At 59.4% G+C, this 54,780-nt stretch carries 60 protein-coding genes (2 of these 60 only partly in view); 23 read left to right on the forward strand and 37 right to left on the reverse strand.

Annotated elements, in window-relative coordinates:
• The 3 genes from BK667_RS11495 to BK667_RS11505 all read right to left on the reverse strand — a co-directional run.
• Window positions 1-147 carry the 5' portion of a thiol:disulfide interchange protein DsbA/DsbL gene (locus tag BK667_RS11495; protein WP_123513289.1) on the reverse strand. 495 nt of this gene lie to the left of the window's left edge, so only the first 147 of its 642 coding nucleotides appear in the window; it begins with the start codon at window positions 145-147; the stop codon falls past the left edge of the window.
• Window positions 148-347: 200 nt separating this feature from the next.
• Window positions 348-959, reverse strand: coding sequence for a c-type cytochrome (locus tag BK667_RS11500; protein WP_123597644.1), 612 nt, complete (start codon window positions 957-959; stop codon window positions 348-350).
• A gap of 46 nt (window positions 960-1,005) precedes the next feature.
• Window positions 1,006-1,296 carry a c-type cytochrome gene (locus BK667_RS11505; protein WP_054048012.1) on the reverse strand — a complete coding sequence of 97 codons (291 nt, stop codon included), beginning with the start codon at window positions 1,294-1,296 and terminating at the stop codon, window positions 1,006-1,008.
• A 191-nt stretch (window positions 1,297-1,487) separates the two neighbouring features.
• Between BK667_RS11505 and yihA the strand changes: the two genes are divergently transcribed.
• Complete coding sequence (gene yihA / locus BK667_RS11510; protein ID WP_123513293.1) at window positions 1,488-2,138, forward strand: ribosome biogenesis GTP-binding protein YihA/YsxC; 651 nt, start codon at window positions 1,488-1,490, stop codon at window positions 2,136-2,138.
• A gap of 293 nt (window positions 2,139-2,431) precedes the next feature.
• Here yihA and polA read toward each other — a convergent pair whose 3' ends face one another.
• A complete protein-coding gene (polA, locus tag BK667_RS11515; protein WP_123597645.1) occupies window positions 2,432-5,203 on the reverse strand; it encodes a DNA polymerase I in 2,772 nt (923 codons plus the stop codon).
• 74 nt (window positions 5,204-5,277) lie between these two features.
• Here polA and BK667_RS11520 point away from each other — a divergent pair, with 74 nt between their 5' ends.
• On the forward strand, window positions 5,278-5,574 hold the full coding sequence (locus tag BK667_RS11520; RefSeq protein ID WP_123513297.1) for a DUF2782 domain-containing protein: 297 nt from the start codon (window positions 5,278-5,280) through the stop codon (window positions 5,572-5,574).
• Between the two features lie 60 nt (window positions 5,575-5,634).
• Window positions 5,635-6,585, forward strand: coding sequence for a homoserine kinase (locus tag BK667_RS11525; protein ID WP_123597646.1), 951 nt, complete (start codon window positions 5,635-5,637; stop codon window positions 6,583-6,585).
• 92 nt (window positions 6,586-6,677) lie between these two features.
• On the opposite strand, the gene BK667_RS11530 is transcribed toward BK667_RS11525, so the two are convergent.
• Entirely contained in the window at window positions 6,678-7,598 is a 921-nt protein-coding gene (locus tag BK667_RS11530) for a zinc ABC transporter substrate-binding protein (RefSeq protein WP_123597647.1), read from the reverse strand.
• 66 nt (window positions 7,599-7,664) lie between these two features.
• Here BK667_RS11530 and zur point away from each other — a divergent pair, with 66 nt between their 5' ends.
• From zur to BK667_RS11550, 4 genes are read left to right on the forward strand one after another with little or no spacing between them, the layout of a single operon-like run.
• Window positions 7,665-8,147, forward strand: coding sequence for a zinc uptake transcriptional repressor Zur (gene zur / locus BK667_RS11535; RefSeq protein ID WP_123408492.1), 483 nt, complete (start codon window positions 7,665-7,667; stop codon window positions 8,145-8,147).
• Window positions 8,147-8,932, forward strand: coding sequence for a zinc ABC transporter ATP-binding protein ZnuC (gene znuC, locus BK667_RS11540; RefSeq protein ID WP_123513304.1), 786 nt, complete (start codon window positions 8,147-8,149; stop codon window positions 8,930-8,932). The genes zur and znuC overlap by 1 nt, the downstream gene beginning before the upstream one ends.
• Entirely contained in the window at window positions 8,925-9,713 is a 789-nt protein-coding gene (znuB, locus tag BK667_RS11545; RefSeq protein WP_054047998.1) for a zinc ABC transporter permease subunit ZnuB, read from the forward strand. Before znuC ends, znuB begins: the two co-directional genes overlap by 8 nt.
• 37 nt (window positions 9,714-9,750) lie before the next feature.
• Window positions 9,751-10,467 carry a PA5502 family lipoprotein gene (locus BK667_RS11550; RefSeq protein ID WP_123597648.1) on the forward strand — a complete coding sequence of 239 codons (717 nt, stop codon included), beginning with the start codon at window positions 9,751-9,753 and terminating at the stop codon, window positions 10,465-10,467.
• Between the two features lie 112 nt (window positions 10,468-10,579).
• Here BK667_RS11550 and katE read toward each other — a convergent pair whose 3' ends face one another.
• Window positions 10,580-12,718, reverse strand: a complete 2,139-nt coding sequence (gene katE / locus BK667_RS11555; RefSeq protein ID WP_123597649.1) for a catalase HPII — start codon at window positions 12,716-12,718, stop codon at window positions 10,580-10,582.
• Between the two features lie 264 nt (window positions 12,719-12,982).
• On the opposite strand from katE, the gene BK667_RS11560 reads away from it, so the two are divergent.
• From BK667_RS11560 to BK667_RS11570, 3 genes are all read left to right on the forward strand, one after another.
• Window positions 12,983-13,990, forward strand: coding sequence for a methionine ABC transporter ATP-binding protein (locus BK667_RS11560; protein WP_123513312.1), 1,008 nt, complete (start codon window positions 12,983-12,985; stop codon window positions 13,988-13,990).
• A complete protein-coding gene (locus tag BK667_RS11565) occupies window positions 13,990-14,685 on the forward strand; it encodes a methionine ABC transporter permease (RefSeq protein ID WP_123597650.1) in 696 nt (231 codons plus the stop codon). The genes BK667_RS11560 and BK667_RS11565 overlap by 1 nt, the downstream gene beginning before the upstream one ends.
• Before the next feature lie 77 nt (window positions 14,686-14,762).
• Window positions 14,763-15,533 (forward strand): MetQ/NlpA family ABC transporter substrate-binding protein, encoded by a 771-nt coding sequence (locus BK667_RS11570; RefSeq protein ID WP_123513316.1) that lies wholly within the window; start codon window positions 14,763-14,765, stop codon window positions 15,531-15,533.
• Between the two features lie 279 nt (window positions 15,534-15,812).
• On the opposite strand, the gene BK667_RS11575 is transcribed toward BK667_RS11570, so the two are convergent.
• Genes BK667_RS11575 through BK667_RS11595 form a run of 5 tightly spaced genes read right to left on the reverse strand, consistent with a single transcriptional unit; the run spans window position 15,813 to window position 19,721 of the window.
• Window positions 15,813-16,448: an SCO family protein gene (locus BK667_RS11575; protein ID WP_123597651.1), complete on the reverse strand. Its 636-nt coding sequence runs from the start codon at window positions 16,446-16,448 to the stop codon at window positions 15,813-15,815.
• The gene (cyoE, locus tag BK667_RS11580; protein WP_123597652.1) at window positions 16,445-17,344 is read right to left on the reverse strand and encodes a heme o synthase; all 900 of its coding nucleotides are present in this window, start codon (window positions 17,342-17,344) and stop codon (window positions 16,445-16,447) included. The genes BK667_RS11575 and cyoE overlap by 4 nt, the downstream gene beginning before the upstream one ends.
• Window positions 17,332-18,411 (reverse strand): COX15/CtaA family protein, encoded by a 1,080-nt coding sequence (locus BK667_RS11585; protein ID WP_123408482.1) that lies wholly within the window; start codon window positions 18,409-18,411, stop codon window positions 17,332-17,334. The genes cyoE and BK667_RS11585 overlap by 13 nt, the downstream gene beginning before the upstream one ends.
• 10 nt (window positions 18,412-18,421) lie before the next feature.
• Entirely contained in the window at window positions 18,422-19,015 is a 594-nt protein-coding gene (locus BK667_RS11590) for a PA_0111/PP_0108 family redox-active disulfide protein (protein ID WP_123597653.1), read from the reverse strand.
• Window positions 18,981-19,721, reverse strand: coding sequence for an SURF1 family protein (locus BK667_RS11595; protein WP_123597654.1), 741 nt, complete (start codon window positions 19,719-19,721; stop codon window positions 18,981-18,983). Before BK667_RS11595 ends, BK667_RS11590 begins: the two co-directional genes overlap by 35 nt.
• A 70-nt stretch (window positions 19,722-19,791) precedes the next feature.
• Between BK667_RS11595 and BK667_RS11600 the strand changes: the two genes are divergently transcribed.
• Window positions 19,792-19,995, forward strand: coding sequence for a twin transmembrane helix small protein (locus BK667_RS11600; protein WP_054047979.1), 204 nt, complete (start codon window positions 19,792-19,794; stop codon window positions 19,993-19,995).
• A gap of 72 nt (window positions 19,996-20,067) precedes the next feature.
• Here BK667_RS11600 and BK667_RS11605 read toward each other — a convergent pair whose 3' ends face one another.
• The 4 genes from BK667_RS11605 to coxB form a co-directional block, all read right to left on the reverse strand.
• On the reverse strand, window positions 20,068-20,955 hold the full coding sequence (locus BK667_RS11605; protein ID WP_123597655.1) for a cytochrome c oxidase subunit 3: 888 nt from the start codon (window positions 20,953-20,955) through the stop codon (window positions 20,068-20,070).
• A gap of 32 nt (window positions 20,956-20,987) precedes the next feature.
• Window positions 20,988-21,545, reverse strand: a complete 558-nt coding sequence (locus BK667_RS11610; protein WP_123597656.1) for a cytochrome c oxidase assembly protein — start codon at window positions 21,543-21,545, stop codon at window positions 20,988-20,990.
• A gap of 126 nt (window positions 21,546-21,671) precedes the next feature.
• A complete protein-coding gene (ctaD, locus tag BK667_RS11615) occupies window positions 21,672-23,261 on the reverse strand; it encodes a cytochrome c oxidase subunit I (RefSeq protein ID WP_123408478.1) in 1,590 nt (529 codons plus the stop codon).
• Window positions 23,262-23,343: 82 nt separating this feature from the next.
• Window positions 23,344-24,471, reverse strand: coding sequence for a cytochrome c oxidase subunit II (gene coxB, locus BK667_RS11620; RefSeq protein ID WP_123408477.1), 1,128 nt, complete (start codon window positions 24,469-24,471; stop codon window positions 23,344-23,346).
• 371 nt (window positions 24,472-24,842) lie between these two features.
• Between coxB and BK667_RS11625 the strand changes: the two genes are divergently transcribed.
• Window positions 24,843-25,493 (forward strand): hypothetical protein, encoded by a 651-nt coding sequence (locus BK667_RS11625; RefSeq protein ID WP_123513330.1) that lies wholly within the window; start codon window positions 24,843-24,845, stop codon window positions 25,491-25,493.
• 94 nt (window positions 25,494-25,587) lie between these two features.
• Here the strand turns inward: BK667_RS11625 and BK667_RS11630 are convergent, their stop codons facing one another.
• The 6 genes from BK667_RS11630 to BK667_RS11655 all read right to left on the reverse strand — a co-directional run bounded on the left by BK667_RS11630 (window position 25,588) and on the right by BK667_RS11655 (window position 33,154).
• Window positions 25,588-27,114, reverse strand: coding sequence for a SulP family inorganic anion transporter (locus BK667_RS11630; protein ID WP_123513332.1), 1,527 nt, complete (start codon window positions 27,112-27,114; stop codon window positions 25,588-25,590).
• A 90-nt stretch (window positions 27,115-27,204) separates the two neighbouring features.
• Window positions 27,205-27,936 (reverse strand): carbonic anhydrase, encoded by a 732-nt coding sequence (locus BK667_RS11635; RefSeq protein WP_123513334.1) that lies wholly within the window; start codon window positions 27,934-27,936, stop codon window positions 27,205-27,207.
• 243 nt (window positions 27,937-28,179) lie between these two features.
• Window positions 28,180-29,238, reverse strand: coding sequence for a PA0069 family radical SAM protein (locus tag BK667_RS11640; RefSeq protein WP_123597657.1), 1,059 nt, complete (start codon window positions 29,236-29,238; stop codon window positions 28,180-28,182).
• 70 nt (window positions 29,239-29,308) lie between these two features.
• On the reverse strand, window positions 29,309-30,613 hold the full coding sequence (locus BK667_RS11645) for a c-type cytochrome (protein WP_123597658.1): 1,305 nt from the start codon (window positions 30,611-30,613) through the stop codon (window positions 29,309-29,311).
• Between the two features lie 12 nt (window positions 30,614-30,625).
• Window positions 30,626-32,410 (reverse strand): GMC family oxidoreductase, encoded by a 1,785-nt coding sequence (locus tag BK667_RS11650; RefSeq protein WP_123597659.1) that lies wholly within the window; start codon window positions 32,408-32,410, stop codon window positions 30,626-30,628.
• A gap of 3 nt (window positions 32,411-32,413) precedes the next feature.
• The gene (locus tag BK667_RS11655) at window positions 32,414-33,154 is read right to left on the reverse strand and encodes a gluconate 2-dehydrogenase subunit 3 family protein (protein WP_123597660.1); all 741 of its coding nucleotides are present in this window, start codon (window positions 33,152-33,154) and stop codon (window positions 32,414-32,416) included.
• 296 nt (window positions 33,155-33,450) lie between these two features.
• On the opposite strand from BK667_RS11655, the gene BK667_RS11660 reads away from it, so the two are divergent.
• Window positions 33,451-34,098 carry a phosphatase domain-containing protein gene (locus BK667_RS11660; RefSeq protein ID WP_123597661.1) on the forward strand — a complete coding sequence of 216 codons (648 nt, stop codon included), beginning with the start codon at window positions 33,451-33,453 and terminating at the stop codon, window positions 34,096-34,098.
• Between the two features lie 114 nt (window positions 34,099-34,212).
• Here the strand turns inward: BK667_RS11660 and BK667_RS11665 are convergent, their stop codons facing one another.
• Together BK667_RS11665 and prlC are read right to left on the reverse strand one after the other, a co-directional pair.
• Complete coding sequence (locus BK667_RS11665; RefSeq protein WP_123408468.1) at window positions 34,213-34,500, reverse strand: YheV family putative zinc ribbon protein; 288 nt, start codon at window positions 34,498-34,500, stop codon at window positions 34,213-34,215.
• Window positions 34,497-36,575: an oligopeptidase A gene (prlC, locus tag BK667_RS11670; protein WP_185058199.1), complete on the reverse strand. Its 2,079-nt coding sequence runs from the start codon at window positions 36,573-36,575 to the stop codon at window positions 34,497-34,499. The genes BK667_RS11665 and prlC overlap by 4 nt, the downstream gene beginning before the upstream one ends.
• Window positions 36,576-36,637: 62 nt before the next feature.
• Here prlC and BK667_RS11675 point away from each other — a divergent pair, with 62 nt between their 5' ends.
• From BK667_RS11675 to BK667_RS11685, 3 genes are all read left to right on the forward strand, one after another.
• Window positions 36,638-37,183 (forward strand): gamma carbonic anhydrase family protein, encoded by a 546-nt coding sequence (locus tag BK667_RS11675; RefSeq protein ID WP_123513346.1) that lies wholly within the window; start codon window positions 36,638-36,640, stop codon window positions 37,181-37,183.
• A 29-nt stretch (window positions 37,184-37,212) separates the two neighbouring features.
• On the forward strand, window positions 37,213-37,863 hold the full coding sequence (locus BK667_RS11680; RefSeq protein WP_123597662.1) for an HAD family hydrolase: 651 nt from the start codon (window positions 37,213-37,215) through the stop codon (window positions 37,861-37,863).
• A gap of 181 nt (window positions 37,864-38,044) precedes the next feature.
• Window positions 38,045-38,503 carry an REP-associated tyrosine transposase gene (locus tag BK667_RS11685; RefSeq protein ID WP_123597663.1) on the forward strand — a complete coding sequence of 153 codons (459 nt, stop codon included), beginning with the start codon at window positions 38,045-38,047 and terminating at the stop codon, window positions 38,501-38,503.
• A gap of 143 nt (window positions 38,504-38,646) precedes the next feature.
• On the opposite strand, the gene BK667_RS11690 is transcribed toward BK667_RS11685, so the two are convergent.
• Window positions 38,647-39,723 carry an aminopeptidase gene (locus BK667_RS11690; RefSeq protein WP_123597664.1) on the reverse strand — a complete coding sequence of 359 codons (1,077 nt, stop codon included), beginning with the start codon at window positions 39,721-39,723 and terminating at the stop codon, window positions 38,647-38,649.
• 60 nt (window positions 39,724-39,783) lie between these two features.
• Between BK667_RS11690 and BK667_RS11695 the strand changes: the two genes are divergently transcribed.
• On the forward strand, window positions 39,784-40,206 hold the full coding sequence (locus BK667_RS11695) for a PA0061/PA0062 family lipoprotein (protein ID WP_123597665.1): 423 nt from the start codon (window positions 39,784-39,786) through the stop codon (window positions 40,204-40,206).
• A 40-nt stretch (window positions 40,207-40,246) separates the two neighbouring features.
• On the forward strand, window positions 40,247-40,666 hold the full coding sequence (locus tag BK667_RS11700) for a PA0061/PA0062 family lipoprotein (protein WP_123513356.1): 420 nt from the start codon (window positions 40,247-40,249) through the stop codon (window positions 40,664-40,666).
• Window positions 40,667-40,672: 6 nt separating this feature from the next.
• Here the strand turns inward: BK667_RS11700 and BK667_RS11705 are convergent, their stop codons facing one another.
• Together BK667_RS11705 and BK667_RS11710 are read right to left on the reverse strand one after the other, a co-directional pair.
• Window positions 40,673-40,906, reverse strand: a complete 234-nt coding sequence (locus BK667_RS11705) for a DUF1161 domain-containing protein (RefSeq protein WP_123513358.1) — start codon at window positions 40,904-40,906, stop codon at window positions 40,673-40,675.
• A 237-nt stretch (window positions 40,907-41,143) separates the two neighbouring features.
• Complete coding sequence (locus BK667_RS11710; RefSeq protein ID WP_123597666.1) at window positions 41,144-41,575, reverse strand: OsmC family protein; 432 nt, start codon at window positions 41,573-41,575, stop codon at window positions 41,144-41,146.
• A gap of 240 nt (window positions 41,576-41,815) precedes the next feature.
• Between BK667_RS11710 and BK667_RS11715 the strand changes: the two genes are divergently transcribed.
• On the forward strand, window positions 41,816-42,817 hold the full coding sequence (locus tag BK667_RS11715; RefSeq protein WP_123513362.1) for an LLM class flavin-dependent oxidoreductase: 1,002 nt from the start codon (window positions 41,816-41,818) through the stop codon (window positions 42,815-42,817).
• A 64-nt stretch (window positions 42,818-42,881) separates the two neighbouring features.
• Here BK667_RS11715 and BK667_RS11720 read toward each other — a convergent pair whose 3' ends face one another.
• Together BK667_RS11720 and BK667_RS11725 are read right to left on the reverse strand one after the other, a co-directional pair.
• Window positions 42,882-43,106: a DUF1161 domain-containing protein gene (locus BK667_RS11720; protein WP_123513364.1), complete on the reverse strand. Its 225-nt coding sequence runs from the start codon at window positions 43,104-43,106 to the stop codon at window positions 42,882-42,884.
• A gap of 122 nt (window positions 43,107-43,228) precedes the next feature.
• On the reverse strand, window positions 43,229-43,444 hold the full coding sequence (locus BK667_RS11725) for a dodecin (RefSeq protein WP_054047931.1): 216 nt from the start codon (window positions 43,442-43,444) through the stop codon (window positions 43,229-43,231).
• Window positions 43,445-43,600: 156 nt separating this feature from the next.
• Between BK667_RS11725 and BK667_RS11730 the strand changes: the two genes are divergently transcribed.
• On the forward strand, window positions 43,601-43,927 hold the full coding sequence (locus tag BK667_RS11730; RefSeq protein WP_054047930.1) for an ElaB/YgaM/YqjD family protein: 327 nt from the start codon (window positions 43,601-43,603) through the stop codon (window positions 43,925-43,927).
• Here BK667_RS11730 and BK667_RS11735 read toward each other — a convergent pair.
• Window positions 43,924-44,817: a LysR family transcriptional regulator gene (locus BK667_RS11735; protein WP_123597667.1), complete on the reverse strand. Its 894-nt coding sequence runs from the start codon at window positions 44,815-44,817 to the stop codon at window positions 43,924-43,926. The genes BK667_RS11730 and BK667_RS11735 overlap by 4 nt on opposite strands.
• A 112-nt stretch (window positions 44,818-44,929) precedes the next feature.
• Between BK667_RS11735 and trpB the strand changes: the two genes are divergently transcribed.
• The 3 genes from trpB to BK667_RS11750 all read left to right on the forward strand — a co-directional run bounded on the left by trpB (window position 44,930) and on the right by BK667_RS11750 (window position 47,554).
• A complete protein-coding gene (trpB, locus tag BK667_RS11740) occupies window positions 44,930-46,150 on the forward strand; it encodes a tryptophan synthase subunit beta (RefSeq protein WP_123513369.1) in 1,221 nt (406 codons plus the stop codon).
• On the forward strand, window positions 46,150-46,962 hold the full coding sequence (gene trpA, locus BK667_RS11745; RefSeq protein ID WP_123597668.1) for a tryptophan synthase subunit alpha: 813 nt from the start codon (window positions 46,150-46,152) through the stop codon (window positions 46,960-46,962). The genes trpB and trpA overlap by 1 nt, the downstream gene beginning before the upstream one ends.
• Before the next feature lie 121 nt (window positions 46,963-47,083).
• Entirely contained in the window at window positions 47,084-47,554 is a 471-nt protein-coding gene (locus tag BK667_RS11750) for an anti-virulence regulator CigR family protein (protein WP_123513373.1), read from the forward strand.
• A gap of 123 nt (window positions 47,555-47,677) precedes the next feature.
• On the opposite strand, the gene BK667_RS11755 is transcribed toward BK667_RS11750, so the two are convergent.
• The 8 genes from BK667_RS11755 to BK667_RS11790 form a co-directional block, all read right to left on the reverse strand.
• A complete protein-coding gene (locus tag BK667_RS11755) occupies window positions 47,678-49,639 on the reverse strand; it encodes a DUF7844 domain-containing protein (protein WP_123513375.1) in 1,962 nt (653 codons plus the stop codon).
• Window positions 49,636-49,956, reverse strand: a complete 321-nt coding sequence (locus BK667_RS11760; protein ID WP_054047920.1) for a DUF2388 domain-containing protein — start codon at window positions 49,954-49,956, stop codon at window positions 49,636-49,638. Before BK667_RS11760 ends, BK667_RS11755 begins: the two co-directional genes overlap by 4 nt.
• A gap of 27 nt (window positions 49,957-49,983) precedes the next feature.
• Complete coding sequence (locus tag BK667_RS11765) at window positions 49,984-50,301, reverse strand: DUF2388 domain-containing protein (RefSeq protein ID WP_054047918.1); 318 nt, start codon at window positions 50,299-50,301, stop codon at window positions 49,984-49,986.
• A 107-nt stretch (window positions 50,302-50,408) separates the two neighbouring features.
• Window positions 50,409-50,726 carry a DUF2388 domain-containing protein gene (locus BK667_RS11770; RefSeq protein WP_123408449.1) on the reverse strand — a complete coding sequence of 106 codons (318 nt, stop codon included), beginning with the start codon at window positions 50,724-50,726 and terminating at the stop codon, window positions 50,409-50,411.
• Between the two features lie 390 nt (window positions 50,727-51,116).
• On the reverse strand, window positions 51,117-51,332 hold the full coding sequence (locus BK667_RS11775) for a DUF1127 domain-containing protein (protein WP_030129620.1): 216 nt from the start codon (window positions 51,330-51,332) through the stop codon (window positions 51,117-51,119).
• Window positions 51,333-51,651: 319 nt separating this feature from the next.
• Window positions 51,652-53,145, reverse strand: a complete 1,494-nt coding sequence (gene scpC / locus BK667_RS11780) for a succinyl-CoA:acetate CoA-transferase ScpC (protein ID WP_123513377.1) — start codon at window positions 53,143-53,145, stop codon at window positions 51,652-51,654.
• 180 nt (window positions 53,146-53,325) lie between these two features.
• On the reverse strand, window positions 53,326-54,762 hold the full coding sequence (locus BK667_RS11785; protein WP_123513379.1) for an NAD(P)(+) transhydrogenase (Re/Si-specific) subunit beta: 1,437 nt from the start codon (window positions 54,760-54,762) through the stop codon (window positions 53,326-53,328).
• Window positions 54,762-54,780, reverse strand: the end of a protein-coding gene (locus BK667_RS11790; RefSeq protein ID WP_007947884.1) for an NAD(P) transhydrogenase subunit alpha part 2. Its footprint extends 305 nt past the window's final position; 19 of the gene's 324 nt are visible here — the last part of the coding sequence; the start codon falls outside the window, past its right edge; its stop codon occupies window positions 54,762-54,764. Before BK667_RS11790 ends, BK667_RS11785 begins: the two co-directional genes overlap by 1 nt.

The following is a 54,780-nucleotide window of genomic DNA, read 5'->3' on the forward strand; positions in this document are numbered from 1 at the left end:
CTCCACGACTTCGATCTTGCCAGGGACAGCCACCGCAACAGGGTTGGTCAGTTCGACGTAAGGGGCGGCGGGTGCTTCAGCGGCTTGTGCAGTCATGCCGAACAGGCTGGCAGCGACGAGTGCGGCGCTGATGATCAGATTACGCATGCTTTACTCCTGGACAAATTAGGTCGCCTCGCGCGACCTGTTTTCAGACAGGTCCTGGCGGGCTTGAGTTCTGTAGTGTAACGGCAGCGGCCACAAAAAAGGGCGGCCTAAGCCACCCTTTTTATACTTGCTGCGACGGATTAATAGAGCGTTAACGTTGCAGGAGATGTACGCCACGCATAACGCCCGATTTACCGGCCTTAGTGCAGGCCCTGGATGTAGCTGGACACCGCGGCGATGTCTTCGTCGCTCAGGCGTTTGGCGATGGTCTGCATGGTTTTTGTGTCGCCATCATTAGAGCGGCCGCCTTCTTCCTTGCGGAATTCGGTCAATTGCTTTGCAACGTATTGAGCGTGCTGGCCACCGAGGTGCGGGAAGCCGGCGGCGGCGTTGCCTGCGCCATTCGGTGAATGGCAGCCGGTGCAGGCTGGCAGGCCCTTGGCCAGGTCGCCACCACGGAACAGTGCTTCACCGCGAGCCACGACTTTAGGGTCGGCGGCGCCAACGCTGCCTTTCTGGCTGGCGAAGTAGGCGGCGATATCGGCCAGGTCCTGATCGCTCAGGTTGGTCAGCAGGCCGGTCATTTCCAGTACCGTGCGTTTGCCGGACTTGATGTCGTGCAACTGCTTGTTCAGATAACGCTCGCCCTGACCTGCCAGTTTCGGAAAGTTAGGCGCCATGCTGTTGCCATCCGGGCCATGACAGGCGCCACAGACTGCGGCTTTCGCCTGGCCAGCTGTTGCATCACCTGCAGCATGGGCAATGCCGGAGATCCCCACGGTCAACAGCAGACTCACGATCAATTTGTTCATCAGCTAATCCAACTACGGCTAAGGGTTAAAGAGTTATGGGCCGGGTTTACTCGCTCATCCAGTGGATGATGGCTTGGTAATCCTCGGCACTGCAGTCCATGCACAAACCACGCGGCGGCATCGCCTTGAAACCCTGGGTCACGTGTTGCACCAGCGTCTCCATACCTTTCGCCAACCTCGGCGTCCAAGCTTCCTGATCGCCCTTTTGGGGCGCCATGGGTAGTTGGCCGGAATGACAGGCACCACAAACACGGTTGTACACAGCTTCCGGATCCTGTGTAGCCTGAGCGCTGTAAAGCGGCATCAAGACACCGGCAGCTAGCAGCCATTTCGTCATAAAACGACCTTTTCAGGGTAGAGAGCGTTCTGCGTTCTAATGCGCAATCAAGGTCAATCGCTCTCGTGAACTTCATCCTACGCTGGGACAAAGCGCACACAAAATCTGCGGCATTATATACTGGCGCTACTGAAACGGAAACGACACCGCTTGCCGCGTCCATTCCCGGCGCCGCCCACATCGGAAATCCCATGCAACTCAAGAACCCCATCCTCGGCCTGTGCCAACAGTCCACCTTTATGCTCAGCGCTGCCAAAGTCGACCAATGTCCGGACGACGAAGGCTTTGAAGTAGCCTTCGCCGGGCGTTCCAACGCCGGTAAATCCAGCGCGCTGAACACCCTGACTCACGCCAGCCTGGCGCGGACCTCGAAAACTCCGGGTCGCACGCAGTTGTTGAACTTCTTCAAGCTAGACGATGATCGGCGTCTGGTCGACCTTCCGGGCTACGGTTACGCAAAAGTACCTATCCCGTTGAAGCTGCACTGGCAGCGTCACCTGGAAGCTTATCTGGGCGGTCGCGAGAGTTTGAAAGGTCTGATTCTGATGATGGACATCCGTCATCCAATGACCGACTTCGACTTGCTGATGCTCGATTGGGCGGTCGCTGCTGGCATGCCGATGCACATTTTGCTGACCAAAGCCGACAAGCTGACCTACGGCGCAGCGAAAAACGTCCTGCTCAAGGTACAGGCCGACATTCGTAAAGGTTGGGGCGATGCGATCAGCATCCAGTTGTTCTCGGCGCCAAAACGCATGGGCCTGGAAGACGCCTACACTGTATTGGCAGGCTGGATGGAATTGGCGGACAAAGGCGCAGAAATTGCCCCGATTGCCGAATAGAACTTTTCTACAGGCAAAAAAAACCCCGGACTTCGTATGGGGAGGGGGAAGTTCCGGGGTTCAAGTTCCGGACCGTTAGGGCGGGGTCCAGATATCTGCCAACACTTAACACAACATAGGAGCATCGAAGGGCTTCACCAGCCATTCAGTAACTCTGAGTGGCGGTTGACGAGATTAGTTCAGAATTTTTTCAAATGCCTTTGGAATAACCCAGCGCATTTTTCGAACTAAGCACCCTTCGCCCCGTTCTGCCGCGGCACTATGCCGCAGCAGAAATCCCCTTTTCAGACGGCTCAGTGAGCCTCATCCCAATTATTGCCCACGCCAACCTCGACCAGTAGCGGCACGTCCAGTGTCACGGCGTTGCTCATGTGTGCGCGAATTTCTTCACGCACCTGATCAATCAGGTCCTCACGCACCTCAAGCACCAATTCATCGTGCACCTGCAGGATGACTTTGGCGTCCAGGCCGGACGACGTCAGCCAGTTATCCACCGCCACCATGGCTTTCTTGATGATGTCGGCCGCGGTGCCTTGCATCGGGGCGTTGATCGCGGTGCGTTCGGCGCCTTTGCGCAGGGCCGGGTTTTTCGCGTTGATCTCCGGCAGGTACAGGCGACGACCGAAAATGGTTTCGACGAAACCCTGCTCTGCCGCCTGGGTGCGGGTGCGCTCCATATACTCGAGAACGCCGGGATAGCGGGCGAAATAACGGTCGATGTACGCCTGGGACTGCTTGCGGTCGACGCCGATCTGTTTGGCCAGACCAAACGCGCTCATGCCGTAGATCAGGCCGAAGTTGATCGCCTTGGCGCTGCGACGCTGATCAGTGGTGACCTCTGTCAATTCAACCCCGAAGACCTCGGCCGCCGTGGCTTTATGCACGTCCAGGTCGTTGCGGAAGGCGTGCAGCAAGCCTTCATCCTTGGCCAAGTGCGCCATGATCCGCAATTCGATCTGCGAGTAGTCCGCCGCCAGCAGTTTGTAGCCCGGTGGCGCGATGAATGCCTGGCGAATCCGCCGACCTTCAGCGGTTCGGATCGGGATGTTTTGCAGGTTTGGATCACTGGAGGACAAACGCCCAGTGGCGGCAACGGCTTGATGATAAGACGTGTGAATCCGTCCGGTGCGCGGGTTGATCTGCTCCGGCAGGCGATCGGTGTAGGTGCTTTTCAGCTTGCTCATCGAACGGTACTGCATCAGCACTTTGGGCAGCGGGAAATCCTGGTCGGCCAGTTCCGCCAGCACGGCTTCAGCAGTGGAAGCCTGGCCTTTGGCGGTTTTGCTGAGGACTGGCAGGCCGAGTTTTTCGTACAGGATCGCGCCCAATTGCTTCGGCGAGCCGAGGTTGAATTCTTCGCCGGCGATGGCATACGCCTCACGCTCCAGCTCAACCATTTTCTTGCCCAGCTCAACGCTCTGGATCCCCAGCAGGGCAGCATCGACCAGTGCGCCTTGGCGTTCGATCCGCGCCAGTACAGGCACCAATGGCATTTCGATTTCGCTTAAAACCTTGCTCAGGCTCGGAATCGCGTTGAGCTTGGCTTGCAAGGTTTGGTGCAGGCGCAGGGTCACGTCGGCGTCTTCGGCGGCGTAAGGCCCGGCCAGTTCCAGGGCAATCTGATCGAATGTCAGCTGCTTGGCGCCCTTGCCGGCGATGTCAGTAAAACCGGTGGTGGTGTGATTCAGGTACTTGAGCGCCAGGCTGTCCATGTCGTGGCGGGTCGCGGTGGAGTCCAGCACGTAGGATTCGAGCATGGTGTCGAAGGCGATGCCTTGCACCGTGATGCCGCAGCTCTGATCACCGCCGATAGCGCAGTTGGCCAGGATGTTCATGTCGAACTTGGCGTGCTGGCCGACCTTCAGTTTGCTCGGATCTTCGAGAATCGGTTTGAGTGCCCGCAGCACGGTGTCGCGATCCAGCTGCTCCGGCACGCCCATGTAGGAGTGGGTCAGCGGGATGTAGGCCGCTTCGTTGGCTTGCACCGCGAACGATAGACCCACCAGTTGCGCCTGTTGCGCATCGATGCCGGTGGTTTCGGTGTCGAAGGCAAACAGTTTGGCGTCGTTCAGCTTCTTCAGCCAGAGATCGAAATCCGCCTGGGTGAGAATGGTCGTGTACTTGAGTTCAACGGCGGCGACGACTTCTTCAGCCACCGGCGCGACCACTTCCTGGCCGGAACGCTTGGCGTCGCGCTGGTTGTCTTCAAACCAGCTCTTGAACTCCAGCAGGGTGTAGAGCTCGGCGAGTTTGTCGTGATCCGGTTGACCCATTTGCAGGTCATCAAGGCCGATATCCAGCGGTACGTCGATCTTGATGGTCGCCAGCTTATAGGAGAGGAATGCCATCTCCTTGTGCTCTTCGAGCTTGGCCGGCAGGGTCTTGGCGCCGCGAATCGGCAAGGTCGGGACGATATCGAGTTGCGCGTAGAGCTCGGTCAGGCCGCCGTTCACGCCGACCAGCAGGCCGGAAGCGGTCTTCGGACCGATGCCCGGAACACCCGGGATGTTGTCGGACGAATCGCCCATCAGCGCCAGATAATCGATGATCTGCTCGGGAGCGACGCCGAATTTCTCCTTCACGCCCTCCACGTCCAGCGCGCTACCGGTCATGGTATTGACCAAGGTAATGTGGCCGTCGACCAGTTGCGCCATGTCTTTGTCGCCGGTGGAGATCACCACCGGACGGTCGGCGGCCGCGCTGCTGCGGGCCAGGGTGCCGATCACGTCATCGGCCTCGACGCCTTCGACGCACAGCAACGGGAAGCCCAGCGCGATCACGCTCTGGTGCAGCGGCTCGATCTGCACGCGCATGTCGTCGGGCATGCTCGGGCGGTTGGCCTTGTATTCGGCGTACATGTCGTCGCGAAAGGTCCCGCCCTTGGCGTCGAACACCACGGCGAACGGGCTGTCCGGGTACTGCTTGCGCAGACTCTTGAGCATGTTCAATACGCCTTTGACCGCGCCGGTCGGCAGGCCTTTGGAGGTGGTCAGCGGTGGCAGCGCGTGAAAGGCGCGGTACAGGTAAGAAGAACCGTCCACCAGGACGAGGGGGGCTTGGCTCATGAGCACGATCAACCTTTTCGGCGGGTCCGGCGCTAGAATAGCGGGACCGTTGACGACAAAGGGACAAGGTTATCATGCGCACACTAAATCGCCTGTTGCTGGCTGGGTTGTTTGCAACCGTTCCATTGGCTGTCATGGCGGCGGATGACGCGCCGTCGGCGGAGCCGGAAGTTACTATCAGTACGCACAAGGAAGGCGACAAGGTCATTCAAGAATACAAGAAAGGCGGGTTTACCTACGCCATCAAGGTCACGCCGAGTGTTGGGAAACCGTATTTCCTGGTGCGTGCGGACGGGACCGATGCCAATTACATCCGTTCGGATCAACCGGATATGCTGATTCCCGCGTGGGAAATCTTTACCTGGAAGTAGTTTCTTAACTTTAATCGGCGCCGCTTTAATAGCGGCGCCCGAACTGAGCAGTTTTTAACCATGTCTGTGTTTACCCCCCTGGCTCGGCCCGAGCTGGAAACCTTTCTCGCCCCTTACGGGCTCGGCCGCCTGCTTGATTTCCAGGGGATTGCCGCCGGTAGCGAAAACACCAATTTCTTTATCAGCATGGAGCAGGGCGAGTTTGTCCTGACCCTGGTGGAGCGTGGGCCGGTTCAGGAAATGCCGTTCTTCATCGAGCTGCTCGATGTGCTGCACGAGGCTGACCTGCCGGTGCCCTACGCCCTGCGCACCACCGACGGCGTGGCCTTGCGTGAACTGGCTGGCAAACCGGCGCTGTTGCAGCCGCGTCTGGCCGGCAAGCACATCAAGCAAGCCAATGCCCAGCATTGCGCCCAAGTGGGCGAGTTGCTTGGCCATCTGCACTTGGCGACCCAGGCGAACATGATCAAGCGCAAGACCGATCGCGGCCTGGACTGGATGCTGGAGGAGGGCACGCAACTGCTCTCGCACCTGAACGCCGAGCAAAGTGATCTGTTGCAATGGGCGCTGGACGAAATCACACAGCAAAAGACGAAAATTCTGGCGTTGCCCCGGGCCAACATCCACGCCGACCTGTTCCGCGACAACGCGATGTTCGAAGGCACGCACCTGACCGGGTTGATCGACTTCTACAACGCCTGTTCCGGGCCGATGCTCTACGACGTGGCGATTGCCTTGAATGACTGGTGCTCGGACGAGCAAGGCGTGATCGACGGGCCGCGAGCCCGCGCCTTGTTGGGCGCCTATGCGGCATTGCGGCCGTTCACTGCTGCCGAGGCCGAGTTGTGGCCGACCATGCTGCGGGTGGCGTGTGTGCGGTTCTGGCTGTCGCGGTTGATTGCGGCGGAATCGTTCGCCGGGCAGGATGTGTTGATTCACGATCCGATGGAGTTTCAGCAGCGGTTGGCGCAGCGGCAGAAAGTCAGTACGCCGTTGCCTTTCGCCCTTTAAAAAGCTTCGCGAGCAGGCTCGCTCCCACAGGATTCATGCGGTCCTTGTGGGAGCGAGCCTGCTCGCGAATGGGGGCGACACAAATGTCCGGGTTACAAAGACTCCAGGCACCCCGCCAAATCATTCCCCAACTTCTCCAGCACCTGCTCATACCCTTGAGCGGTCGCCGGGGTGTACCCGCCCAACGCATCCAGTTCCGCCAGTTTCACCGGCAGGCCGGCCACCAGGGTTTCCGCGAGACGCGGACGCAACGGTGGTTCGCTGAACACACAGGTTTTACCCACTTCCTGCAAGCGCGTGCGCATCGCTGCGACATGCTGGGCGCCCGGCTGGACTTCGGCAGCAACGCTGAACACACCCGTGTGCTTGAGGCCGTAGGCGTCTTCGAAGTAATCGAACGCTTCGTGGAACACGAAGTACGGTTTGCCCGAGATGCCAGCCAAGCGAGCCTTCAAACGCAGGTCCAAGGCATCCAGGCGTTCATCAAACGCCTTGAGGTTGCTCTGATAGCGCGCCGCGTTCTCAGGATCGGCAGCGCTCAGGTCGGCGGCCATTTTCGTGGCGATCACCCGAGCATTGACCGGCGATAGCCACAAATGCGCGTCCAAAGTACCAGGACGGTGATCGTGGTCATGTTCGTCGGCATCTTCGGCATGAGACTGACTATCTTCGGCGAAATGTCGCAGTTTCATCCCCGGCAAATCCTGTACGGCCACCGTGGGCAGCGTACGACCTTTCAACACCCGAGGCAGGAAACCTTCCATATCCGGCCCGATCCAGTACACCAGATCCACCGCTTGCACCTTCCGTACGTCGGACGGGCGCAAGGCGTAGTTATGGGGCGAAGCACCCGGTGGCAGCAACACTTCCGGAATCGCCACGCCGTCCTGTACCGCCGCGGCTATCAGCTGCAGCGGCTTGATGCTGGTGAGTACTTTGACTTCGGCCTGGGCCGAACCGATCAGCAGGAAACTTGCGATAAATGCGACAAAGATAGAAAAAAGTCGGGACACGATGACCACTCGAAGAGGCGAGAACGGGTAACATAATAACGTCTCTCACAAAACTCGTCGCCGCTCATGCCTAAAACACCGATTGCCAGCCGTCCCCACGACCACTCCCATTGCGTTCATAGCGCATTGTCAGAGGCCGATGCCCTGTGCGCACGTCAAGGCCTGCGCCTGACCGCTTTGCGTCGGCGGGTGCTGGAACTGGTGTGGCAAAGCCATAAACCGTTGGGTGCCTACGACATTCTGGCGGTGCTCAGCGAGCAGGATGGCCGCCGCGCTGCGCCGCCAACCGTGTACCGCGCGCTGGATTTCCTGCTGGAAAACGGCCTGGTGCATCGCATCTCGTCCCTGAACGCCTTCGTCGGTTGCAATCACCCGGAACACGCGCACCAAGGCCAGTTCCTGATCTGCCGCGAATGCCACGCCGCCATCGAGCTGGAACAGAAATCCATCAGCGACGCGATTGTGATCAGCGCCAAAGATGTCGGATTTGTCGTGGAAGCCCAGACCGTTGAAGTGGTCGGGCTCTGCTCGGGTTGCCAGGGGGCTTGATGAGCAACGCGCTGATCCGTCTTGAACAGGTCGCCGTCACGTTTGCCGGGCAAAACGTGCTGGAAAACATCGATCTGAGTGTCGAGCCGGGGCAAATCGTGACCCTGATCGGCCCCAACGGTGCCGGCAAAACCACCCTGGTACGCGCCGTACTCGGCCTGTTGAAGCCGGACAGCGGCAGTGTCTGGCGCAAGCCGAAACTGCGGGTTGGCTATATGCCGCAAAAACTGCATGTCGATCCGACCCTGCCGCTGTCGGTGCTGCGCTTCCTGCGTCTGGTGCCCGGTGTTGACCGTACCCGCGCATTGGCGGCACTCAAAGAGGTCGGCGCCGAGCAGGTCATCGACAGCCCGGTGCAAAGTGTTTCCGGTGGTGAAATGCAGCGGGTGCTGCTGGCCCGGGCGTTGTTGCGTGAGCCAGAGTTGCTGGTGCTCGATGAGCCGGTACAAGGCGTCGATGTGGCCGGCCAAGCCGAGCTGTACAGCCTGATCACCCGTCTGCGGGACCGTCACGGTTGCGGCGTGTTGATGGTTTCCCACGATTTGCATCTAGTGATGAGCACCACTGACCAAGTGGTTTGCCTGAATCGCCACGTCTGCTGCTCCGGGCACCCGGAACACGTCAGCGGCGATCCGGCTTTCGTCGAGCTGTTCGGCAAGAACGCACAAAGCCTGGCGATTTATCACCACCATCATGACCACGCCCATGACCTGCATGGCTCGGTGGTCAGCGCCGCCCCATCGGCCAAACCTCACGTTCACGGAGATAGCTGCAAGCATGGCTGATTTTCTGCTCTACGCCCTGCTTGCAGGTCTGGCCCTGGCCTTGGTCGCGGGCCCGTTGGGTTCATTCGTGGTCTGGCGTCGCATGGCCTATTTCGGCGACACCCTCTCTCACGCTGCGCTGCTGGGTGTGGCCCTGGGTTTCCTGCTGGATGTCAGCCCCACCGTGGCCGTCACCGTTGGCTGTCTGCTGCTGGCGGTGTTGCTGGTGACTTTGCAACAGCGTCAGCCGCTGGCGTCCGACACCCTTTTGGGAATTCTCGCACCGAGCACGCTCTCGCTGGGCTTGGTGGTACTAAGCTTCATGCATGAAGTGCGGATCGACCTGATGGCCTATCTGTTTGGCGACCTGCTGGCGATCAGCCCGACCGACCTGGCCTGGATTCTCGGCGGCAGCGCGGCGGTGCTGGCGTTGCTGGTGACGTTGTGGCGGCCATTGCTGGCGATCACCGTGCACGAAGAGTTGGCCACAGTGGAAGGTTTGCCGGTGGCGGCGTTGCGCCTGACCCTGATGTTGTTGATCGCGGTAGTGATCGCCGTGGCGATGAAAATCGTCGGTGTGTTGCTGATTACTTCGCTGTTGATCATCCCGGCGGCTGCGGCACAACGTCACGCCCGCTCGCCGGAGCAGATGGCATTGGGCGCGAGCCTGCTGGGCATGCTCGCGGTGTGTGGCGGGCTGGCGTTGTCATGGTTCAAGGACACCCCGGCGGGCCCGTCAATTGTGGTAACGGCCGCCGCGCTGTTTCTGCTGAGTTTTGTCCTGCCCCGTCGAGGGGTGTAGACTTGCTCGTTTTTTGCGCAAATAGAGAGTCGCAGGAATGAAGCCGTTCGCCTCCCGTTATCTGCTCCTTGTCGCATTTTCTCTGCTGCTGGGCGCTTGCCAAAGCACGCCACCGGCGGCCCCCGAGGTCCCCGATGCGCGGGCTGCGGCCATCGCACAGCTGCAACAAAACCTGGCCAGCAGTGAACTGGCCACCGCCGAAGATCAATTGGCAGCCTTGCAGGCTGAGTCGCCCAACGACGCCTCCCTTGTGCAGTACCAGCGGCAACTGGCCGAAGCCTATCTGCAACGCAGCCAGATCGTGCTGCAAAAAGGCGACGTGAATGCCGCCGCCACCGCCCTGAGCCGTGCCCGTGCGTTGATGCCCAAGGCACCGGCGCTGACCGGCGGCGTGAACAACGCCATCGTCAATGCGCGCAAGGCTGAGCTGGACAGGGCTGAAGCGGCGCTGATGGCGGCCGAGGCCAGGCCGAAGGCGAAAGTGATCGACCCTACCGCTGAAAGCACGACGGTTGCGCTGAACCTCACCGATATGAGCAAACTGCGTCGTCAACTGGACGCTATCGCCGCCGATGTGGTGAATTATGAATGCGCCGTGAGCATTCAGGCGCCACGCATCCAGGACTACCCTTGGCTGGCCACGTTGCTGACCAAACGGGTGAAGAAGCTGGATTCCGAGTTCGAATTGAAGATTGAAAAGCAGATCTTGCGCAATATTCCGGCGCAGATGGTTTTGAGTCCGCGTAAGCCCTAAAGCATCGCGGGCAAGCCTCGCTCCTACAGGTCTCGTGTTGTTCAGAACACCACACGAACCCTGTAGGAGCGAGGCTTGCCCGCGAAGGCGTCCTCTCTAGCGATACACCTCTCTAAGCCGGAATCGCCTTGGCCTTAGGCTCGCGATCCCAAACCCGATGCTGCCCAATCGCGGCAAAAAACGCCTTGAACAACTTGGCATCCGCACCAACGATCAACCCCGCATCCGCCTCCAGTTTCAGCACATCCAGCAACTGCTTGGCCTCGCCATGCAACGCAATCGCCTTCAGGTGCTTGTACGCTTCGAGCAAGTAATGCAGCGCCACGCCATCAGTGCTCAACGCCTTGATTGACGCCGCGCCTCCTGGCACGAACACCGCGTCGAACGCCACGGACGGCAAGCCTTCCATCGATGCATCCACTGGCAGTGATTTGCCATCGGCGGTTGTCACCGGAGCGGATGTCGGGCCAAGCAGTTTGGCGTGAGCACCCTCTGCCGCCAGTGCCTTTTTCATCGCGTCAATCGCGGCACCATCGACGCCGTTGGCGGCAAGGATCGCCACTTTTCGGGTCTTGATGTTCTCTGGCAGTAAGTTGGCCTGGCTCAGAGCCGGCGAGCGGTCCAGCGACGTTTTTGGCACGTCCACGGTCCCCGCTTTCGGCGCCGGCAGCCCCAGGTTCTGCGCCACACGCTTGGCCAGTTCCAGGTCGATATTGGCCAGGATCTCGTTCACCTGCCGCTCACGAATCCACAACCGATCAACCTTGCCCAGCTCGAAGCTGTAAGCCGAGATGATGTGTTCCTGTTCGTGCTTGCTCATGCTGTGGAAAAACAACCGCGCCTGGGAGAAGTGATCGCCGAACGACTCGCTGCGCTGACGGATCTTGTTCGCGTCGATCCGTTCCGGGTACGTCTCGAAGCCGCCATCCTTTGCCGCTGGCGGGGTTTCCTTCGGCCAGCCGCCATCAATCGAGTTCGGCTCGTAGGACGCGCGGCCCTTGTCGATGGTCATGCGGTGCAAGCCATCGCGCTGACCGTTGTGGTACGGCGCCACCGGACGGTTGATCGGAATCTCATGAAAATTCGGTCCGCCGAGTCGGCTGATCTGCGTGTCCGTGTAGGAAAACAACCGTCCTTGCAGCAGCGGATCGTTGGAGAAGTCGATGCCCGGCACGATATGCCCTGGGCAGAATGCGACCTGCTCGGTTTCGGCAAAGAAATTGTCCGGGTTGCGGTTGAGGGTCATTTTGCCCAACGGCGTGATCGGGACGATTTCTTCGGGAATGATCTTGGTCGGATCCAGCAGGTCGAAATCGAAGTCGTGTTCGTTTTCTTCCTCGACGATCTGTACGCCCAATTCCCATTCCGGGTAGTCCCCGATCTCGATGGACTCCCAGAGATCGCGACGGTGGTAGTCAGTGTCTTTACCGGCGAGCTTCTGCGCCTCATCCCACACCAGCGAACACGTGCCGGCGGTAGGGCGCCAGTGGAATTTGACGAAGCGCGATTTGCCCTCGGCATTCACCAGGCGGAACGTGTGCACACCGAAGCCCTGCATGCTGCGCAGGCTTTTCGGGATCGCCCGGTCGGACATCGCCCAGATCACCATGTGCGCCGACTCGGGTTGCAGCGAGACAAAGTCCCAGAACGTGTCATGGGCCGAGCCGCCCGTAGGAATCTCGTTGTGCGGCTCGGGTTTGACCGCATGCACGAAGTCGGGAAACTTGATCGCGTCCTGGATGAAGAACACCGGCATGTTGTTGCCCACCAGGTCGAAGTTGCCTTCTTCGGTGAAGAACTTCACGGCGAAACCGCGTACGTCCCGCACGGTATCACCTGACCCGCGTGGGCCTTGCACCGTGGAAAAGCGCACGAACACCGGGGTTTTCTGCCCTGGGTCTTGTAGGAATCCGGCCTTGGTCAGTGCGCAATGGTTCTCGTAGGTCTGGAAGAAACCATGGGCGCCGGTGCCACGGGCGTGGACGATGCGCTCCGGGATACGTTCATGGTCAAAATGCGTGATTTTTTCACGCATGATGAAGTCTTCCAGCAGCGACGGCCCGCGGGCGCCGACCTTCAGGGTGTTCTGATTATCCGAGACTTTTACGCCCTGGTTGGTGCGCAGGGCCTGTTCGGTGGCGTCGGATCGAAACTTCTCCAGGCTGTCGAGCTTGGCGTTGGTGTTGCCGCGGTCCAGGGTATCGGTCCCGGCCAGTGCGCTCTTGGGTGCGGCAGGCTTTTTAGTACTCATCAGTCGTAAACTCCTCGTGGCGATTCCTGCCTTAGCCAGGACGCTTATGCATTCCCCTGGCACGGCACCGGGGGTGTTTTCGAGTTGCCTTATTAGTGACTGATGGGTTTTTTGACCGTTCCTTTTTTATGACCTTTGATCGCGTTATTGCCAAATGAAAGGTTGAATGCGGAATAAATGCTAATAACCTCTATACGGACAGGCTAAAATGCGCGCCCGGCTAACCGCTGATCCCATTCCAACGCGCCCCACAAGGTTCGCTACGTGATCGAGTTTCAAAACGTCCATAAGACTTACCGCGTCGCCGGTAAGGATATTCCCGCCCTGCATCCGACCAGTCTGACGATTGAGAACGGTCAGGTCTTCGGTCTGATCGGTCATTCCGGCGCGGGAAAAAGTACCCTGCTACGTCTGATCAATCGCCTGGAAGAGTCCAGCGGCGGCAAGATCTTCGTCGATGGCGAAGAAGTCACCGCGCTCGATCCCAATAGCCTGCGGCGCTTCCGCCAGCAGGTCGGGATGATTTTCCAGCACTTCAACCTGTTGGCGTCCAAGACCGTGGCCGACAACGTCGCGCTGCCGCTGACCCTGGCCGGTGAACTGTCCCGCAGCGAGATCGACCAGCGTGTGGCCGAGTTGCTGGCGCGGGTGGGCCTGTCCGACCATGCCAAGAAATACCCGGCGCAGTTGTCCGGTGGCCAGAAGCAGCGCGTCGGCATTGCCCGCGCCCTGGCAACCAAGCCGAAAATCCTGCTGTGCGACGAAGCCACCAGCGCCCTGGACCCGCAGACCACTGCGTCGGTCCTGCAGTTGCTAGCCGAGATCAACCGCGAGCTGAAGCTGACCATCGTCCTGATCACCCACGAGATGGACGTGATTCGCCGCGTTTGCGACCAGGTGGCGGTGATGGATGCGGGGGTGATTGTCGAGCAAGGTTCAGTGGCCGATGTGTTCCTACATCCCAAGCACCCCACCACCAAGCGTTTCGTGCAGGAAAGCGAGCAGATCGATGAAAGCGAGCAGCGCGACGATTTCGCCCATGTGCCGGGACGTATCGTGCGTCTGACGTTCCAGGGCGAAGCGACCTACGCGCCATTGCTGGGCACTGTCGCTAGGGAAACGGGTGTGGACTACAGCATCCTGGCCGGTCGTATCGATCGCATCAAAGACGTCCCTTACGGGCAACTGACCCTGGCCGTCACCGGTGGTGACATGGAAGCGGCGTTCGGCCTCTTCACCGCGGCTGACGTCCACATGGAGGTGCTGCGCTGATGGAAACGTACGACGCATTTATCGAAGCCGCTAAAGAGTTCTTCAAAAACATCGACTGGGCAGAAATCTGCCTGGCCACCAGCGACACCATGCAGATGTTGGGTGGCTCGCTGCTGTTCACCATCCTGCTCGGCCTGCCGCTGGGGGTGCTGCTGTTCCTGTGCAGCCCACGCCAGTTGCTGGAAAACCGCATCGCCTATGGGCTGATGTCGCTGATGGTGAACATCCTGCGCTCGCTGCCCTTCATCATCCTGCTGATCGTGATGATCCCGTTCACCGTGTTGATTACCGGCACTTCGCTGGGTGTCGCCGGTGCGATCCCGCCATTGGTGATCGGGGCCACGCCGTTCTTCGGGCGCCTGGTGGAAACCGCATTGCGTGAAGTGGATCGCGGCATCATTGAAGCGACTCAGGCCATGGGCGCGACGACCCGTCAAATCATCACCAATGCCTTGCTGCCAGAAGCCCGCCCGGGCATCTTCGCGGCGATTACGGTGACGGCTATTACACTGGTGTCCTACACGGCGATGGCCGGTGTGGTCGGCGCCGGTGGCCTGGGCGACCTGGCGATCCGTTTCGGCTACCAGCGTTTCCAGACCGACGTGATGATCGTCACCGTGGTGCTGTTGCTGGTACTGGTGCAGGTCCTGCAGATGGTTGGCGACAAACTGGTCGTACACTTTTCCAGAAAATAAATGGTTCACGTAACCAAGACATGAGCCGGCCATTCGCTGGCAGGCGCCACACGGGCGCCTCACAAGGAGTTAGCTGAATGAAAAAACTACTCGTCGCATTGGCTGCTGTAGCGGCGTTTTCCGCCCAGGCCGACGAACTGACCGTTGCGGCCACTCCGGTCCCGCACGCGGAAATCCTCGAATTCGTAAAACCCGCCCTGGCCAAAGAAGGCGTGGACCTGAAGGTCAAGGTCTTCACCGACTACATCCAGCCAAACGTGCAGGTTGCCGAGAAGCGCCTGGACGCCAACTTCTTCCAGCACCAGCCGTACCTGGATGAGTTCAACAAGGCCAAGGGCACCAACCTGGTGGCCGTCGCCGGCGTACACCTGGAACCCCTAGGCGCTTACTCCAGCAAGTACAAGGCGCTGACCGAATTGCCGGGCGGCGCCAACGTGGTGATTCCGAACGACGCCACCAACGGCGGCCGTGCGCTGTTGCTGCTGGCGAAGGCTGGCCTGATCAAGTTGAAGGATCCGACCAACATTCTGTCGACGTCCAAGGACATCGTCGAAAATCCCAAAGACCTGAAATTCCGCGAACTGGAAGCCGCGACCATCCCGCGTGTGCTGACTCAGGTCGATCTGGCGCTGATCAACACCAACTATGCGCTGGAAGCCAAGCTTGATCCGTCCAAGGATGCACTGGTGATCGAAGGCAACGATTCGCCGTACGTGAACATCCTCGTCGCCCGCCCGGACGACAAGGACAGCGATGCGATGAAGAAACTGGTTGCTGCGCTGCACAGCCCGGAAGTGAAAGCGTTCATTCTCGAGAAGTACAAAGGCGCGGTATTGCCGGCGTTCTGATCTGACCCGTTACACGATCACACCGCTCACGCCGATCGTTCCCACGCTCTGCGTGGGAATGCCTAAACGGACGCTCCGCGTTCGGCTCTTGAAGGGACGCGGAGCGTCCCGGGCTGCATTCCCACGCAGAGCGTGGGAACGATCAAACGAAAAAGGGGACGCCATGAGCGTCCCCTTTTTTGTGCCCGAAACACCGATCCTGTAGGAGCACAGCTTGCTCGCGATGGCGTCTATGTAATCGCCATCGCGGGCAAGCCATGCTCCTACAAGGGGTGGTGCTCAGTTGCGCTTGAGCATCACCGGCAATTGCGCCACCAGTTTGGTGTTGTTCAACGGCGCCCGAATAAACCCGCGTTGCGTGCCATCCGGCCCGATCACCGCAAGGTTGCCGCTGTGGTCGACGGTGTAGTTAGGCTTGCTGGTGTCCGCCGGAATGAACGGGATGCTCACCGCGTTCGCCAGTTTCTGGATGTCATCCACGCTCGACGCGGTCAAACCCTGAAACTGCGGATCGAAGTAGCCCAGGTATTGCTTGAGCTGCTTGGGTGTGTCGCGGTTCGGGTCGACGCTGACCAGAATGATCTGCAACTTGGCCACCGCTTCTGGCGGCAGTTCGCTTTTGATCTGGCGCAGTTGGGCGAGGGTGGTCGGGCAGATGTCCGGGCAGAAGGTGTAACCGAAGAACAGCAGGCTCCACTTGCCTTTCAGCTCGTTGACCGCCACCGGTTTACCGTCCACGTCGGTCATTGTCACGTCAGGCAGATTGCGACTTTGCGGCAGCAGGATGATGCCGGCGTCGATCAGTGCCGTCGGGTCACCCTGGCCTTTGCCGGACAGCACCTTATTGACGGTCAGGCCCAAAACCAGCGCGATCAGGGCAACGAGGATGAAGACGGTTTTCTGAGTTCGAGTCATAGGTTCAACAGTAAGTAGTGGTCTACGAGCAGGGCGATAAACAGCAGGAACAAGTACCAGATAGAGTACTTGAAGGTGTTGATCGCCGCGTGCGGCCGAGTGCCACGGTACAGCACCACGGCCCATTGCAGAAACCTCGCGCCCAGCCCCAACGCACAAACCAGGTAGAGCACGCCGCTCATGTGGATCACATACGGCATCAGGCTGACCGCCAGCAGCGCGAAGGTGTAAAGCAGGATGTGGACTTTGGTGTAGTGCTCGCCATGGGTCACCGGCAGCATCGGGATGTCGGCCTTGGCGTATTCCTCTTTGCGGTGAATGGCCAGGGCCCAGAAGTGTGGCGGGGTCCAGGCGAAGATGATTAGCACCAGCAGCAGCGGTTCGGCGCTGACATGACCGGTGGCCGCGACCCAACCCAGCAGCGGTGGCGCGGCACCGGCCAGGCCGCCGATGACGATGTTCTGCGGTGTCGCGCGCTTCAGGAAACCGGTATAGACCACTGCGTAACCGAGCAGGGAGGCGAGGGTCAGCCACGCGGTCAGCGGGTTGGTGAAGGCCAGCAACACGGCTTGGCCGAGCACCGCCAGCACCAGGGCAAACGTCAGCGCCGCCCTTGGCGACACCCGGCCTTCCGCCAAGGGCCGCTTGTGAGTGCGGGCCATCACCGCATCGATCCGTCGGTCCACCACATGATTGACCGCCGCTGCGCCCCCGGCACACAACGCGATCCCCAGATTGCCAAACACCAGCACCGTCCACGGCACCCCGGCGCGGGTCGCGAGGAACATGCCGACCAAGGAGGTGATGAGCATCAGCACCACCACTTTCGGCTTGGTCAGCTCCAGATAATCGCGCCAGATTGCCTGACTGTGACGTTCGCCAATCAGAACCGCCATGGCATTTCTCCTTTTATTGTTATGGGCCCGGCTGAATGTTTACGCGGGCTGAACCGCCAGCGCGCAGGAGCTTGTTGCTTGACCCGAACCAGGCTGGTTCGCGCGTGATAATTGACCAGCACCATGGTCAGCAGCAGTGCCGCACCGCCGGCATTGTGAGCGACGGCGATCGGCAGCGGCAGGTGGAACAGCACGTTGCTGATGCCCAGGGTGATTTGGGCGCCGAGGGCGATCAGCACCAGGCCCGCGAGACGGGTCATGCCGACCACTTTCAGTTGCCACGCCAGACCGAGCAGCACCAGCGTCACCAGCAGCGCGCCGATGCGGTGGGTCAGGTGAATCGCCGTGCGGGCATCGCTGTCCAGTTGGCCGCCGAGGTAGTTCGGGCCGATGTGTTGGGTCAGGTGAAAGCCATTGGCGAAATCCGCCGGGGGCAGCCATTGGCCGTGGCAGGTCGGGAAGTCGATGCACGCCACTGCCGCGTAGTTGGAACTGACCCAGCCACCGAGGGCGATTTGCAGGATTACCAGCAACAACCCGGCGGTGGCCCAGTACTGCAAGCGCTTGGGCACGGTCAGGGCCGGCAATACGCCGGACAATCGTAGTGTCAGCAAAAACAACAGACTCAGCGTCGCAAACCCGCCGAGCAAATGCCCGGTGACCACTTGCGGCCAGAGCTTGAGCGTCACCGTCCACATGCCAAACGCCGCTTGGGCAAACACCACGGCCAGCAGGAACAGCGGCAACTTCACCGGTTGCCCCGGATGGCGCCGATGCACCCAGGCGCGACCGGCCAATACCGAGATCAACAGCCCCAGGGTGCCGGCGAAGTAGCGGTGGATCATCTCGTTCCAGCCCTTATGGGCTACCACCGGTGTGTCAGGGAAATGCAGTTCGGCATGGGCCAGTTGGGCTTCGCTTTTCGGCACGCTGATAAAGCCATAACAGCCCGGCCAGTCCGGGCAGCCGAGGCCGGCGTGGGTCAGGCGGGTGTAGGCGCCGAGCAGCACCACAATCAGTGCCAGCAAGGTGGCAAACAGCGCGAGGCGAAATCCAGGTTTGGCCATGACGATGCCCTTATCCGATGTTCGACAGTTTCAACAGGTGGCGCAGGTCGTTCAGCAGGTCCTTGCCTTTGACCGTCGGGTCGTAGCGCAGCACCAGATTGCCGTGGGGGTCGATGATCCACAGTTGCGGCGCAGTCTTGTCGCCCGTGGCCTTGCTGAACGTAGTGAGGTCCATGGGGTAGCGTTGCAGCTGCGGATACTCGCGGGTCAGCTTGGCTTCGTAGTCGGCGTTCAACGGTTGCGCGGCAGCCAGTGCATGACTGGCACGGGACGCATCGCGGCCGAGGCCGATCTGGATTTGCCGCGCCAGGTACACCAACTGCTGGCAATCCACCGAGCAATCCTTGGGCGCGGTCACCAGCATCTGCCAGCGATCTTCCTGGGCCTGCACGCCGAGGTCGGCGCGGGTCTGGCCGTTGCCGATCAGTTCGCCGTGATAACTGCGGCCGTCCGGCACCCAAAAATTCAGTTTGTACATGCCGGTGGCGAGGATCATCGGACCGATCACCCCAAGCAGGATCAGCAGCAGCTGCAAACGACCCTTGCGCCGACTCGCCGGCGTTTTCGCCTCAGACATGCTGGGTGGATTCATGGCTGCTCCCATGGTGTTTCTCCTTTGCGTTGTGCCAGCCGAGATAGATAAAGAGGCCGAGCAGGGCGATCGCCATGGCGAACCACTGCACGGCATAAGCGATGTGTTTCTCCGGCCCCATGGCCACCACCGGCCAATCGGCCTGGTAGGACGCAGGGCCGGTTTCTTCACGTAATTCGTAGGCAAAGCCTTCGCGGTTCAGCGCGGTCCAGAGCTTGGCCGGTTCAACTGCCGTCACCAGTTGTGGCCAGGTTGTGGTGCTCGGGTCGGCGTGCAATTGGAAGGTGGCGCCGGGCGACACGTAGACCCAGGCATCAAGGCTCAACACCTGAGTGGGCGTTTTGAATTGTGGCGGCGTGCGCCGATCCGGCCACGGCAACCAGCCGCGATTGACCAGCAGCCAAAGCCCGGTCGCTTGATCACGAAACGGTTGCAACAACTCGACACCGACCTTGCCGTCTCGCTGGCGGTTATCCAGCAGCAAGCTGTGCTCGGCATCGAATTCACCGTGCAGGCGCACCCGGCGAAAGGCTGGATCTTGCGTGTTCAGCAGCTCGGAACTGGCCATCGGTTCGGCCGCCCGGCGCTCCGCGTAGGTTTGCAGCAGCGCGCTTTTCTCCGCGCCCCGGCTCAATTGCCAGAACCCCAGTGACACCAGCAGCGGCAACAGCAGCGCGACTACAATCGTCGGCACGATGCCCGGCCGGAAGCGCTTCATGACAGCGCCAGAAAGTCGGTGATCGCGATAGCTATACTCAAATGCATCGCCTTTCCCCCGGAGTCTCACCATGCTCAAAGCAGCCATCGTCCTGATGCTGATTGCCACGGTTGTCAGCCTGTTCAGCGGCCTGTTTTTTCTGGTCAAGGACGACAGCAGCTCGAACCGCCTGGTCATTGCCCTGAGTATTCGTGTTGCCCTGGCCGCCACCACCGTCGGCTTGATCGCCTGGGGCTTTTTCAGCGGCCAACTGGTGTCCCATGTTCCGTGGTAGCTGCAAGCCGCAAGCTCAAAGCTGCAAGTTCAACGCTGCAAGCTTGCGGCTTCAAACTTGCCGCTTGTCGCTCTAAAGCACATACACAAAAACAAATAAGCCGATCCAAACCACATCCACGAAGTGCCAGTACCAACTCGCCGCCTCGAAGCCGAACTGGTGCTCGTTATCAAAGTGCCCGCGCATGATCCGCATCAACATCACGAACAGGATGATGGTGCCGATGGTCACGTGGGCGCCGTGGAAACCGGTGAGCATGAAGAACGTCGCGCCGTAGATCCCCGAACCGAGGGTCAGCCCCAGTTCGTGGTAGGCGTGCATGTACTCTTCGGCCTGCAAGGCGAGGAAGCCGCAGCCCAGCAACACGGTGATCGCCAGCCAGATTTTCAGCGCGCCGCGATGGCCTTTTTTCAAGGCGTGGTGGGCGATGGTCACGGTGACGCTGGAGCTGACCAGCAAAATGGTGTTGATCAGCGGCAGGCCCCAAGGGCTGATGACTTCCTTGGGCGGTGGGAACAGTTTCGGGTCCGGCGTGTGCAGCAGCGGCCAGGCGAATTGGAAGTTTGGCCACAGCATATGCGCGATGCCTTTCGGGCCTTCACCCCCTAGCGCCGGGCCGGAGATGTGCCGCACGTAAAACAGCGCACCGAAGAAAGCGATGAAGAACATCACCTCGGAAAAGATGAACCAGCTCATGCCCCAGCGGAACGAGCGATCCAGCTGCGGGCTGTACAACCCCGCGCGGCTTTCCTTGATTACCGTGCCGAACCAGCCGAACAGCATGTACGCCAGCAACAGACCGCCGACGAAGAAGATCAGCGGGCCATGGGATTCCGGGCGGGCAGCCTTTAGGTCGTTGAACCAGGTCGCCAGGCCGAAAACCGTGACGAGCATGCCGACCGTGGCGATGATTGGCCATTTGCTCTGGGCCGGTACGTAATAGTGTTCATGAGTTGCCATTTATTGTTCTCCTTATCGGGCACGCTTAACGCCTAGCCGCCGGTGCTTGCAGCAACAGCCACGGGCGGATGACGTGCGGTGATATCGAACAGCGTGTAGGACAGCGTCAGGTGCTTCACATCCTTGGGCATGTCACGGTCAACAATGAAACGTACCGGCATCTCGATCCGTTGACCGGGCTGCAGCACTTGCTGGGTAAAGCAGAAACATTCGGTCTTGTGGAAGTACGCCGCCGCTTCGCTGGGCGCGATACTCGGCACCGCCTGGGCGCTCATCGGGTGATCGGTGGGGTTGTAGGCGACGAAAATCATCTCGTTCACCGCCCCCGGATGGGCCGTCAGCTCGTTACCCTTGGGATAAAACTCCCAGACCATGTCGGCGTTGTTGGTCGACAAGAACTGCACGCGCACTTGTCGTGAGGTATCGACCACTTGCGAACCTTCGTACTGCCCGGCGGTTTTGCCGTTGATGCCGAAGGCCTTGCACATCACGTCGTAGATCGGCACCAAGGCAAACCCGAACACAAACATCGCGACCACCACCATCAGCAGGCGAGTGACCAGTTTTTTCAACGAAATCGAATCAGCCATGGTGCTTGACCTCTGCCGAGAATCCTGTGGGAGCGAGCCTGCTCGCGAAGCAGACACCGCGGTTCAGCAGGCAGACCGCGTCATCGTTCTTCGCGAGCAGGCTCGCTCCCACAAAGGGCCGGGTGTTCATTTCACTTCCGGCGGGGTGGTAAAGGTGTGATACGGCGCCGGCGACGGCACGCTCCACTCCAGGCCCTCGGCCCCTTCCCACGGTTTGGCCGGTGCTGGCGGGCCGCCGCGGATGGTCTTGATCACGATGAACAGGAAGAACAACTGCGTGGTGCCGAACATGAACGCGCCAATCGACGACACCATGTTGAAGTCGGCGAATTGCAGGTTGTAGTCCGGAATCCGCCGCGGCATGCCCGCCAGTCCCACGAAGTGCATCGGGAAGAAGGTCAGGTTCATGCCCACGAACGACAGCCAGAAGTGCAGCTTGCCCAGGGTTTCGTCGTACATGTGGCCGGTCCATTTCGGCAGCCAGTAGTACGCCGAGGCGAAGATCCCGAAGATCGCCCCCGGCACCAGCACGTAGTGGAAATGCGCGACCACGAAGTAGGTGTCCTGGTACTGGAAGTCCGCCGGGGCGATGGCCAGCATCAGCCCGGAGAAACCACCGATGGAGAACAGGATCACGAACGCCACCGCGAACAGCATCGGTGTTTCGAAGGTCAGCGAGCCTTGCCACATGGTGCTCGCCCAGTTGAACACCTTCACGCCGGTGGGCACCGCGATCAGCAGTGTCGCGTACATGAAGAACAACTCGCCCACCAACGGAATGCCGACCACAAACATGTGGTGCGCCCAGACGATAAACGAGAGGAACGCGATGCTCGCCGTGGCGTAGACCATCGAGGTGTAGCCGAACAGCGGCTTGCGCGAGAAGGTCGGGATGATCGAGCTGACGGCGCCGAAGGCCGGCAGGATCATGATGTACACCTCGGGATGCCCGAAGAACCAGAATACATGCTGGAACAAAACCGGATCACCGCCACCCGCCGCACTGAAGAAACTGGTGCCGAAGTGGATGTCCATCAGCATCATCGTCACGCACCCGGCCAGTACCGGCATCACCGCGATCAGCAGGAACGCGGTGATCAGCCAGGTCCAGACGAACAGCGGCATTTTCATCAGCGTCATGCCGGGGGCGCGCAGGTTGAGGATGGTGGCGATCACGTTGATCGCGCCCATGATCGAGCTGATGCCCATCAAGTGGATGGCGAAGATAAAGAACGTCACGCTTTCCGGGGCGTAGGTCGTGGAGAGCGGGGCGTAGAAGGTCCAGCCGAAGTTCGGTCCGCCACCTGCGGTGAACAGGGTCGACACCAACAAAATGAACGCCGCCGGCAACAGCCAGAAGCTGAAGTTGTTCATCCGTGGCAGGGCCATGTCCGGCGCGCCGATCATCAACGGGATCATCCAGTTGGCAAGACCGACAAACGCCGGCATCACCGCACCGAAGACCATTACCAGGCCGTGCATGGTGGTCATCTGGTTGAAGAACGCCGGTTCGACAATTTGCAGTCCGGGCTGAAACAGCTCGGCGCGAATCACCATGGCGAACGAGCCACCCAGCAGGAACATGGAAAACGCGAACCACAGGTACAGCGTGCCGATGTCCTTGTGGTTGGTGGTCAACACCCAGCGCATCAAGCCCTTGGCGGGGCCGTGGGCGTGGTCGGTGGCGTGACCATGATCATCGATGACAGCACTCATGGCCGTTCTCCTGAGAACGAATGGGCTGGGCAGGCCGGGGCGCGTTGCCCCGACCGGTTCCTTACGTACGCGATAGACCGGGTCATTTGCTTTCCGCCTGTTTCAGCTCCAGCACTTCTTTAGGCGTGACCATGTCGCCTTTGTTGTTGCCCCAGGCGTTACGTTCATAGGTCACGACCGCCGCGATATCGACTTCCGAAAGCTGCTTGCCGAACGCCGCCATCGCGGTGCCAGGCTTGCCGAAGTACACGCGGTGCAGGTGATCGGCTTTTGGTCCGGTGGCAATTGGCGAGCCTTTGAGCGCCGGGAACATCGGCGGCAAGCCCTGGCCTTCGGCCTGGTGACAGGCCACGCACGTGGTGTGGTAGATCTTGTCGCCGCGCTCTTTCAGCTCGTCGAGGGTCCATTCCTTGCTGGTCAGCTCTTTGAGTTGCAGGGCTTCGGCCTTGCGCTCGGCCAGCCACTTGTCGTAATCGGCCTTTTCCTTGACCTCGACCACGATCGGCATGAAGCCGTGATCCTTGCCGCACAACTCGGCGCACTGGCCACGGTAGATGCCGGGCTTGTCGATGCGGGTCCAGGCTTCGTTGACGAACCCCGGAATCGCATCGCGCTTGACCGCGAAGGCCGGCACCCACCACGAGTGGATGACGTCGGCGGAAGTCACCAGGAAGCGCACCTTGGCGCCAATCGGCAGCACCAATGGCTTGTCGACCTCAAGCAAGTAGTGCTCGCCCTTGGCTTCCTTGTTGTGGATCTGATCCTGGGGCGTGGCCAGGTTGCTGAAGAATTCAACGTCCTGGCCCAGATATTTGTAATGCCACTTCCACTGGTAGCCGGTGATCTGGATATCGATATCCGGCTCACTGGCGTCGTACATCTTGATCAGGGTGGCAGTCGCGGGAACCGCCATGGCCACCAGGATGATGAAGGGCACGATGGTCCAGAGGATTTCGACGGTGGTGCTTTCATGAAATTTGGCGGCCACCTGCCCCGTGGAGCGGCGGTGGACCATCATCGACCAGAACATGGCGCCGAAGACGATGATGCCGATGACTACACAGATCCAGAAAATGGTCATGTGCAGGTCGAATACTGCGTGACTGATTTCAGTCGCTCCCGGCGCCATATTCACAGTCCAGGCCGCTTGTGCCTGGCTGAAAATTGACCACAACAGGAGGCCCATCCAGACGTGTGGATGTCGCATCATTGCGGGTTCCCCTTATCGTTCTTGTTATCCCGCCGGCTTTCACCTGCGGCAAGGGAGCGGCTTTTTCAGACTACGAACTTGAATCGCCGAGCCTTGCTGCATATGCAGTCGGGCGTCATCAGCTAACTCCATTCCCACCCGAGTATAGACAGCGACTGTCACCTCGCAACGTGATGGCGTAAATGATCTGAAACAGGTGGGACTTGCGTTCAAGGTCACGAATGGAGAAGGATGCAGACGAGTGGTGGCAAATCGATATAACTTTGGCGTCTCAAGGATGAAATAATTATGACAAATGCGTCTTAGCCTTTTTCATAAGCCAGCTAACTTATGTCTTCCCTATTTCATTGCCTTTGTTTCCTGGAGTTTTCATGAACACCGCCGCATTGCGCGAGCAGATCCAAAAAGCCCAACAACATGAGGCCGAGACCGGCCTGTTAACTCGTCAACTGGAAACCCAACTGCCGCACCTGCACGCTGCCATCCAATTGCCGGACGTCGACGCCAACGGCGTGATGACCCGGTTTGTGGCCGCTTATATAGAGCAAGTACCGGACCTGTTGGACGCCGCCAATGATGTCGCACGGGAAGCGGGCATCGAATCGCAGATCAAACCGGTGCTGAAAATCGCCGAGCAGTTCTTCCTCCAGCCGCCGGCGATCATGACCGGGCATATCGGCCTTGATAGCCTGCTGGACGAAGCTTATCTGGCGCATCGGTTGGTTGAAGAGGTCAATGACCTGTACATCAAGCATTTTGGCCAGCCACTGATCCCATTGGACATGACTGTTGCCAACCTGATTGCCCACCAATTGATCGGCGAAGAATTCGCCAACCAACTGGATGAGGCGGTGCATCACGCCGTGGACGAGATGCTTAACGAAGACAGTTTCGCGCTGGAATCGGTGGAGGCCTACCGCGAGAAACTCAACAGCCCGGACACCGGCGCCGCGTGGAAACGCTGGCCGTGCCTGTCGCGCCAATTGGGCGTGGGCCTGGAGCTGGATCAGCCAGCGGCCTAAGCGACACATATCCCTGTAGGAGCGAGGCTTGCCCGCGAAGCTTTTGGCGTACTTGAAGACGCCTTCGCGGGCAAGCCTCGCTCCTACAGGTTATTTACCCGGCAGAACCTACGCCGGACGTGGTTCGTAAACGCCCCTCCAACCGACGCTTCAACCCCCGCGCCTCAATCAGCAGCTTCGAACCCTTGGCCGCATTCGCCCGGCCCCACTCCTCAAGCAACTCCAGACACGAATGGTCGATGTAGCTCAGGTTATTGAGCGGCACATGCACCGTCGAGCCCGCTGGAATGGTACCCAGCACCTGGGTCAGCGCCGGCACCTTGAGAAAGGTCGCCGCGCCGATCAAGCGCAGTTCCATTTCGCCGTCCTGGGGCAGGTCGATCAGGCTGATTTTCAGCCGTGAAGCTTTCCACGCCAGTTTGGCCAGGGTCAGGCCAAAGCCGATCAGCACGCCAGTCAGCAGGTCGGTGAAGATGATTGCCAGGGCGGTCGCCGCGTAGGTGAACATCGGCATCCGGCCATAACGCCCCAGGCCGCGAAAGGCCTTGAGGTCCACCAGTTTGAAACCGGTGTAGACCAGCACACCCGCCAGGCTCGCCACCGGAATGCTTTGCAGCACGCTGGACAGCAACAGCACGAACGCCAGCAGCCACAGGCCATGGAAGATCGCCGAGTATCGCGTGGTGGCGCCGGCCTGAACGTTGGCTGAGCTGCGCACGATCACGCCAGTCATCGGCAATGCCCCGAGCAAGCCGCAGAGCATATTGCCCACGCCTTGCGCCGACAATTCGCGGTCGAAGTCCGAGCGCTGGCCGCTGTGCATGCGGTCCACGGCGGCGGCGGAGAGCAGGGTTTCGGCGCTGGCGATGAAGGCTACGGCAAATGCCGCGATCAAAATCGTCGGATCGGCCAGGTTGAGCAGGTCCGCCGGTTTCAGCCAGTCGATGGCTTCGGCCAGGTTGGCCGGGACTTCCACGCGCTTGACCTGCAAGGCGAGCATCAGGCTGGCGACCGTCGCCAGACCGACACCGAGCAAGGCACCCGGAACGAAACGCAAAGAATGTGGGCGGAATTTTTCCCACAGCCACATCACCGCAATCGTTGCCAACCCGAGCAAACCGGCCTGCCAGCCAAAGGACGGCAAGGCCTGCACCACCGCGGCCGGGAAGGCTGCGAGGTTATCCAGCCCCGACGGTTTGGGCACGGCGTCGAGCATCACATGCACCTGTGACAGCACGATCAACACGCCAATCCCGGCGAGCATGCCGTAGACCACCGCCGGTGCCGTCACCCGGAACCAACAACCTAATTTGAAGCGACCGGCCAGCAGTTGCAGAAAACCCGCCAGCAGCAGGATCGGCCCGAGCATGGCAATGCCATGCTGACGCACCAGCTCGAACACCAAAACGGCCAGACCTGCGGCCGGACCGCTGACTTGCAGCGGTGAACCGGCAATCCAGCCTACTACCAGACCGCCGATGATCCCGGTGATCAGGCCTTTGGCGGGCGGCAACCCCGAAGCGATGGCGATACCCATGCACAAAGGCAGGGCCACCAGGAACACAACCACGGACGCCAGCAGCTCCCGTGGCAGAACAGCTTTCAATTGCGCAGCACGCATAGGGATTCTCCCGAATTTTTCTTCAGGCGTGAAAAAGCCAGGCTGCTCAATCGGCAGCCTCGGCTAAACCACACAATGATTTAGGAGGATTTAGAAGCGCGCTTTAGGCGTCGCCACCGGAATCGGATGACTGCCATCCAGAGGCAGGAATCGACCCTGGTCCGCGTCATAAGCTCTGATTTCGCTGGTTTCGATGCTGTAGACCCAGCCATGGATAAACAGATGACCGTTGGCCATGCGCGAGGCCACCGATGGGTGTGTGCGCAGATGCTGCAACTGGGCGATCACATTCTCTTCAGTGAGGATGTGCATGCTTTCGCTTTCGTTGGCGCAGTTACAGTTTTCCTGAACCATGGTTTTCGCCACTTCGGCATGCCGCAGCCAGGCTTTGACCGTGGGCATTTTTTCCAGGCTTTGCGGGTTGAGCACTGCGCGCATGGCGCCGCAGTCGGAGTGCCCACAAATGATGATGTGTTGCACGCCGAGGGCCAGCACCGCGTATTCGATGGCGGTGGAAACGCCGCCGTTCATTTGCCCATAAGGTGGCACAACGTTGCCGACGTTACGGGTCACGAACAAATCGCCCGGGGAGCTTTGGGTAATCAACTCCGGCACGATGCGCGAATCGGCGCAGGTAATGAACATCGCCCGGGGATTCTGGGCCGTGGCGAGTTTCTTGAAGAGCTCTTCCTGCTGCGGAAAGATCTCGTGATGAAAATGCAAAAAGCCGTCAACGATATGCTTCAGCGCTGCATCGGCGGATTCCGCCTCGGGGAGCGCTTGCGCCGACGCAGCCAGCGGCTGTTTATCCTTGTCACTCATGATTCATCCTCTTTGACGGAGTCGGGAAAGTGTCCCGTTTTATCCGGTATGAAGCCAGTGGCTGTTTAAAAAACGTCCAGGTCGTAATTCCAGACCCGTCAGTCACTCGATGAACAAGGTAACCGTCGAAACTTAACTCAAACTGAATCAAACGCTCTAGAACGTGTGTTCCAGGTCACAAAAAACGTGACCAGCGTAATGGCGCAGTGCCTTTTACCCTACTCAACCTTAGGCCAATTGTCCTCAAATCAACGACATTTGGCGACCCGGCGGACAGAAGGCATCGCAATCCAGATCAAACCCTTCACGATGATTGAGCCCCAGGCGCTTGATGGCTTTGGCAAAACGCTGGGCCAGAAGGTCGGCGAATGGGCCTTCACCGCGCATCCGCGCACCAAAACGGCTGTCGTAGAGCTCGCCACCGCGACTCTGGCGAATCAGGCTTAACACATGGGCCGCACGCTGCGGGTAGTGGGCGGCCAGCCATTCTTCGAACAGCGGAGCCACCTCCAGGGGCAGGCGCAACATCATATAGGCCGCACTCTGGGCGCCTGCGGCGTGGGCCTCGGTCAGCAGGCTTTCGAGCTCGCTGTCATTGATCATCGGAATCATCGGCGAGCACAAAACCCCCACGGGAATCCCGGCCTCGCGCATCACCCTAATCGCCCGCAACCGAGCCTTGGGCGCCGCCGCGCGAGGTTCGAGAATGCGCTTGAGCTCATCGTCCAGGGTGGTGAGGCTGATCATCACCGCCACCAGCCGCTGCTCGGCGAGCTCAACCAGCAGGTCCAGATCGCGCAGGATCAGCGAACCCTTGGTGATGATGGTCACCGGATGCCGGTAACGCAGCAGCACTTCCAGGGTTTGGCGGGTGATTTTATGTTCGCGCTCGATCGGCTGATACGGATCGGTGTTGGAGCCCAGGTTGATCGGCGCGCATTGATAGCCGCGTTTGGAGAGTTGCTCCTCCAGTACGTCAGCGGCGTTGGTCTTGGCAATCAGCTTGGTTTCGAAATCCAGCCCCGGCGACATGTCCCAATAGGCGTGACTGGGCCGCGCATAGCAATAAATGCAGCCGTGCTCGCAACCGCGATAGGGATTGATCGAGCGGTCGAAGGGCAGATCCGGCGAGTTGTTGCGGGTGATGATGGTTTTCGCCGTTTCGATCCGCACCTCGGTGCCCTGGGTGATCGGCGCTTCCTGATACCAGCCGTCGTCCTCGGCCACCGAACGGTTCGGCGCGAAGCGGTTGTGCGGGTTGGTGGCGGTGCCGCGGCCGCGTGGCGGAAGAGGAGTGGACATGAAAACGCCTCGATACTGGTTTTATATACAGTAACGAGGCGTTGTTCATCTGGCTAGTGCCGCTGGGCGATCAGTTCTTCTGGGTGACCTGTCCCAAATCATCGCCCGAGGTGGTTTTCATATCGTCCTTGCGCAGATCAGCCACGGTGCTCGCCTTGACTGGCGAACCACTGTTGCCCCAACTGCCACGAATGAAACTGACTACATCCGCCACTTCCTGATCCGACAAGCGCCAGGCAAATCCGGGCATGGTGAAGGTCGACGGTGCCGTGTGCGTGGCCGGCAAGGTACCGCCCTTGAGCACGATATTGATCAGGGACGTCGGGTCCTCCGACTGCAACACCGGATTGCCCGCCAGCGCCGGGAACACACGGGTATAACCGTGACCGTCGGTACGGTGGCACGCCGCGCAGTTGTCGATGTACACCGAGGCGCCAGGCTGGCTGTCGTCACCCTTCCACAGCGCTTGCGCGACTTGTTTGTCGTACGGGTGCGGCTGATCGTTGGGATCATTGGCCGGCAGCGACTTGAGGTAACGGGCAATTGCGGTCAGGTCGGCGTCGGTCATGTACTGCATGCTGTGGGTCACCACATCGCTCATACCCCCGAACACCGCGCTGCGGTCGCTGCGCCCGGTCTTGAGGAATTGCACCAGTTGCTCTTCGCTCCAGCTGCCGAGGCCGTCCTTGTGGTCGCCGCGCAGACTTTTCGCGATCCAGCCTTCCAGTGGCGCACTGCCTGACAGAAACGTACTGCCTTCACCGGCATTCAGGGATTTTTCCTGCATGGTCAGGGCACGGGGCGTATGGCAGGCGCCGCAATGTCCCAAGCCTTCCACCAGATAAGCCCCACGACTGACTACCGCGTCTGCGCCGGGTGCCGCGTGGTAATCAGCGACGGCCGGGGCGAATAACCAGCGCCAGCCCATCAGCGGCCAACGCATGCTCAGCGGCCAGGGAATGTCGCTGGCCTTGTTCTCCTGGGCAACCGGCGCCACGCCGTGCATGAAGTAGGCGTACAAAGCCTGCATGTCCGGTTCGGTGACGCTGGCGTAGGACGGATACGGCATCGCCGGGTACAGAGTGCTGCCGTTCTTGTCCACACCGTGGCGTACGGCTTTGTCGAAGTCTTCGAAGCTGTAGTCGCCCAGGCCGGTTTTGTCCGGGGTGATGTTGGTGGAGTAGATCGTGCCGATCGGCGTTTCCATCGGCAGACCACCGGCGAACGGCTTGCCGTCCTTGGCGGTGTGACAGGCGACACAGTCGCCGGCCCGAGCCAGGTATTCACCTTGTTTGATCAGGTTTTGATCAACTTCAGCGGCGTTGATTGATGCACTGCCGAGCAGGGCGAAGGTCGCGATAACGAATGCTTTCATGTTCATCGCTCCTTAAGCCTGAACCAGCGGGCCGGGGTTTTTCAGGTACTGCTCGCGGATCGCGCGGGCCGACCAATACGTCAACGCAGCCACCAGGCCTGTAGGGTTGTAGCCCAAGCCTTGTGGGAAAGCGGACGCGCCAGGGACGAACACGTTATGCACGTCCCAGCTCTGCAAGTAACGGTTCAGGGCGCTGGTTTTCGGGTTGGTGCCCATGATCGCGCCACCGTTGAGGTGGGTGGTCTGGTAAGCCGCGGTGTTGAAGTGATCACCGACCTGCTTGCCGATTACGGCGATGGCTTTAGGGCCCATGGCTTCGGCGACCTTGCCCATTTTCTCAACCATGAAGCGGTTCATCTTGATGTCGTTTTCCTGCCAGTCGAACGTCATCCGCAGCAGCGGCAAGCCGTAGGAATCGCGATACACAGGATCGAGATCCAGGTAGTTGCCACGGTAGGACTGATGCGCGCCGTGGGCGTCCATCGACACCTGGTGGGTGTAGTAATCGGCGGTGGCGCGTTTCCAGGCACTGCCCCAGGCCGGGGTGCCCGGAGGGTTGGAGGTCCCGGCAATCGGTCGGCTGCCGGCCTGGTTGACCCACATCGGCGAACCGCCGACGAAGCCATGGGGGCCATGGTCGAAGTTGTCGGCGTTGAAATCATCGATCGCCACGCCATTGCCGCCCGCGCCGATGAAGTTGTTGGTGTGGGTGTCCTTGTCGAAGAACGCCTTGATGGTGGCCATGTTCTGGTAGGCGAAGTTCTTGCCGACCACGCCTTCACCGCTGATCGGGTCGTAAGGCTTGCCGATGCCCGAAAGCAGCATCAACCGCACGTTATGGAACTGGAAGGCACCGAGGATCACCAGGTCGGCCGGTTGCTCGATTTCCCGGCCCTGGCCATCGATGTAGGTCACGCCGGTGGCTTTGCTCTTGGTGCTGTCGAGGTTGACCCGCAGCACGTGGGAATTGGCCCGCAGTTCGAAATTCGGCAGCGGCTTGAGCGCTGGCAGAATGTTCACGTTGGGCGATGCCTTGGAATACATGTAGCAGACGTAGCCGCTGCAAAAACCGCAGAAGTTGCACGGGCCCATCTGCGCGCCGTAAGGGTTGGTGTACGGACCGGACGTGTTGGCTGACGGCAGGTTGTAGGGTTTGTAACCCACGGCGGTGGCCGCTTTCTGGAACAGCTGTGCGGAAACGGTGTTCTTCTGGGATTCCAGCGGGAAAGGGTTCGAGCGATCCGGCGCATAAGGGTTGCCGCCCTTGCCTTCGCCGACCAACTGACCGTTCACCGTCCAGGCCTGACCTGATGTGCCGAACACCTTCTCGGCGTAATCAAAAAACGGTTCCAGTTCTTCATAGCTGACGCCGAAGTCCTGGATGGTCATGTCCTTGGGGATGAAGTGTTTGCCGTAGCGTTCTTCGTAGTGGCTGCGCATCCGCAGCTCGATCGGGTCGACCCGAAAGTGCACGCCGGACCAGTGCAGACCCGCGCCGCCCACGCCATTGCCAGGCAAGAACGCGCCGAGTTGGCGGTTCGGCAGGGCAATGTCATTCACGCTATGGCGAATGGTCACGGTCTCTTTGGAGATGTCCTGGAAGAGTTTTTTCCGCACGCTGTAGGTGAGTTCGTCGATCACCTGGGGATAGTTGCCGTCAGGGTAAGTGTCCTGCATCGGCCCGCGCTCCAGTGCCAGCACGTTCAGGCCGGCTTCTGTCAGCTCTTTGGCCATGATCGCGCCGGTCCAGCCAAAACCGACGATCACCGCATCGACCTTCTTCATTACTGTTGCCATGGCTTATGCCCTCTCGCCGCGAATCGAAACTGCCGGGAAGGGGTATTGCTCGTTGCGTTCCACCCAATCCATGAAATCGGCGCGGGCGCCGGGGAAGCCGATCATGGTCCAGCCGACCATGCCTTTGTTGCCGCCGTGGATCGGGTCGCAGAAGAACCCTTCCTTGGTGTTTTGCAGCAACAGGTTGAAGAAAATCTTCGACGGAACGCTGTCGAACTCGGGTTTTCCGGCCTCGAGTTGCTTCAGCAAATCGTCTCGGGTAGCGCTGTCTTGGTCAGCAAATACTTTACCGTTGAACGCCTTCGACCAGGCATCAGTGGCGGCGATACCCAGGCGATAGATCTCTTTGGGTACGAGTTTGCTCTGCCAGCCCATTTCCGCCGGGGCGTCGGCGTTGAACGGCCCTTGCATGAACCACAGGGCGCCGGCGGCGTACGGGGTGTTCATCTGTCGGTCGATATATTCCGGCACGCCAGCTTCCAGAGCGCCTGGTCCCTGGGCATCGCTCGGGATCAACTGGGCGACGGCAGCCTTGATGAACGTCCATTCTTCGGCGGTGAAGTAAGTGGGTTCATAGGTGCTGGTGCTGACGGGCGTTTTATCGGTACTGGCCGGCGCCGATTCTGGCGCGGCAAGCAGGACTGAACTGCCCAGCGCGGTGCTGGCGACGGTGACCACCGGGATCAAGGTCAGGGATTTGCGCAAAAACTCACGCCGCGGGTTGTCTCGATCTTGATCAGACATGGGGGTGCACCTCATCAGGCATTGATGGTTTTTTTGCCATTTCGTCGAACGGCTTTTCGTTTTGGCAGGAATGCAGGTGTGCAGCGATCAGTGAGAACGCCGCGCTTCTGCAAACATTGGTTACAAATGGTAGCAGCCTAAGTATCAGGATGAACCGATTCAGCGGAAAAAAAGCGGGGTTATGCGACGAAAGTCGCTGCATTCACGATTCTTTGACAGACGGCTCACAGTGCTTTGACCGCTCAAGCCTGAAGCTGACCGTCATTAATCCGCTTCTTCCTGTACGGTCGCCCAGCATGTTTAAAACTCGCCTTATCCCTGCGATATGCCTATCGCTGGTTGCCTTTTTCAACCTTTCGTTGGCCATGGCCGACGACGCCGGTTCTCCTCGACCTGCGGAATGGGCACAGTCAGTGGAGGCGAAATACAACCTCTTCCAAATGTCCCCGACCCTCTACCGCAGCGCATTGCCCGACAGCGGGGTCGTGCCGCTGCTGGAAAAACTCAAGGTTGGAACCGTCATCAACTTCCTGCCTGAATCGGACTCCCGCTGGCTGTCCTCGCCCGGCATCAATCAGGTCCAGTTGCCTTACCGCACCAATCACGTGGATGACGCGCAGGTCATTGCGGCGCTTCGTGCCATTCAGACTGCCGAGGCCAAAGGCCCGGTGTTGATGCATTGCAAACACGGTTCCGACCGCACAGGCCTGATGGCGGCGATGTACCGGGTGGTGGTGCAGGGGTGGAGTAAGGAAGACGCCCTGAATGAAATGACCGAGGGCGGTTTTGGCGACAGCACCCACTTCAAGGACGGCGTTCGCTACATGATGCAGGCGGATACCGACAAACTGCGCACCGCGCTGGCCAATGGTGATTGCAGCACCAGCCCGTTTGCCATGTGCTCGATGAAGAGCTGGTTCAAGTCGGCCAACGTCGAGAAGTAGGAAAACCGAAAACCTTGTGGGAGCGAGCCTGCTCGCGAATACGGTGTGTCAGTCAACATCAATGTCGAATGACACGCCGCCTTCGCGAGCAGGCTCGCTCCCACAAGGGATCATTCAGTGTTGCTCGTCAGGCTTTTTCTTCAGCTTCGGGTTCGGGAAGAATTGCACGGCCTGAACCTTGGCGTCCGGCACCTTCAGCGCCGAGACGTTGACCCGCGTGCCCAATTCCTTGGGCACGGACAAACCTTGTTCATTGAGCGTGTCGGAATAACCGCAGGCCACGCACTCACGGTGCGGGACCTCGTCTTCGTTCCACATCATCAATTTGTCCGGCTCGCTGCACGCCGGGCAGACCGCCCCGGCGATAAAGCGTTTTTTCGTGATCACAGGCCCCTCGCTCATGCTGCCGCGTCCTCACTCAGGCCGCTGTGGCGCAAGAGTGCGTCAATCGATGGCTCACGGCCACGGAAGTCGATGAACAGCACCATCGGCTCCTGAGAACCGCCGCGGGCCAGGATCGCTTCGCGGAAGGCGCGACCGGTTTCGGCATTGAGCACGCCGTCTTCTTCGAACTTCGAGAAGGCATCGGCCGACAGCACTTCAGCCCATTTGTAGCTGTAGTAACCCGCCGCGTAACCGCCGGCGAAGATGTGCGCGAAGCTGTTCGGGAAACGGTTGTAGGCCGGTGGACGCATGACCGATACCTCGTCGCGCACGCCTTCGAGCACTTGCAACACGCTGCGGCCGTCGCCGTGGGTGGCGTGCAGTTCGAAGTCGAACAACGAGAACTCCAATTGGCGGACCATCATCAGGCCGGACTGGAAGTTCTTCGCCGCGAGCATTTTGCCCAGCAGGTCTTGAGGCAGTGGCTCGCCGGTTTCGTAGTGACCGGAAATCAGCGCCAGGCCTTCCGGCTCCCAGCACCAGTTTTCCATGAACTGGCTTGGCAACTCGACCGCATCCCACGCCACGCCGTTGATGCCGGACACGCCGGCATGCTCGACGCGGGTCAGCAGGTGATGCAGGCCATGGCCGAATTCGTGAAACAGGGTGGTGACTTCATCGTGGGTCAGCAATGCAGGCTTGCCGCTGTCGGCCGGGGTGAAGTTGCACACCAGGTTGGCCACCGGGCTTTGCAGCACGCCTTCAGCGGTGCGACGGCGATCGCGGGCGCCGTCCATCCAGGCACCGCCACGCTTGTTGGCGCGGGCGTAGAGGTCAAAGAAGAAGCGGCCGACGTGCTGGCCGTTTTCCTTGATCTCGAACAGGCGAACATCCGGGTGCCAGGTATCGAAGCCTTTCTGCTCGGCGATCTCGATGCCGTACAGGCGCTGAACGATGGCGAACAGGCCGCCCAGCACTTTGTCGATCGGGAAGTAGGCGCGAAGGGCTTCCTGGGCAACGCTGTAACGTTGTTCGCGGAGCTTTTCACCGTAGAAACCGCTGTCCCAGCTTTGCAGGTCCGGGCAGCCCTGTTCGGCGGCGTAGGCCTTGAGCTGCTCCAGGTCCTGGGCGGCGAATGGTTTGCTGCGTTTGGCCAGGTCACGTAGGAAACTGAGCACCTGGTCGCTGGATTCAGCCATTTTGGTCGCCAGACTCAGCTCCGAGAAACTGGCGAAACCCAGCAGCTTGGCCAGTTCCTGACGCAGGTCGAGGATTTCTTCCATCACCGGGCTGTTGTCATTCTGACCGGCATTCGGGCCTTGGTCCGACGCACGGGTGCAGTAGGCGGCGTAGACTTCTTCGCGCAAGGCGCGGTCCTGGGCGTAGGTCATCACCGCGTAGTAGCTCGGGAATTCCAGGGTGATCAGGAAGCCTTCCAGGTCTTTGGCCTGTGCAGCGGCGGCCATTTGCGCCTTGGCCGAATCGGTCAGGCCGGCGAGGGCGGCTTCGTCGGTGACGTGCTTGGTCCAGGCCTGGGTCGCGTCGAGCAGTTGATTGGAGAAGCGGCTGCCCAGCTCCGACAACTTGCTCTGCACTTCGGCGTAACGCTTTTGTTCGGCTTCCGGCAGGTCGATACCCGACAGACGGAAGTCACGCAGGGCATGTTCCAGGATGGTTTTTTGCGCCACGTCGAAACCGGCGGCTTCCGGGCTATTGGCCAGGGCTTCGAACGCTTGGAACAGTTCGCGGTTCTGGCCCATCTCGGTGGAGTAGGCGCTCAACGCTGGCAGGCAGGATTCGTAGGCTTCACGCAGTTCAGCGCTGTTGCACACGGCATTCAAATGGCTGACCGGACTCCAGGCAGCGCCCAGGCGATCATTGAGTTCGTCCATCGCCAGCACCAGGCCGGCCCAGGTCGGTTGTTTGCCCTGGGTTTTGAGGATCTCGATAATGGCGGCGCGGTTGTCAGCCAGGATCTGTTCAATGGCCGGTTGCACGTGTTCGGCACGGATCGCCGAGAACGGCGGCAGGTCGTAGGACTGCAAAAGAGGGTTGTTCACGCTCACGGTTGGCACCTTGGCTGGAAGAAACATGCGGCCATCTTAATTACAATCGACGCTCACCGCAGCTATCAGCGACAGAGAGAGAACCTATCGTGACCCTTCGCAAGTATCTGAACCACACGCCGCTGCTGGGCAAAGGCGCTTTTGTCGACGGCTCGGCGGTGGTAATCGGCGACGTCGAAATCGGCGATGACAGCTCCGTCTGGCCGCTGACGGTGATCCGCGGCGACATGCACCGCATCCGCATCGGTGCGCGCACCAGCGTCCAGGATGGCTGCGTGCTGCACATTACCCACGCCGGGCCGTTCAATCCTGATGGTTTTCCGTGCCTGATTGGCGATGACGTGACCGTCGCCCACAAAGTCATGCTGCACGGTTGCTCGGTGGGTAGCCGGGTGCTGATTGGCATGGGCAGCATCGTCATGGATGGTGCGGTGGTCGAGGACGACGTGATCATCGGCGCTGGCAGCCTGGTGCCGCCGGGCAAGCGCCTGGAAAGCGGTTTCCTGTATGTCGGCAGCCCGGTGAAACAGATCCGGCCGCTGACGGACAAGGAAAAAGCCTTTTTCACCTATAGCGCGGCGAACTACGTGAAGCTCAAAGACCTGCATCTGGCTGAAGGCTACGACCAGCTCTGACTTTTTCCTACGATTGCCCAGGATTATTCATGCATTACCAAACTGTTCTGTTCGACCTCGATGGCACCCTGACCGACCCGCGCGAGGGCATTACCCGTTCGATCCAGTTCGCCTTGGCCAAACTGGGCATCGATGAGCCCGACCTGACCAAACTCGAACACTTCATCGGCCCGCCGCTGTTGCAGGCGTTCATGCAGTTCTACGAATTCGACGAGCCCAAGGCCTGGGAAGCGGTGAACTTCTATCGCGAGCGTTTCAAAGTCACTGGCCTGTACGAGAACCGGGTGTTCGATGGCGTCACCCCATTGCTGGAAACCCTGGGCAGCCAAGGCCGACAGCTCTACATCGCCACGTCAAAACCCTGGGTGTTCGCCCGCGAGATCGCCCGACACTTCGACTTTGCCAAACACTTCAAAGTGATTTACGGCAGCGAACTGGACGGGACGCGGACCAACAAAGTGGAACTGATTGCCCATTTGATGGCAGAAGAAGGCCTGGACCCGAGCAATACCCTGATGATCGGCGACCGCAAACACGATTTGATCGGTGCGCGCAGTAATGGGCTGGATGCGGCGGCGGTGGGTTACGGTTTTGGCAGCCGGGAAGAATTGAGCGCCGAAGCACCGGCGTATCACTTTGAAACACTGGAAGAGATGCACCGGGCGTTTTTGCAGCGTTAGTTCGATTGCTATCGCGAGCAAGCTTTGCTCATACGGGGTCGTGCGTCTGATGACGCCTGTAGGAGCAAGGCTTGCCCGCGATGGCGTCTTTGTAGACACATCCTGAGCAACAGTTTTATCACTCATCCTCTTTTGACGTTCTAGCCTCTCTAACTCAGGCCACGATCAAGGAGGATCATCTATGCCAAGCCCTCACCACGCTCATCGCCTACGTACTGGACGTTATTCAGAATGTGGCCAAATTTATTTGGTGACTGCTGTTGTTCGAAATCGTCAGCCTGTTTTTTCATGTTTTAAAACAGGCCGATTGGTTGTCGATGCATTTCGGAAGGCGCAGCAGGAGCAGTTCGCCAACTCCCTGGCCTGGGTCGTCATGCCGGATCACTTTCATTGGTTGATTGAGCTCCAGAATATTCCACTGCCGAAGCTGATAGCCCGAACCAAATCGCGTACGACGGTGGCGTTAAATCGTGCGATTCAGCGTGAAGGACCACTTTGGCAGCAGGGATTTCATGATCGGGCGATCCGAAAGGAAGAGGATCTGCAGGCCGTTGCTCGGTATATCGTCCGCAACCCTATACGCGCGGGATTAGTTTCGAAGGCAGGGGATTATCCGTTGTGGGACGCGATTTGGTTATGAGCCTGTTTTGATGTGTATTTACGGGGCCTCATCGCGGGCAAGCCTTGCTCCTACAGATTCGAGCCGTACACATCATTGTGTCCTGACGTAAATCCGTAGGAGCAAGGCTTGCCCGCGATGGCGTCCGCTCAGCCGCCCACGTTCTACAGGTTCGTTAATGTCCTTAATGCCGCCTTACGCTCATCAACCGGCAACCCACCCAGCTTCTCCACCTCGGTATAAAACTTCACCCAATCCCCACCCACCTGCCTGAACAGCGCCGCAAACGCTGGCACCCATTGGTCGTACAAACCAAACGGCAACAGCTTGGCATTGTTCATCGGCGCATTGACCCATGCGTCATAACGCTTGTCCCCGGCCCATTGGCTGTCACGCATTGCTCGATAGTCGCTGCGCAGCCGTTCGAACTCGGCGGCTTTGCGCTGGCGCATCTGCTCGACGGGCAGGGGTTGGGCGTACAGGTGTTCAAGTCGGGCGCGGGTGTCGAGAACCAATTGCGTGAGCTGGTCGCGCTGTTGCATCGCTTTACCGTTGTCCGGGGCGAGGCCACGGCTGCCGCGCCATTGGCGGGTGCCTTCCTGCTCGACAAACGTGGCAAAGGATTCGTTGAACTCAGTGTCGTCCTGCACATAAAAACGCTGATGGGCCAGTTCATGAAAGATCAGCGTCGCCAGTCGCTCGTCTCCCCAATTCATCATCGAGCTGATAATCGGGTCGTTGAACCAGCCCAGTGTCGAATAAGCCTCGACCCCACCGATCGACACATCCATGCCTTGCAGGCGTTGCAACGCGGCTTCACCCCGGGCCGCGCTCTGGGTGTAGTAACCGCGATAGGCAACGCATCCGGCGATGGGGAAGCAATGGTTTTGCGGCTTCAGGGAAAATTCCGGCGTGGCGAAGACATTCCACACGACATACGGCCGGCCAATGTCGGCGTACAGACGATAACTCTGGTTATCCGGCAGGTGCAGATGCTGGCTGGCGAACACCCGGGCCTTTTGTGACTGGGCCAGGTGGGCGCGCAATTGTGGATCGCGCTGGGGATCGGCAATCACCTGGTTAACCGGCTCACGGGCCCGCAGCAATTGCAGCTGACCATCGGCCAATTGGCTGTAGTAGCTGACGCTGGCGCAACCGTTGAGCAACAAAAACAACACACCCGGAAACAAAACGCGCAAAACGCGATCAAGTAACCCAAGGCTTGGAAGCGGCCTGATCACAATAAGAACATCCCTGGAAAGTCTGCCCACAAGACTATCCCGCCACACTGGAGCTCCGCTATGCGCAAGTTGATGCTGACAGGGGGCCTGCTGACGCTGGCCGGTTGTGCCGGATTTGGAATGCCCGATCCTGACCCAAACCAAGCGTGGATCGACCTGGCTTCAAAGCAGGAAGATTCGGCGTTGCAAGCGTTGAAAGTCGATGACAAGACTGCCACCGACAAACGTTTCTTTGAAGTACAGCCGGGAAGCCATGAATTGAAGGTTCGCTACCAGTTCGCCGTCGATCCCACCAATATCGGCCCTACGAGTGAGCCGCTATGGCGAGATTGCCAACTGAGCGTCAAGTTCAAGGATTTCAACGCCGGTGAGCGTTATCAGCTGCAAGCAGGGAATATCGGATTCCGGCCGTGGGCAAAGCTCTATGACCAGCAGCGAAAAGTCATTGGGCAGGGCACACCCGCAGGCTGCCAACGCACGTGATCGGCGTTATGCTGAATACCCAATCATCGGGACATTCATCATGCGCAGGTTATTGCTGTTGCTCGGGGCGAGCGTTCTTTCCGGTTGCCTGAGCCCGCTGCCGGCCGTCGATCCACAGATGGCCTGGGTCGACCTGTCTACACCGACCCCCGGTGGCAAGTTAATGATGGCTGAACGCCTGGATAACCAGCGATTGACAGACGGGCGTTTCTTCCAGGTCACCCCCGGCAGTCATGAGCTGAGGGTGCGATTCGACTTTGAAGTGTTCACGGGCGGCTCGGGGTTCCTGAACGACTCCTCGGAGCGGTTGTGTTACCTGACCATCCGCTACGACCAATTCGAGGCCGGCCAGCGTTACATGCTGGAAGGTCGCTCCCTGGCCTTTACCCCCAGCGCCCGGCTGTATAACGCCAAGCGGGAGATCGTGGCCGAAGACCGGGAAGTCCTCTGCATTATTTGAGGTCGATCAACGATCGTTCTTTTGGTAGATGATCTTCTTGGTGCCGTATTCGCATGAGCCAACGACCATGTTCTGATCGTGGACTTCGTCATTGGTGACGATTTCCAAGGTGTAGGACGAGACGTTATTGGCCTGGATCTTGGCCTCGATCTCGGCCTTGAGTTCTTCACAGGATTTCGGTGCCGCCAGGGCCGAAGTGGCCAGTGCGCAACAGATAATCGCCAAGGCAAAACGTTTCATGGTTGAAGCTCCCTTGAGGCAGCGCGCGGGTTGATGCGCTTGAGCTGCTGTCATTTATTCGACCACAGTTTTGCAGAGCGAGTTCTGACTTCGCTCACAACGCGCGAGTTTAGCCGTTGGGATTGTGTTGTTTGTTCGATCGCCTTCGCGAGCAAGCTCGCTCCCACATTTTGAAATACATTCCAAATGTGGGAGCGAGCTTGCTCGCGAAGGTGTCAGTGCAGTCAGCGCCTAATGTTAGCTAACCAGCGTGGCATCCAGAGTGATCTTCGCATTCAACACTTTGGATACCGGGCAGCCCTCTTTGGCCTTGTTGCTCAGTTCCTCGAATTGCGCCTGGGTCGCCCCGGGGATTTTTGCCTTGAGGATCAGTTTCACCGCGGTGATCGCAAATCCACCGTCCACCTGATCCAGCGTGACCTCGGCATTGGTATCGATGCTGTCAGCCTTGAGGCCGGCATCGCCGAGGATCATCGAAAACGCCATGGAGAAACAGCCCGCATGGGCTGCGCCGATCAACTCTTCAGGATTGGTGCCCTTGCCGCCTTCGAAACGAGCCTTGAAGCCATAGGGCGCTTCCCTGAGAACACCGGTTTCCGTGGAAATAGAACCGATGCCGGTTTTCAGATCACCTTCCCAATGAGCCGATGCTTTCTTCGTGATAGCCATGTCTGCCTCCTCAAGATCCGGCGCGGAGTGTCGCGCCTTCGTGGTTTTCGGTTGCTAAGGGTTCTGAGGATAGAAGACTTGGCAAAGTTCACCTTGTCGGATCAAACCGCTTATCTGGTAGGCAAATTCAGGTCTGCTATTGAAACTCGGGTATATGCCCTCATTGCATAGGGAACGCTTTTAGACTCGGCAGGTTTTCGTTCGTGAAAAAACCTGCGCCCCTATTGGAGAAGCAGGTTTATGAAACGATTGTCCGAAATCAAGTACTCGACCCTCGACCTGGTGCCTGTGCGGGAAAACGGCAGCGCGGCCCAGTCGCTGCGCAATTCCCTGGACCTGGCGCAGCATGTTGAAAAATTTGGCTACAACCGCTTTTGGGTCGCCGAACACCACAACATGGACGGCATCGCCAGTTCCGCGACCTCGGTGCTGCTTGGCTATCTGGCCGGCGGCACCTCGACCATTCGCGTCGGTTCCGGTGGCGTGATGCTGCCCAATCACGCGCCCCTGGTGATCGCCGAACAGTTTGGCACCCTGGAAAGTCTGTACCCCGGCCGTATCGATCTGGGCTTGGGCCGTGCTCCTGGTTCCGATCAAATGACCGCCCGCGCACTGCGCCGTGAGCGCTCCGGCAGCGCTGACGAGTTCCCGGAAGATGTTGCAGAACTGGTGCGCTACCTCGGCCCGCGCACGCCGGACCAGCGGATCATCGCGATGCCGGGCACTGGCACCAATGTCCCGGTGTGGTTGCTGGGTTCGAGCCTGTTCAGTGCACAACTGGCCGGCGAGCGCGGTTTGCCCTACGCCTTTGCCTCGCATTTCGCACCGCGTTTCATGCACGAGGCGATTCGCGTCTACCGCAATCACTTCAAGCCTTCGGCAGTTCTGGACAAACCCTACGTGATGCTCGGCGTGCCACTGGTGGCGGCCGACACTGACGAACAGGCCGATTACCTGGCGACGTCGGTCTACCAGCGAATCCTCGCGTTGATGCGTGGCCAGAGCCTGGTGCAACGCCCGCCGGTGAAAACCATGGACGGCCTGTGGCTACCCCATGAAAAAGAAGCCGTCGGCGATTTCCTCGGTCTGGCCATGGTCGGCAGCCCACAGAAAATCCGCGCCAAACTGGAGGTGCTGATCGAACAGACCCAGGCTGACGAGTTGATCTTTACCTGCGACCTGTACGAACACGCCGATCGCGTGCATTCCTACGAGTTGCTGGCACAGGTCATGAAAGGCTGAAGCTCAAACGACGGGCACAAAAAAGCCGACGCAATTGCGTCGGCTTTTTCATTCTTGAGAGAAATCAGCCTTTCTTGTAGACGATTTCCTTGGAGCCTTTTTCGCACTTGCCGACGACTTTACCGCCGGCAGCAGTGCCTTTATCGGCAATTTCCAGCGAATAACCAGAAACGCCCTTGGCGTCCAGTTTCGCGGCGATTTCAGCTTTCAGCTCTTCACACGACTTGCCGTCAGCAAAGGCTGTTCCTGCAAGGCTCAACAAACCTACCGCTAAAATAAACTTCTTCATCGGTTGCATTCCCTGGTCGGATCAATAGGGGCACCCGGCATTCAGCCAGGTGCACACATGTAGCGCTTTGCCATTCCCTATGGCACTCGGCCAGCGCGCAAGTTCAGAAGCCTAGCTCAAACTCAGCTGCTGGCAATCCGGAACCCGACTTTCAAGGTCACCTGAAAGTGGGCAGCCTTGCCGTCCTTGATGTGGCCGCGAGTTTCGGTCACTTCGAACCATTCCAGATGCTTGAGGCTTTTACTGGCTTCGGCCAGCGCGTTGTTGATCGCATCTTCGATGCTGGTAGGGGACGAGCCGACCAGCTCGACTTTCTTGTAGGTGTGATGGTCAGTCATGGCGTTCTCCTTGGGTATGAAATACAGCCTAGCAGTGATTTTTCGTATTACTTCTGTCGGCCATTCCCACAGCAAAGTTCAGATTTACTGCACTTTCTCAAACCCCTGAAGTCCCAACCAACACACGCTACTCATCACCAATGAAGGAGAGCCATCATGGCCAACACCTCTTTACGCAAAGCCTCATTGCAAAGCATGGAAGCCGAGATCGAGAGTCTGCTCAAGTCGCTGGAAAACCTGAAGGACGACGCCTCGGACGAGTCGCGTAAAACCCTCAAGGCGCTGAAAAGCAACGCCGAGAACGCGCTGAAGCATTCTCGTCACCTGCTGAGCGATGCCTACGAAGAAGTGAAAGTGAAAACCCGCGAAACCGGGATCGCGACCCGGGACTACGCCCAGGAACACCCTTGGACTACAGCGGGTGTCGCCGTGGGTGCTTTGGGTCTACTCGCGGCTTACCTGTTGTGCAAACGCGGCGATTAATCCGCTTGGCGCAGCTCATTCTTGAGCCACTGCGCCAATTGCCGAGCGCGCCCGTCTGCGGCGCGCTTGGGTAGCCACAACGCCAGTTGCGCCGGGGTTTCCCTGAAACCCCACGGCGCGACCAGGCGACCGGCCTTCAAATCCTCGGCCACCAGCGGCTCAGGGGCAATCGCCACACCCAGTCCCGCCACCGCCGCTTCCAGCAAATAATACAAATGCTCGAAACCCTGACCGTACTTCAACGCTTTGTCGTCGAGGCCGCTTTGCTGTGCCCAACTTGGCCACGCTTGGGGCCGCGAGGTGGTGTGCAGCAATGGTTCGTTCAATAGCGCACTGGCCGGCGCCTGTTGCAGCCTTTCATAGCCGGCGAAGCGTGGGCTCATGACCGGGCCGATGCGTTCGCTGGCCAGTTCGTAGACTTGCATGTCTGCCGGCCACGGCGGTTCGGCAAACACCAGCAAGGCATCCAGCCCTGGCCGGCGTGGATCGAGATCACCTTCCCCCGCCGACAGGTGCAGACGCAGGTCCGGCAGGTCCGCATTCAGTCGCCCCAGGCGTGGAATGAACCAACGCGCGAGCAAACTCCCGGAGCAGCCGAGCACGAAGGGCGCATCGGCGGTGCTTTGGGTCAGCTCGGCGCACACGGTGCGTAATCGCTCGAAGGCTTCAGCGCTGGCATCGCGTAAACGAATCCCGGCATCTGTGAGTTTAAGGCCGCGTCCATCCTTGATGAACAGGCTGACGCCAAGGTGTTCTTCAAGCACCTTCAGTTGTCGGCTGACTGCACCATGGGTGACGTGCAGCTGTTCGGCAGCCTGACTGACGCTGTTGAGGCGGGCAGTGGCTTCGAAGGCGCGAAGGGCGTTCAGCGGGGGGAGGTCGTGGCTCATGGGATCTGTGAGTTTTCCTGACAGGTTGCGGCGATCTTATCGGTTTTCAGTGCGGGACGTCAGGGGTAGAGTGAGCGTCATTGTCATCACACGAATCCCACTGGAGCGACCCATGACCCAGACTAATCTGCGCAACGGCCCCGACGCCAACGGCCTGTTTGGCTCGTTCGGCGGCCGTTACGTCGCCGAAACCCTGATGCCGTTGATCCTCGACCTGGCCCGTGAATACGAATTGGCCAAGGAAGATCCGGCATTCAAAGAAGAATTGGCCTACTTCCAGCGCGACTATGTCGGTCGCCCAAGTCCGCTTTATTACGCTGAACGCCTGACCGAATTCTGCGGCGGCGCGAAGATTTACCTCAAGCGCGAAGAGCTGAACCACACCGGCGCGCACAAGATCAACAACTGCATCGGCCAGATCCTGCTGGCGCGGCGCATGGGCAAAAAACGCATTATTGCTGAGACTGGCGCCGGCATGCACGGCGTGGCGACCGCCACCGTGGCTGCACGTTTCGGTCTGGATTGCGTGATTTACATGGGCACCACTGACATCGAACGTCAGCAGGCCAACGTCTTCCGCATGAAGCTGCTGGGCGCCGAAGTGATCCCGGTGGTGGCCGGCACCGGCACCCTGAAGGATGCGATGAACGAAGCGTTGCGTGACTGGGTGACCAACGTCGACAGCACCTTCTACCTGATCGGCACCGTCGCCGGGCCGCATCCGTACCCGGCCATGGTTCGTGACTTCCAGTCTGTGATCGGCAAGGAAACCCGTACGCAACTGCAAGACCAGGAAGGCCGCCTGCCGGACAGCCTGGTGGCGTGCATCGGCGGTGGTTCCAACGCGATGGGCCTGTTCCACCCGTTCCTCGACGACAAGAGCGTCGAGATCATCGGCGTAGAAGCCGCCGGTTACGGCATCGAAACCGGCAAACACGCCGCCAGCCTGAACGGCGGCGTACCGGGTGTGTTGCACGGCAACCGCACCTTCCTGTTGCAGGACGACGACGGCCAGATCATCGACGCGCACTCGATCTCCGCCGGCCTCGATTATCCGGGCATCGGCCCTGAACACGCCTGGTTGCACGACATCGGCCGCGTCCAGTACACCTCGGTGACCGACGACGAAGCCCTCGACGCGTTCCACAAATGCTGCCGCCTGGAAGGGATTATTCCTGCACTGGAAAGCGCCCATGCCTTGGCCGAAGTGTTCAAACGCGCACCGAATCTGCCGAAAGATCACCTGATGGTGGTCAACCTGTCCGGTCGTGGCGACAAAGACATGCAAACCGTGATGCACCACATGGAACAGTCCCAGCAGGAGAAACACTGATGAGCCGCCTGCAAACGCGTTTTGCCGAACTTAAAGAACAGAATCGCGCCGCCCTGGTGACCTTCGTTACCGCCGGCGACCCGAGCTATGAAACCTCCCTGGCGATCCTGAAAGGCTTGCCGGGCGCTGGCGCCGACGTGATCGAGTTGGGCATGCCTTTCACTGATCCGATGGCTGACGGCCCGGCGATCCAGCTGGCCAACATCCGCGCCCTCGGCGCCAAGCAGAATCTGGCGAAAACCCTGCAGATGGTTCGCGAGTTCCGTGAAGGCAATACTGAGACGCCGCTGGTGTTGATGGGTTATTTCAACCCGATTCACATGTATGGCGTGCCGCGTTTCATCGCCGACGCCAAAGCAGCCGGGGTCGATGGTCTGATCGTGGTGGATCTGCCGCCGGAACATAATGGTGAACTGTGCGACCCGGCTCAGGCAGCGGGCCTGGACTTCATCCGTCTGACCACGCCGACCACCGATGACGTGCGTCTGCCGACCGTTCTGAACGGCAGCTCCGGTTTCGTCTACTACGTATCCGTTGCGGGTGTGACTGGTGCCGGTGCGGCCACGCTGGAGCATGTTGAAGAAGCGGTGGCGCGTCTGCGTCGTCATACCGACCTGCCGATCAGCATCGGTTTCGGTATCCGTACACCGGAGCAAGCGGCGTCCATCGCACGGCTGGCCGACGGTGTGGTGGTGGGTTCGGCGTTGATCGATCACATCGCCAATGCTTCGACGCCGGACCAGGCCATCGACGGCGTGCTGAGCCTTTGTGCGGCGTTGTCCGAAGGCGTGCGTAAGGCCCGGGTCAGCTGAAGGTAAAGTTCTTGATACAGAGGAATTAGCACCTCGCGGCACAGACTAAATAGCAAGACCGAGGGATTCAGAACCACGTTCTGAATCCCTTTTTGCTGTATGTGCAGTGAGGAAACCCCCGATGAAAATGCCGAAACGTCTGATTGCCAGCCTGGGCGTGCTGATGCTCAGTGCGACCCCGTTGCTGCACGCCAGCGCCGATCAGCGCGACGATCACGACCACGGCGGCCCGCAACAGGGCCAATACGATAACCACGGCAACGATCATGGTGACAATCGTGGCAATGATCACCGTGGCCCGCAGGACAACCATCGCGGCGGCCCTCCGCCACGGGACTTTGGCCCGGTGCGTCAGAGCATTCATGACAATCATGGCTATTTCGTACGCGGTGCGCCGCCACCTCCAGGCATTCGTCTGGAACGTGGTCGGCCGTTGCCTCATGGGTATTACGGTGAGCGCTTGGATAATCGCGCGTTGTCGCATCTGCCGTATTACCAAGGCTACGAATGGCGTCGTGCCGGGGGCGATATTGTGTTGATCGCCGTGGGGACCGGGATTGTTTATGAGGTTCTGGATAACGTACTGAATTAAGAACTGCATTGGCACAGCGCTTTGTGCGCTGTGCTGCAAAAAAGATCGCAGCCTTCGGCAGCTCCTATAGGGAATGCGTACCCCTGTAGGAGCTGCCGAAGGCTGCGATCTTTTGCTTTTCCGTCAGGGCAACTCCAACCCGCCAGCCGCCTTATGCAACGCCCTTAAATGCTCGCCAACCTGCTTCAAATTGGCTTCATTGGCCGCAATCTCCGCCGCCCGACTCGGCTCCAGCAACGCTCTCACTTCCTTATCCAGATCCCCTGTCAGCGATTGCAGCTGTTTCTGGCGCAGGCTGGTTTCCGATTCCAGGCGCGCCGACTCGCTCGGTTGCGGCAAACCATAACCACCGGAACCGAGCAATTCGGCGGGGCGACTGAGGAAGCCGCTGTTGGCGAGAATCTGTTGCAAGGTCGCGTTGGCCTTGTCCATGCCGCCGTTTTTCAGTTCGCGAGCACCCAGATAGCGCTGCTTCACTTCATCCTGGGCCAACTGTAGCTGTCGACGGAAACTGGCCTGTTCCAGCAACAGCAACGCCGCGCTGGTGCGCAAATCGGCTTGATCGATCCATTTGCGCCGTTCTTCTGCGCTCAATGACAGCCAGTCTTCGACGGTGGCCTGCTTGATTGGCAAATGTTTCTTCAAGACTTCGAACATCGCTTGATAACGGTCACGGAAGGAGTCGAAGCGATAACCCAGGCGCAACGCTTCGCGTGGGTCGTCCAGCACGCTGGTGTCCGCCAGCCCGCGACCCTTGAGCACTTCCAGCAAGCCATTGGGCATGATGCTGTCCAGTCCGGTCAGTTGCGCGTTGTTGCTGCCGCTGCGCAGCAGCTTCAAGCTCTCCACCGCGCAATTGTTGGACAGGAAGAAATAGTTGCCGTCGTAGCTCCAGTGCATCTCCGCCGCGTGTTCCACCACTTCCTCGATTTCGGTGCGCGACAGGTTCAGCGGTACCGAGGCGAGGCTGCGCAGTTCGGTCTTGGTGTATTCATCGATGACCTGGGCCAACGGCAAGACGAACAGGCGGGACGGGTATTTGCCGACCAATCCATCCCAACTCGACAGCTGCACGTCACCGACGAAGGCGCGGTAGGACAGCACCAGGTGCTGGTCCAGATCGAGACGGCAATCCGGTCCACGTGGTCGGCCAGGCGCGCAGATCACCAGGCGCAACATGCTGTGGCCCCAGCGGCTGACCCAGTTCTGGTTGGCTTCGGCCAGCAGATAGTCGACTGCGTACACACGTTCCGGGTCGACCTGGCCCAACGGCGTCTTGGCGAAGTCGTTGCCTGCATTGAGGAAGGCGAAGGATTTGGCGCAGGTGTCTTTGGCGGCAGGCGCCCAGCCGAAATGATCTTTGTAGTAGCGGTACAGCGCAGGACGACGGCAGGCATAGCTTGGGTCGAGGAGGAAATACTCCATGTTGACCGCTACGAACTCCTTGGGATTGGTCGTCTCGTAAATGTCCGGGCTACGGGCCACTTGCCGATTGTGCGCTTCGCGTTCGCCACGGCGGCCGACGTATTGTGGCCAGCCGGCCAGGTCCAGCAGTCGCGGATCGTCACTGAGGGTAAAGCGTCGTGCGGTCTGGCCACGGCATTGATCAGGAATGCCGACCAGCCCGGAGCTGCTGTTGCGCCGACTGCAACGCTGGATCAGCGTGCGCTCGGCGTCTGGCCACAGCCGCGAGCGGTCATAAATATGGGTGAGTTCGTGCAGGACCGTGGCGAGCATTTCCCGGCGCACTGTGCCGTGGGGGCGATAGGTCTTTTTGGTGGCGGCGCTGCCATCGGTGAGGCTGGCGAGCAGGTTGCGATTCAGATCGAGCTCGGACACCAGAGACGCTTGGCCGTAGGCATTACCGGGCATTTCATCTGTCCAGCCGACATCGATGCGCCGATCCAGTTGTTCGACGAAGCGTGGCGGCAACGCCTGCATGGCCTCATCAAGTAGCGCCTGGCTGGCCTGCACTTGCGCGGGGCTCAGACCATCGGTCTTCAGGCGTAATTGCAGGCTGGCCTGAGCGGTGTTGCCAAGCAGCAACACCACCCCGGCCAGCAGCCAGGCGCTGAGCGACCTCACAGTGCGAGGATGGCTTCGGCGAGAACCTGATCACTGGCGTCGCGGGCTTCCGGCACGCGGGTGCGCAAGGTGTTGATGGCCGCTTCCAGGTGCGCGCCGCGAATCTCGCCATCGCTGGCGACGAAACTGGCCGCATCGTCATGGGCTTCGCGCACGATCTTCGAGTCGCGAATGGAGGTGGTGGTATCGGACGTGAAATCAAGCGTGCGTTGGGTCGCACGGATGATCATGTTACTGGTGGCAACCAGGGTGTGCGCCTGGGCCACGTCGGCCAACAACAGCAGGCCAAGGGTGGCAGCAATCAGCGGGCTACGCATGGAACGACTCCGGAGGAACGATGGTAACTATTGGACGAGAATTGCCTGTGCCAGTTCAAGGTCGCTGGCATGAAGTTTTGGTTGGGTCCGACGCAGATAATCCAGGGCGGACTCCAGTTGCGCTCCTCGCAGTTGGCCGTCACTGGCAATGAAAGCCGCAGCGTCATCCTGAGCGGCGATCAGCAGTTTATGGTCGAAGGGCGCAGAGGTCACCATGCTTGTGGCGTAGCCGCTGACCACAGTGCCTTGTGTAGAGAGGTTGAAAGCGTCGAAGGCATGGGCCGATCCCGACCAGCAGGCCACAAAGATCGCTTGCGTGAGCAACAGATTTGAAAGAAAACGCATGAGACTCGATAGCTGGAAACGAGCCCCAAGGCTAGCGCAATGCCCGGGCTAGAGCCAGCGCCGAAACATTGGGACACGATGGGCGTGTCCCGTCGTTCAGCTTACGTTCAGATCGCCAGGATGGCCTGGGCAATCTGCGCATCAGTGGCGTTTAGCTGAGGCAACTGGCGGTGAATTTCATCAATTGCACTTTCCAGTTTCACGCCTCGAATATCGCCGTTGCTGGCGACGAAGCTGGCGGCGTCATCACGAGCGGCACGCACAATTTTGTTGTCGCGCAGCGAAGAAGAAGCATCGGAAGTTGCGTCGGAACTGGATTTGAGCGCGCCAACGACAGCGTCGGTGGTCACGATAAAACTGGTGGCGTGGGCGTTGGCAGCCACGGCGAGCAGGGCTGCAGCGCTCAGCAGGCGAAGACGGGACATGGGGTAGCTCCTTTGGATAAACCGATTGAGAGGTGGCGCAGTGTCTGAAAGATCAGACGCCGGTCACGCAGCGTTCGCCACCTTCTGGTTGGATATTAGGCTGGTGGGAATGAATTCGAATAGCCCGTATAGATGAAACGGTATGTATAGGAGCTGCCGAAGGCTGCGATCTTTTGATCCTGATTTAACCTAAGCAAAGTCAAAAGATCGCAGCCTTCGGCAGCTCCTGCGAATGTGTACCGGCATAAATATAGATAAACAAAACTGTACTGGTATGGTGTTTTGCGGCCCAGAAACGACAAAACCCGTCGTGGTTTCCCACGACGGGTTTTGTTTGTTCAATTCGGGTTGCTGGCGGTGGACCCTACAGGTCAGAGCCAGCGACGCTACTTAGCGCCAGAACGGCTTGCTCAGCTCTTCGTAGCGTTGTGCTTCGCTAATCCCGGCATCAGCCAGCAGACGCGAATCCAGACGAGCCAGTTGATGGCGGCTGGTAATGCGGCGCTGCCACAACATCAGGTTGGCGATAACGCGAAGAGGCATGGAAGCCTGGGTTTTTGCAGCAGTATCTTCGAAGAACAGTTCGGAACTGAGTGTACGTTCCATGGTTGACATCCTTCCGCTTGTGGCGGGATTAGGTAGTGGTTTAACTGATGCCAATGATCCTCTCGTTTGGCCAGTCTCCCTAGATACAGTTCACTTGTATTGTGAGAGACCAGTTAACTGTTTATAGGGGGTGTACTGGTCGAAATTGAGGCAACTGTACCTGTCAGCACTAATACGGTGCATTTTCCACTGAAGTACTCGGAAATGTAGGCAAAAGCCGTAGGAAACAACCAGTACAGCAGTACAGTTTTAGACAGAAGAGAGTATTGCAAGAACCAGCTGACGCAACTGTGTGGGCGTCAGCTGTATTTTTGTTCAATCAGGCCTTAAGCATCCGCCCGGTTTCTTCAAGGTTGATGTGCCAGCTCAGGGCATCACGCAGGATGTGCGGGGTGTGCCCACCGATGGCACAGGCCGCCGTGAAGTAGTCATTCAAGGCGTCGCGATAGTCCGGATGCACACAGTTGTCGATGACCACCCGAGCCCGCTCCCGCGGCGCCAAACCACGCAGGTCGGCCAGGCCGATCTCGGTCACCAGAATGTCGACGTCATGTTCGGTGTGGTCGACGTGGCTGACCATCGGTACCACGCTGGAAATCGCGCCACCCTTGGCAATCGACTTTGTGACAAAAATCGACAAGTGCGCATTGCGCGCAAAGTCCCCTGAACCGCCGATGCCGTTCATCATCCGCGTTCCGCACACGTGGGTGGAGTTGACGTTGCCGTACAGGTCGAATTCCAGCGCAGTGTTGATACCGATAATCCCCAGGCGTCGCACCACTTCCGGGTGATTGGAGATTTCCTGGGGACGCAGCACCAGCTTGTCCTTGTAATGCTCCAGATTGCCGAACACATCGGTATTGCGCCGGGCCGACAGGGTGATCGAACTGCCCGAGGCAAAACTCAGTTTGCCGGCGTCGATCAGGTCGAACGTCGAATCCTGCAACACTTCGGAGTACATGGTCAGGTCTTCGAACGGCGAGTCGATCAAGCCACACATCACCGAGTTGGCAATGGTGCCGATCCCGGCCTGCAGCGGACCAAGTTTGTTGGTCATGCGCCCGGCGGCCACTTCCTGCTTGAAGAAGTCGATCAGGTGATCGGCGATGGCCTGGGTGTCGGCGTCCGGCGGCAGCACGGTAGATGGTGAGTCGGATTGATTGGTGATCACGATCGCGACGATCTTCTCCGGCGGGATCGGAATAGCAGTGCTGCCAATGCGATCGTCGACCTTTACCAGTGGAATCGGCGTGCGGGTCGGGCGATAGGTTGGGATATAGATGTCGTGCAACCCTTCGAGATTCGGGTTGTGCGCCATGTTGATCTCGACGATGACGTGCTTGGCGAAGATCGCGAAGCTGGCCGAGTTACCCACCGAGGTGGTCGGCACGATATGGCCCTGCTCGGTGATCGCCACGGCTTCAATCACTGCGATATCTGGCCGCGTGAGTTGCTGGTTGCGCAACATCTCCACGGTTTCCGACAGGTGCTGGTCGATGAACATGACTTCGCCGGCATTGATGGCCTTGCGCAAGGTGCTGTCGACCTGGAACGGCATGCGTCGCGACAGTACGCCGGCTTCGGTCAGCTGTTTATCGAGGTCGTTACCCAGGCTGGCGCCGGTCATCAGGGTGATTTTCAGCGGGGTGATTTTGGCGCGTTCAGCCAGTGCGTGGGGCACAGCCTTGGCTTCGCCGGCGCGGGTGAAACCGCTCATGCCGACGGTCATGCCGTCCTCAATCAGAGCGGCAGCGTCAGCGGCGCTCATCACCTTATCCAACAACGAAGGCAAGCGAATACGATCACGGTACATGGATTGATATCTCGGGCAACGGAAGCAAGGTGTGCAGTCTAGTGACTTGAAAAAAATTCGTCCCGCTACCATGGTCGAATGCCAACCCCTGATTTAGAGCCTTTGGTCGGGTTTCACGGGGAATAAAAAAACCCCAGCCTACTAAAGACTGAGGTTTTGGGTATTGCGTTGGAGCAGGTTTTACTCGACGGCTTTGACCATGTCTTCGATGACTTTCTTCGCATCGCCGAAGACCATCATGGTTTTGTCGAGGTAGAACAGTTCGTTGTCCAGACCGGCATAGCCGCTGGCCATCGAGCGCTTGTTGACGATGATGGTCTTGGCCTTGAACGCTTCGAGAATCGGCATGCCGGCAATCGGCGACTTTGGATCGTTCTTGGCCGCCGGGTTGACCACGTCGTTGGCGCCCAGTACGAGCACCACGTCGGCCTGACCGAACTCGGAGTTGATGTCCTCCATCTCGAACACTTGGTCGTAAGGCACTTCTGCTTCCGCCAGCAACACGTTCATGTGGCCAGGCATCCGACCGGCCACCGGGTGGATCGCATACTTCACGGTCACGCCGCGATGGGTCAGCTTCTCGGTCAGTTCTTTGAGCGCGTGCTGTGCCCGTGCTACTGCGAGGCCGTAGCCCGGAACGATGATCACGGTATCGGCGTTGGTCAGCAGGAAGGTCGCATCGTCAGCCGAACCGGATTTGACCGGGCGGGCTTCTTTCGAGCCAGCAGGACCGGCCGCATCAGCCGTGTTGCCGAAACCGCCGAGCAGCACATTAAAGAAGGAGCGGTTCATCGCCTTGCACATGATGTACGAGAGGATCGCACCGGACGAACCCACCAGCGAACCGGCAATAATCAGCATCGAGTTGTTCAGCGAGAAGCCAATACCCGCTGCTGCCCAACCGGAATAGCTGTTGAGCATCGACACCACCACCGGCATGTCCGCGCCGCCAATCGGGATGATGATCAGCACGCCCAGCACAAAGGCCAAGGCCAGCATCAGCGCGAATGCATTGAGGTTGCCGGTCAGCATGAAGGTGACGCCGAGCGCCAGTGTCGCCAGGCCCAGCACCAGGTTCAACTTGTGCTGGCCACCGAACTGTACCGGTGCGCCCTGAAACAGGCGGAACTTGTACTTGCCCGACAGCTTGCCAAAGGCGATCACAGAACCGGAGAAAGTGATGGCACCGATTGCCGCGCCGAGGAACAGCTCCAGGCGGTTACCGGCAGGAATCGAATCGCCCAGCTGTTTAACGATACCCAGCGATTGAGGCTCAACCACCGCAGCGATGGCAATAAACACCGCCGCCATACCGATCATGCTGTGCATGAAGGCGACCAGTTCCGGCATTTTGGTCATTTCAACGCGCTTGGCCATGATCGAACCGGCAGTGCCGCCGACCAGCAGACCCACGATGACGTAGCCAATGCCAGCAGTGGCGAGTTCAGCGCCGAGCTTATAGATGAGGCCGACGGTGGTCAGGATCGCCAGCGCCATGCCGAGCATGCCGTACACATTGCCGCGCCGCGACGTGGTCGGGTGCGACAGGCCTTTGAGGGCCTGGATAAAGCAGATCGACGCGATCAAGTAGAGCGTCGTTACAAGATTCATGCTCATTACTTAGGCGCCTCTTCT

The sequence above is a fragment of the Pseudomonas frederiksbergensis genome (assembly GCF_003732705.1).
GTDB lineage: Bacteria > Pseudomonadota > Gammaproteobacteria > Pseudomonadales > Pseudomonadaceae > Aquipseudomonas > Aquipseudomonas frederiksbergensis_F.

Bases quoted from the DNA above. Each gene is read 5' to 3' on its own strand.
- BK667_RS11550 (WP_123597648.1), top strand. From the start codon at position 9,751: ATGAAGCCGTTCGCCTCCCGTTATCTGCTCCTTGTCGCATTTTCTCTG.
- BK667_RS11520 (WP_123513297.1), top strand. From the start codon at position 5,278: ATGCGCACACTAAATCGCCTGTTGCTGGCTGGGTTGTTTGCAACCGTT.
- BK667_RS11710 (WP_123597666.1), bottom strand. From the start codon at position 41,575: ATGGCTATCACGAAGAAAGCATCGGCTCATTGGGAAGGTGATCTGAAA.
- ctaD (WP_123408478.1), bottom strand. From the start codon at position 23,261: ATGAGTGCTGTCATCGATGATCATGGTCACGCCACCGACCACGCCCAC.
- yihA (WP_123513293.1), top strand. From the start codon at position 1,488: ATGCAACTCAAGAACCCCATCCTCGGCCTGTGCCAACAGTCCACCTTT.
- BK667_RS11655 (WP_123597660.1), bottom strand. From the start codon at position 33,154: ATGTCTGATCAAGATCGAGACAACCCGCGGCGTGAGTTTTTGCGCAAA.
- BK667_RS11750 (WP_123513373.1), top strand. From the start codon at position 47,084: ATGAAAATGCCGAAACGTCTGATTGCCAGCCTGGGCGTGCTGATGCTC.
- BK667_RS11695 (WP_123597665.1), top strand. From the start codon at position 39,784: ATGCGCAAGTTGATGCTGACAGGGGGCCTGCTGACGCTGGCCGGTTGT.
- BK667_RS11735 (WP_123597667.1), bottom strand. From the start codon at position 44,817: ATGAGCCACGACCTCCCCCCGCTGAACGCCCTTCGCGCCTTCGAAGCC.
- BK667_RS11610 (WP_123597656.1), bottom strand. From the start codon at position 21,545: ATGGCTGATTCGATTTCGTTGAAAAAACTGGTCACTCGCCTGCTGATG.
- znuB (WP_054047998.1), top strand. From the start codon at position 8,925: ATGGCTGATTTTCTGCTCTACGCCCTGCTTGCAGGTCTGGCCCTGGCC.
- BK667_RS11575 (WP_123597651.1), bottom strand. From the start codon at position 16,448: ATGACTCGAACTCAGAAAACCGTCTTCATCCTCGTTGCCCTGATCGCG.
- BK667_RS11665 (WP_123408468.1), bottom strand. From the start codon at position 34,500: ATGAGCGAGGGGCCTGTGATCACGAAAAAACGCTTTATCGCCGGGGCG.
- BK667_RS11705 (WP_123513358.1), bottom strand. From the start codon at position 40,906: ATGAAACGTTTTGCCTTGGCGATTATCTGTTGCGCACTGGCCACTTCG.
- BK667_RS11650 (WP_123597659.1), bottom strand. From the start codon at position 32,410: ATGGCAACAGTAATGAAGAAGGTCGATGCGGTGATCGTCGGTTTTGGC.
- katE (WP_123597649.1), bottom strand. From the start codon at position 12,718: ATGAGTACTAAAAAGCCTGCCGCACCCAAGAGCGCACTGGCCGGGACC.
- BK667_RS11785 (WP_123513379.1), bottom strand. From the start codon at position 54,762: ATGAGCATGAATCTTGTAACGACGCTCTACTTGATCGCGTCGATCTGC.
- BK667_RS11685 (WP_123597663.1), top strand. From the start codon at position 38,045: ATGCCAAGCCCTCACCACGCTCATCGCCTACGTACTGGACGTTATTCA.
- BK667_RS11525 (WP_123597646.1), top strand. From the start codon at position 5,635: ATGTCTGTGTTTACCCCCCTGGCTCGGCCCGAGCTGGAAACCTTTCTC.
- scpC (WP_123513377.1), bottom strand. From the start codon at position 53,145: ATGTACCGTGATCGTATTCGCTTGCCTTCGTTGTTGGATAAGGTGATG.
- BK667_RS11725 (WP_054047931.1), bottom strand. From the start codon at position 43,444: ATGACTGACCATCACACCTACAAGAAAGTCGAGCTGGTCGGCTCGTCC.
- BK667_RS11635 (WP_123513334.1), bottom strand. From the start codon at position 27,936: ATGAGTGACAAGGATAAACAGCCGCTGGCTGCGTCGGCGCAAGCGCTC.
- prlC (WP_185058199.1), bottom strand. From the start codon at position 36,575: ATGTTTCTTCCAGCCAAGGTGCCAACCGTGAGCGTGAACAACCCTCTT.
- zur (WP_123408492.1), top strand. From the start codon at position 7,665: ATGCCTAAAACACCGATTGCCAGCCGTCCCCACGACCACTCCCATTGC.
- BK667_RS11760 (WP_054047920.1), bottom strand. From the start codon at position 49,956: ATGCGTAGCCCGCTGATTGCTGCCACCCTTGGCCTGCTGTTGTTGGCC.
- BK667_RS11565 (WP_123597650.1), top strand. From the start codon at position 13,990: ATGGAAACGTACGACGCATTTATCGAAGCCGCTAAAGAGTTCTTCAAA.
- BK667_RS11500 (WP_123597644.1), bottom strand. From the start codon at position 959: ATGAACAAATTGATCGTGAGTCTGCTGTTGACCGTGGGGATCTCCGGC.
- BK667_RS11765 (WP_054047918.1), bottom strand. From the start codon at position 50,301: ATGCGTTTTCTTTCAAATCTGTTGCTCACGCAAGCGATCTTTGTGGCC.
- BK667_RS11700 (WP_123513356.1), top strand. From the start codon at position 40,247: ATGCGCAGGTTATTGCTGTTGCTCGGGGCGAGCGTTCTTTCCGGTTGC.
- BK667_RS11600 (WP_054047979.1), top strand. From the start codon at position 19,792: ATGCTCAAAGCAGCCATCGTCCTGATGCTGATTGCCACGGTTGTCAGC.
- znuC (WP_123513304.1), top strand. From the start codon at position 8,147: ATGAGCAACGCGCTGATCCGTCTTGAACAGGTCGCCGTCACGTTTGCC.
- trpB (WP_123513369.1), top strand. From the start codon at position 44,930: ATGACCCAGACTAATCTGCGCAACGGCCCCGACGCCAACGGCCTGTTT.
- BK667_RS11605 (WP_123597655.1), bottom strand. From the start codon at position 20,955: ATGGCAACTCATGAACACTATTACGTACCGGCCCAGAGCAAATGGCCA.
- BK667_RS11585 (WP_123408482.1), bottom strand. From the start codon at position 18,411: ATGGCCAAACCTGGATTTCGCCTCGCGCTGTTTGCCACCTTGCTGGCA.
- BK667_RS11630 (WP_123513332.1), bottom strand. From the start codon at position 27,114: ATGCGTGCTGCGCAATTGAAAGCTGTTCTGCCACGGGAGCTGCTGGCG.
- BK667_RS11730 (WP_054047930.1), top strand. From the start codon at position 43,601: ATGGCCAACACCTCTTTACGCAAAGCCTCATTGCAAAGCATGGAAGCC.
- BK667_RS11720 (WP_123513364.1), bottom strand. From the start codon at position 43,106: ATGAAGAAGTTTATTTTAGCGGTAGGTTTGTTGAGCCTTGCAGGAACA.
- BK667_RS11645 (WP_123597658.1), bottom strand. From the start codon at position 30,613: ATGAAAGCATTCGTTATCGCGACCTTCGCCCTGCTCGGCAGTGCATCA.
- BK667_RS11590 (WP_123597653.1), bottom strand. From the start codon at position 19,015: ATGGGAGCAGCCATGAATCCACCCAGCATGTCTGAGGCGAAAACGCCG.
- coxB (WP_123408477.1), bottom strand. From the start codon at position 24,471: ATGATGCGACATCCACACGTCTGGATGGGCCTCCTGTTGTGGTCAATT.
- BK667_RS11775 (WP_030129620.1), bottom strand. From the start codon at position 51,332: ATGGAACGTACACTCAGTTCCGAACTGTTCTTCGAAGATACTGCTGCA.
- BK667_RS11570 (WP_123513316.1), top strand. From the start codon at position 14,763: ATGAAAAAACTACTCGTCGCATTGGCTGCTGTAGCGGCGTTTTCCGCC.
- polA (WP_123597645.1), bottom strand. From the start codon at position 5,203: ATGAGCCAAGCCCCCCTCGTCCTGGTGGACGGTTCTTCTTACCTGTAC.
- BK667_RS11505 (WP_054048012.1), bottom strand. From the start codon at position 1,296: ATGACGAAATGGCTGCTAGCTGCCGGTGTCTTGATGCCGCTTTACAGC.
- BK667_RS11715 (WP_123513362.1), top strand. From the start codon at position 41,816: ATGAAACGATTGTCCGAAATCAAGTACTCGACCCTCGACCTGGTGCCT.
- BK667_RS11770 (WP_123408449.1), bottom strand. From the start codon at position 50,726: ATGTCCCGTCTTCGCCTGCTGAGCGCTGCAGCCCTGCTCGCCGTGGCT.
- cyoE (WP_123597652.1), bottom strand. From the start codon at position 17,344: ATGGCGGTTCTGATTGGCGAACGTCACAGTCAGGCAATCTGGCGCGAT.
- BK667_RS11625 (WP_123513330.1), top strand. From the start codon at position 24,843: ATGAACACCGCCGCATTGCGCGAGCAGATCCAAAAAGCCCAACAACAT.
- trpA (WP_123597668.1), top strand. From the start codon at position 46,150: ATGAGCCGCCTGCAAACGCGTTTTGCCGAACTTAAAGAACAGAATCGC.
- BK667_RS11680 (WP_123597662.1), top strand. From the start codon at position 37,213: ATGCATTACCAAACTGTTCTGTTCGACCTCGATGGCACCCTGACCGAC.
- BK667_RS11640 (WP_123597657.1), bottom strand. From the start codon at position 29,238: ATGTCCACTCCTCTTCCGCCACGCGGCCGCGGCACCGCCACCAACCCG.
- BK667_RS11660 (WP_123597661.1), top strand. From the start codon at position 33,451: ATGTTTAAAACTCGCCTTATCCCTGCGATATGCCTATCGCTGGTTGCC.
- BK667_RS11595 (WP_123597654.1), bottom strand. From the start codon at position 19,721: ATGAAGCGCTTCCGGCCGGGCATCGTGCCGACGATTGTAGTCGCGCTG.